Raw genomic sequence first — 57,671 nt, 5'->3', positions numbered from 1 at the left:
CTGATAGTCTAAGCGCCAGAATCCATGAAGCTGATATTGCGGCTGTTGCAGTAAAATCTCTCACGGAGGAAGGCCATCATAAACAAACATATGATTTAACTGGACCAGAAGCATTAAACCCGAGAAATATGCTTAAACAAATTTCAGAGGTGATTCAAAAACCTATTGAGCTGATTGAAATGACAGTAGATGAAGTGAAAACAGAATGGAAGAGCAAAGGATATGACGAGCAGTTTATTGATTATTTCATCATTGAAATGGGAAAAAACCCGCCTGAACAAGTGTATACAGTTTTGCCGACAGTTGAACGGGTTTTAGGAGAGCCTGCCAGAACATTTGCCCCATGGGTAGAGGAGAATAGGCATCACTTTGAGTAGTCATTATACGGGGGCGTTTGAGAACATTGCAGGGGAGAAAGGTATCTATATTAAATAAATGATAAACAAAGGGTGACGAATCATGAGTTATGTATATCTGATCATTGCGGTGTTAGGCGAACTTACAGGAACGTCTATGCTGAAAGCTTCAGAGAGTTTTACTAAGATTGGGCCTGTTATTGGGGTTTTTGTGAGTTTTTTTATATCCTTTTTCTGTATTTCACTAGCTCTAAAAACGATTCCATTAAATGCAGCTTATGCCATATGGGCTGGACTGGGGGCAGTGGGAACCACACTGATTTCCATTCTCGTCTGGAAAGAGAAAATTAATTTTGCAAGCGGCATAGGAATTCTCCTCATTGTTGTGGGAGTAGTCGTATTAAATGCTTTCGGGCCAGGACATGGTGAAGCAGTCAGTACAGGTAAGTAAGTGTTGTGGTGAGCAGCTGAGGAGCTGCTCTTTTTTTATAAGACTTTCTTGCAATCACTAGGTGCTCATTCATGGTGAGTATCTTCTTTTTGATGAATGAACAGTAGATTTTCTGCGCATAAATCCAATTTTTCCGGAAGTTTCGGTAAAAAACGAAACTTTTAGCACTTTTATTTTACTTTATAATGTAAGCGGTTTCTTATGTAGTATACTTATACTATTAGTACATCATTTGAGTGAAACACAGGAAGGATAGAAAAACAGATGAGATACATGAATACTAGACAAAAAGACATTTTGTATCTGTTGTTATCTGAACCTGATGACTATTTAGTCGTGCAAGATTTCGCCGACAGGGTAAAGTGTTCTGAAAAAACGATCAGGAATGATCTGAAAACGATCGAAGGTTATCTGCATGAACATTCTCCTGCTCAGCTCATTCGCAAACCAGGATTAGGTGTCTATTTAAATATAGAAGAACATGAAAGGGCCCGGTTAACTCAACAATTAGGTACTGAACATTTTGGCTCAAAGCACCAGTCCGATGAAGAAAGAATTCTGCAAATCGCTTATCAATTATTAATGAACCCAAAACATGTTTCAGCAAAAGAAATTGCCGCTCAGCATTTTTTGAATAAGTCTTCCATCAAAAGGGATTTACATGAAATTGAAGAGTGGCTGAAGCGATTTGATCTCAAATTGGTGTCAAAGCAGCGGCTCGGTTTAAAGATTGAAGGAAATGAAAGAAATAAAAGAAAAGCCTTAGCCAGAATCTCTGATTTGATTGATAACCCAGAGTTTACAAGTCAATTTATCAAAAGCAAGTTCTTAAGTCATGAAGTGAAATGTGTGTCGAATGAATTCGAAACATTGCAAAAGCACCATTCTATCTATTTCACAGATGAAACGTTCGAGAATCTATTATTGCATACATTGCTGATGATACGCCGGATCAAAATGAAGCAGCCCATCTCGATTTCGCCAACAGAAATGGCAGCAGTAGAAAAGAAGATAGAATATCAATGGGCAATTGCATGTTTAAAACGGCTGGAAGCGGTTTTTGCCATCCGCTTCCCTAGAGAAGAAGCCGTATATTTAACGCTGCATATACTCGGCGGAAAAGTTCGTTTTCGATCTCGGGGAGAAGAAAAAAAGGTTCTGGAAAATCCCTTGCTTCCCATGGTTGTGCGGCATTTAATCGGTCGTGTATCAGAGCTAAAAATGCTTGATTTTCATAGTGATCAGGATTTGATCAACGGATTGAACATCCATCTCAATACAGTGCTAAACCGGCTGAATTATGATCTTTCTGTATCAAATCCAATGCTAAATGACATAAAAAAAATGTACCCTTATCTGTTTCATATGATCATTGACGTTCTGGAAGACATCAATCAAACGTTTGCTCTTTCTATTCCTGAGGAAGAGGCCGCTTATCTGACATTGCATTTTCAAGCTGCGGTCGAACGTTTGCACCACAGCAGCGAGAAGCGTAAAAAGGCAATCATCGTCTGCCACATGGGCATTGGAATGTCACAATTGCTGCGAACAAAAATTGAACGGAAATTTCATCAAATCGCTGTAAAGGCCTGTATTGCAAAAGCTGATTTAGCAGATTACACAACAAAACATGGGGACATAGATCTTGTCATTTCCACGATAGCGCTGGAACATGTGCCGATTCCTCATATAGTTGTATCACCGCTGTTGGAGCCTTCTGATGAGAAGAAACTAAGTGCATTTATGGATCAGGTTGACGAATCGCGACGCCAAACACAAAAAACGTTTAAGATGCTGAACAATACGACTCCTTTCTTAGTTTTTTTGCAGCAAGAGTCAGTTCATCGCTATAAGCTGATTGAACAAATGGCAATGGTTTTATACGAGAAAGGCTATGTGGAAAAGGAGTATGCCATTCATGCTGTGATGAGAGAAAAAATGTCGGCGACAAACATTGGGGCTGGCATTGCAATTCCTCATGCAAACTCTAAATTTATTAAACAATCAGCCATTGCGATTGCCACATTAAAAGAGCCGCTTGATTGGGGGGCTGAAAAAGTGTCGCTCGTCTTTATGCTGGCTGTCAAACACGAGGATCAAAACATGACAAAGCAATTGTTCCATGAACTGTCATATCTGAGTGAGCAGCCGGCATTCATTCATAAGCTGAGGAAAGAAACAAATGTTATGAGATTTTTATCTTATTTGAATTATTAAAAGCGGGGCTTTGATGCCCTGCTTTTTTTGCATATGGATAAATGCTGGTTTTTCCGGAATTAACGGTAAAAAACAGCGCTTTTACAAGCATGATTTTGATATACAGTTGTTACAGGCCTTATGATTCATACTTTAAAGGAGGACTCGTATGAAACTGTTAGCGATTACATCATGTCCGAATGGAATTGCCCATACATATATGGCGGCTGAAAATCTGCAAAAAGCTGCCGACAGATTAGGCGTCCAAATGAAAGTCGAGACCCAAGGCGGAATCGGAGTGGAAAATGAGCTGACCGGAGAGGAGATTCGTGAAGCAGACGCGATCATTATCGCGGCAGACCGCTCGGTAAACAAAGACCGGTTTGCAGGAAAAAAACTGTTGTCTGTCGGGGTTCAGGATGGTATCCGCAAACCGGAAGAATTAATTCAAAAAGCACTTAGCGGCGATGTGCCGGTCTACCGTTCAGCTTCAAATTCGGAAGCCGGCAATCAACAGGAGAAAAAACAAAATCCGATTTATCGTCATTTAATGAACGGTGTTTCTTTTATGGTTCCATTTATCGTCGTCGGCGGGTTATTGATAGCGGTTGCATTGACGCTTGGAGGTGAGAAAACACCGAAAGGCTTAGTCATTCCGGATGAATCTTTTTGGAAAACGATTGAACAGATCGGAAGTGCCTCATTCTCATTCATGATCCCGATTTTGGCCGGATATATCGCGTACAGCATCGCTGATAAGCCCGGGCTTGTACCAGGAATGATCGGCGGATATATTGCAGCGACGGGAAGCTTTTACGGCAGTGCAAGCGGCGCCGGTTTTCTCGGCGGCATCATCGCCGGATTTTTGGCGGGGTATGCTGCCCTTTGGATCAAAAAATTAAAGGTTCCAAAAGCGATTCAGCCGATTATGCCGATTATTATTATTCCAGTGTTCGCTTCACTAATTGTAGGTTTGGCGTTTGTGTTTTTGATCGGTGCACCTGTAGCGCAAATTTTCGAATCTTTAACGGTATGGCTGGCGGGTATGAAAGGTTCGAGCTCCATCCTGCTGGCATTGATTTTAGGCGCAATGATTTCATTTGATATGGGAGGCCCCGTAAACAAGGTGGCATTCCTGTTTGGATCGGCCATGATCGGAGAAGGAAACTATGAAATTATGGGACCGATTGCCGTTGCCATTTGTATACCGCCTATCGGCCTTGGGATTGCAACGTTTTTTGGAAAAAGAAAATTTCAGGAGTCGGAAAGAGAAATGGGAAAAGCATCATTTACCATGGGTCTCTTCGGCATCACTGAAGGAGCCATTCCATTCGCGGCACAAGATCCGCTTCGCGTCATTCCGGGGATTATGGCAGGTTCTATGATTGGTTCTGTGATCGCTATGATCGGCAATGTCGGAGACAGAGTAGCGCACGGCGGGCCTATAGTGGCAGTACTAGGCGCCGTTGATCATGTATTGATGTTTTTTATTGCAGTGATTGCCGGATCTCTTACCACCGCTCTTTTAGTTAATGTACTAAAAAAAGATATTCCGGTTTCTTCACCCGCCGGGCTGAATGAAGCTGCAGCATCGAATGACGTTCCGCAACAGCACAATGAAGCGGAAAGCAGACAGATGGAGAAGGCGGATATTAACAAGCTGACAGACATTATGAGTATAGATCTTATTGAACCAACATTATCAGGCGAAACCAGAGATGACATTATTGATGAAATGATTCAAAAATTGTCCCGCACAGGTATGCTGCATTCAGAGAGCGGTTTTAAACAAGCGATCATGAATCGCGAACAAGAGGGGACAACGGCGATTGGAATGAATATCGCGATCCCGCACGGGAAGTCTGATGCCGTCAAGAAGCCGAGTGTAGTGTTTGGAATCAAACGATCAGGCATTGACTGGAACAGTCTTGATGGATCAGAAGCAAAGTTAATCTTTATGATCGCTGTACCGAAAGATAGCGGAGGGAACCAGCATCTGAAACTGCTGCAAATGCTATCTCGAAAACTGATGGATGACAGCTATAGGGAAAGGCTGCTCTCTGTCCAGACAAAAGACGAAGCATACAAACTCCTGGATGAAATCATATAAAGCGGGGGAATTTTTCATGATGACTGAACCGTTATTTTTCAAGCCTGTTTTCAAAGAAAAGATTTGGGGCGGCACCGCTTTGGCTGCTTTCGGCTATGACATCCCATCAGAACGAACGGCGGAATGCTGGGCTTTTGCAGCACATCAAAATGGACAAAGTATTGTTCAAAACGGGTTATACAAGGGGCTTACGCTCAGTGAATTATGGGATCATCATCGGCATTTATTCGGACATCTGAAGGGGGACCGCTTCCCTCTTCTCACGAAAATTTTGGATGCCAATCAAGACTTATCCGTTCAGGTGCATCCGAAAGATGAGTATGCAAAAACGCGTGAAAAAGGAGAGCTCGGAAAAACAGAATGCTGGTATATCATAGACTGCCAAGAAGATGCAGAAATCGTTTATGGCCACAACGCAAAAACAAAGGAAGAACTGATCTCGATGATAGAAGGTGGAAAATGGGACAAGCTCCTGCGCCGCGTAAAGGTAAAACCGGGGGATTTCTTCTATGTGCCAAGCGGCACCGTTCATGCGATTGGGACAGGCATTCTCATTTTAGAGACGCAGCAGAATTCCGATACAACCTACAGATTATATGATTATGGCAGGAAAGATACAGAAGGCAATTTGCGCGAGCTCCATTTGGAAAAGAGCATAGAAGTGATAGACGTACCATTTGCGCCAGAGCAGCAAACGGTTCAATATAAACAAACAGATGATTTGCACATAGCCGTATTGATTGAGTGCCCTTATTTTTCAGTGGAAAAGTGGGAGTTAACAGGATCGGCAAGTTTAAAACAGCAAAAATCATTCCTTCTTGTCAGCGTCCTCGAAGGAGAAGGCCGGATAATCTCCGGCGAGCGTACATATGACTTTAAAAAAGGAGATCATATGTTGCTGCCTTACGGGTTTGGGGAATTCAAACTCACAGGGGATTCGGAGTGTATCGTATCTCATCTGTAAAATAAAACTTTATACCAGTTTCATTTTTTAAGATTGATATAAAGAACGAACCAAAGTGATCTCATTTTGAGCTAATTGAATGTTTCAATATAAAAACATACCAGCTGGTATCTTTTTTCATATTCACTCACTATGGACACCAATTCGATAGCTTCTTTTATCTTATCTGCAATTGGGAGTATGATGTCAGCAGATTAACTGCAGACAACAATCACGTTGCTAAAGACAACCTATAAAAGCTGCTTCAATTTTATATGGATAAAAAGAGAAGAAAACGAAATGTGTTTCTGAATGATTTGTTTGTAAAAAACAAGTTATCCTATCATAAACGCAGTTTTTTTTATTTCGTGGGCAAAATCATCTTTGAGCTGTCACGTTCGCTATTTCAAATGTTTCTTTCCCAAAACTGAACATTTGATCTGACAAGTTTTATAGGTAAGAATGTAAAGGATGATCTACATGAAATATGATAAAGTATTTTTTGTGTGATAGTTGATGAAGGAATATTTTGATAAGAGGTGTATTTATGAAGTTGGATGAATTTGCGATTGGACAAGTATTTCATACAAAATCTTTTAGGGTAACAAAAGAAAATGTAATGAGGTTTGCGGAAGAATTTGACCCTCAATATATGCATGTAGACGAGGAAAAAGCGAATAAAGGCAGATTTAATGGAATCATCGCTTCTGGCATACAAACGTTAGCCATTTCTTTTAAGCTTTGGATTGAAGAGGGGTTCTATGGCGACGATATTATCGCTGGAACAGAGATGAATCATATTAAATTCATAAAACCCGTGTATCCAGACGATGAATTGCATTCAGTTGTTGAGGTGGTAGATAAGAAACCAAAGAAAAGTGGAACGGGAATACTTACTGTATTGATATTTACTTATAATCATAAAGAAGAAAAAGTATTCGAAGGTGAGTTATCAGTATTGATTAAGCAATAAATAATGTAATAGTAAAGGTTTTTGATCACCAATTGATCAAACGATGAGAGTATAATTAAGATATGCTTTTTTTGGACTTACAATGTTAAGAGCTCATCTTAGAAAAAAACATACCAAATACGATTGGTATGTTTTTTTATTCATTCATTCATGTCATGACATGAAGCAGGGTACCGACCGATACCGTACATCAAGACAGAAAAGGAAATTAGAACTTTTTCATCTCCTTTAACATCTTTATTTTGCTTCCTTTTATGTAGGTGAAACATACCCCGCTGACAGTCACCATTCCGCCTAGCAGTGAAATAAGTGAAGGCATTTCCCCTATCCACATCCAGGAAATCACCATCGTCAAAGCAGGTGTTACATAAAGTGAAATCGTTGCTTCAGAAGCACCGACGATTGAAGTTACATATGCAAGCGCAAAGTATGGGATGACCGTCGGGAATAAACCTAAGTAAACGATAGACAATGTGGAGTTCATTGAGGCGTTTAAAAACTCCCCACATAGGCCTGGAAGAAAAACAAGCATTGGTAAGGCTGCACCCCAAATCGTGAACGTTACAAATGGAATAAAACCATACTTTTTTATATAACGGGCTTGAAAAACAAAATAAATACTCTCTGCAAAAGCTGCCAGCAGAATGAACAGAATTCCTTTCATTGAAAGCGCATGGTCTCCTGTTCCTAATGAAATAAATGACACACCCAATAAACTAATGATAGAGCCAATCCATTTAGAAAAACCAAAATGTTCACCAAAAAACAGGCGAGACAACACCGCAGAAAAGATTGGTGCTGTGGTTACGAGTAAGCTTGCAATCCCGGCACTAACTGTTTTTTCACCCATATTAAGCAAAATGTGATAGAGTGCAAAACCTAAAAACCCTAATAATAAGATGACAGGGATATCTTTCATGTCAGGTAAGCGAATTTTAGTCAGCACAGCAAAAAGTAACAATGCCATAGATCCGATTAACAAACGAAATAAAGCAAGGTGTTCGGGTGTGTAATATTCCAGACCTACACGAATTCCCGGAAAAGCTGATGCCCACAAACCGATCATAAGACTGTAAGATATGATGAGTTGCACAGTTTTCTTTTTCATGATCTTCACTCCTTCTTTACAAAAACCAACCAGTTATTTAGTGTGTTTTATACTAATAGAGATTTGATAAAATGGCTTCAACCAGTTACACAATTTTTGACCCAACCACTTTAGTTGAAGGAGACTGCTTTTGATGAGCGTTACAGAAGAAAAAACGGTTAGAAAGCTTCCTAAGTACTTACAAATCATTGATTATATAAAAGAGAAAATAGGAAATGGAGAGTGGCCGATTGGAAGTAAGATTCCAAGCCAGCGAACGCTTGCAAAAGACTTTCATGTAAATCGAAGCACGGTTATCACAGCATTAGAGGAATTGATGGCAGATGGGTTGATTGAAGGCAGAATGGGCAAAGGGACAGTTGTCATCAACAATACTTGGACACTGTTGGCTAAGAATTCTGCACCCAATTGGGAGAAATATGTAACTTCGGGAATCCAGCAGCCAAGCCGAAGAATTGTTCAAGAGATCAATAAATCAGAATCAAATTCTGATCTTATACAGCTAAGCAAAGGAGAACTTTCAAATGAGATTTTTCCTTTGTCTGCTATGAAAGAGATTATGGGCAAGGTATCTCAAAACATAGAGGCGTTCGGATATGAGGAACCAAAAGGATACTTGCCTTTAAGAGAGGCATTGAGTGATTATTTAAAAACAATAGGGATTCAGGCTTCACCTTCATCCATTCTTATAGTTTCAGGAGCACTGCAAGCCTTACAGCTTATATCAATGGGACTTTTGCAAAGAGGTTCAACGGTTTTTCTTGATCAGCCATCTTATCTTTATTCATTACATGTATTTCAATCAGCCGGAATGAATCTGACCGGACTTCCTATCGATAAAGAGGGGCTTTTGCCAAACCATATTCATATGACAAAGGAGGAACGGGGAAGAGCCATATTATATACAAACCCTTGTTTTCAAAATCCGACTGGTATCTTAATGTCAGAAGAGCGGCGGAAAGAAATCCTTGCAGCAAGCGAAAAAACGCAGCTTCCCATTATTGAAGATGACATATATCGTGAGCTGTGGATAGATGACATTCCGCCATACCCTATTAAAACAATAGATAAAAACGGCCATGTGCTATATGTAGGAAGTTTATCGAAAACGCTAAGCCCGGGCTTAAGGATTGGATGGATAGTCGGGCCAGAGCCAGTGATTGAACGTTTATCTGACATTAAAATGCAGACAGATTACGGATCGAGTTCGTTGTCTCAAAGAGTAGCGGCGGAATGGTTTACATCTGGCCAATATCAGCGGCATTTAGAACGGGTGAGACATCAATTAAAGATAAGAAGGCAATTTGTTACGAGCGCTTTAGAAACCAATATGAAGAATGCAGCTGTTTGGACTATTCCTAAAGGGGGATTCTTTATCTGGTTAAAAATATTGCCCTCGATATCTATGAAATTACTTTATAAAAAAGCCTTAACAAAAGGGATTCTTCTCAATCTTGGCAGTATTTATGCACAGGAAAAAGGCAATTATATTCGCTTGTCATACGCTTATGCATCCCTTGAAGATCTCCAAAAGGGAATTTATGAATTAAGTTTGATCATTAAGGAACTGGCAAGTAAATAAAAATGCATTCAATGTTGATAGATAGGTTCTTAGAAATTATAAGATGAATATGTAGAGTGGTGGGTGTCTCCTCATCTTACTGGCTATTCTAAAAAGCTCAGAACTCGTTCATTTATTGTTTCAGACTGTTCCAATGATAAAACATGGCCCGCATTTTTGATGATTTCTGCTTCAATTCCAGGCACTAATAAAGATGCGCGCTGTAAGGCTGAATGCGGATCATAAATGACTTCATGTTCACCTAGTAATAATAGAATCGGGACTTTTACTGATTTTAATTCTTCGTCGGTGAAAACATACGGAAATCCGTCGGCTTTAGGGGTTTGCTGTCTTGCTCCATCCTGCCACATAACTCCTGCATGAAACTGCTTCACAAAAAGTGGATGTAACACATTGCGATCTATCATCATCCACTTTAAGAAACTCTCAACTCCATTTGGTTCTGTGAGACTAAGCGCATATTTATAAAAATCGTGATGAAATGGTAAAAATGTTTCCGCTGGGCTAAGAAGAGTTGCACTTTTTACTCTCTCTGGTGCACGTAAAATAAAATTCATAGTATGAAGTCCGCCAAGTGAGAGTCCGATCATGTGAGGCTTTTCGACCCCTAGATAATCAAACACATCAAGAAGCCAATCGGCGTAACCCGTTCTTGTACCACATAAATCTGCAGGAATACTTTTATTCTTATCACCTATGATATCGATTGCATAAGTTCGGTATTTGCTACTCCAATCCGCAATGTTGGGATACCACATCGTGGAGCTAAATAGTGCCCCGTGAAGCAATACGAGTGGCGGCGCATTCTCTGGTCCGCTTGCAATCACATGCGTTTGACCGAAACGAGTGGATACATAATATGCTTTGTAGGGAACTGGCCAAAGACCAAGGCTTTCATCATAAGTTTGAAAATAGTGAATGCCATTGTCACTTAATTGGGGAAAAATTGGTGAATGGTTTGACATGCAAATTTCCTCCCGTCCTTTTTAAAAGAATGTATTGTTACGTGCAGAAAAGTAAAGTAATTGATTATAACAGAGATATTTACAATATAATACAGTTTTCGTTTTGCATCAAATACTAAATGAAATTGGGGATAAATAATTTGATACAGAAGCCTAAGAATACATATAACAGAAATCAATCGTTTCCGAGAAAGTCGCAGTGCTTTAACAAACATGCAACAAATACCTTTAGAAACGTTAAGAACAAACCTTATCAGGCTGAAGTATCATACTGAATCATGGTGAGAGCTCTTTACAGAAGTGTCGTTAAAAGAGGGGAATTCTTTTACGGATAGAATAAAAGAGGGAAAGTGATAGGAGGGTACAGTTTGCAGGAGATAAAAAAAGAACAATATAGTAAAGTCAAAACATTGATACATCATAAAGAAACATGTTGCCCGACATTTGTTTATTCAATATTAGAACAAACAGTTCCGGGAGTTGTTTATGCAGATGATCAATCGTTTCTGATAGGAACCAGCTCAGGAATTTATTATGTTGCAGGGGATGAAAGGAATCAAAATGTTAATGAATTTATCGTTGAATTATACAAAAAGAGAACCAAATCCCAAAAAAGATTTACTCTGTTTTCTCCCAATCGCTCATGGGACAGCGTAATAAAAACTGTACTGCATGATGAGTTGAATCAAATGATGCGATATGCGTTTTTTCAACAAATTTCTGCCAAAAAGGCTTTTCAGCTTCCAAAGGGGGTTACATTAAAAAGAATAAATGAGGATATCATTTCAAGCAGCACTGAATTTCAAAAAGCTTATTATGAGGAATATTGGGGTTCAGTCTCGAATTTTTTAAAAAACGGATTTGGATTTGCTGTTTTGTATGACAATTATGTTGTCAGTGAGTGCACTTCTATATTTCTAGGTGGCGATCGTGCAGAAATGGATATCTATACTCACGAAGAATATAGAGGGATGGGGTTCGCTTATATTGCTGGGAGTAAGTTTATAAATGATTGTCTCGAAAACGGCGTCAGCCCTAGCTGGGATTGTGATGTCAGCAACAAATCATCTATTCATTTAGCAAAAAAACTAGGATTTAAGATATCAACCAAATACTCCATCTTTTTTAAAAAATCAGGTTAAAAAAGACCCTTCCAAGGAAGGGCCTTTTCTTGAGCACCAAGCTGACGGAGAATATCATGCTTATTCACATGAACTCTTTTCGCCATCATCCGGCACTAGTACATGAGATGACATGCCTTTTTCATGAATAAAGCCTTTTAATTCTTCTCTGGATAATGCCCAATGGTTGACAGTCTCCATATCAATGAAATCCCTTTATATAAAAGCTTTATCAAAAGGGATTCTTCTCAATCTCGGCAGTATCAATGCTCAGGAAAAAGGGAATTATGTTCGCTTATCATATGCTTATGCATCGTTTGAAGACTTCAAAAGGGGATTTATGAATTGGGTTTGATGATTAAAGAATTGGCAAGTAAGTAAGGTGAAAGAAAAAAAGTTGGAGCCGGGCTAAAAGATCACACACCAAACATATAGGTTCTTATGAAACAAGCGGTGATGGCACAACTATTAACATCTGCTTCAGTGGAAAATTCCATTATTTTTTAAAAACTGTTGACATTAGAACATCCATATTTTATTATTATCTCATATTCAAGATATTTTAATTCGAGATAAATAGCCATGACCAAGCGTAAACCTGCTTGTATATAGAATCTCAATCCTTCTAATGTGATTTTTTTAAAAATAATATCTCGAATTCGAGATAAAAGAGGAGTGGCGTAAATGGCTGAATTTTCACAGCTAGTCAAAGAAAGAAGATCTGCAAGCAACTTCCTATCAGATCATCCAATCACGAAAGAAGAACTTAATGAGATGTTTGAATGGGTTGCATTGGCTCCATCGGCTTTTAATTTACAGCATACAAAATATGTGACGGTTCTAGACCCGGATGTAAAAGAAAAGCTGAAACAGGCCGCAAACGGACAATATAAAGTGTTTAGCTCATCTGCGGTTCTTTTGGTATTAGGAGATAAGCAGGCATATCAGCAAGCGGCTGACATCTATGAAGGATTAAAGGTGTTGGGGGTGCTAAATAAGCAAGAGTATGACCACATGGTTCAAGACACCGTTTCATTTTATGAAAGCAAGGGAGAACAATTTAAGAGGGATGAGGCGATAAGGAATGCTTCACTTTCTGCGATGATGTTTATGCTGAGTGCTAAGGAAAAGGGCTGGGACACCTGCCCTATGATCGGCTTTGATGCTGAAGCCGTGAAACGGATTTTGAATATAGATGATCAATTTGAGGTTGTCATGATGATTACAATTGGGAAAGAAAAAATAGAGAGCAGAAGGCCGCGCGGTTACCGGAAACCTGTGAATGAGTTTGTTGAGTATATCTAAATGAACATGTGAAGGAGCGGGTAAAAATGGCTAAAAAAATGATGGGAATACATCATATTACAGCAATTGTCGGTCACCCTCAAGAAAACGCAGATTTTTACGCAGGAGTCCTGGGACTTCGATTGGTCAAACAAACTGTCAATTTTGATGATCCAGGTACGTATCATCTTTATTTTGGAAATGAAGGCGGGAAGCCGGGAACAATCATCACCTTCTTTCCGTGGGCAGGAGCCCGCCAAGGCATCATTGGGGACGGTCAAGTTGGCGTGACTTCTTATGTCGTGCCGAAGGGAGCTATGGCTTTTTGGGAAAAGAGACTTGAAAAGTTCAACGTTCCATACACCAAAATCGAGCGTTTTGGAGAACAATATGTAGAATTTGATGATCCGCACGGTCTACACTTAGAAATCGTGGAAAGAGAAGAAGGAGAAGCCAATACGTGGACGTTTGGAGATATAACACCTGATGTTGCCATTAAAGGCTTTGGCGGTGCAACCCTGTTATCAGCACAGCCTGATAAAACCGCTGAGCTATTAGAAAATATCATGGGACTGGAACAAGTCGGCAAGGAAGGAGACTTCGTTCGTTTTCGTTCTGCCGGTGATATCGGAAATGTGATTGACCTTAAATTAACGCCTATTGGCCGCGGACAAATGGGAGTCGGCACGGTGCATCACATCGCTTGGCGTGCTAGCGATGACGAAGATCAATTAGATTGGCAAAGATATATTGCTTCTCACGGATACGGTGTGACTCCTGTTCAGGATAGAAATTATTTTAATGCGGTTTACTTCAGAGAACATGGGGAAATCCTGTTTGAAATCGCAACTGATCCGCCGGGCTTTGCTCATGATGAATCACCAGAAACAATGGGTGGAAGGTTGATGCTGCCTGTGCAGTATGAACCGCATCGAACACAAATTGAACAAGGGCTGCTGCCGTTTGAAGTGAGAGAGTTAGACGGATTGTAATAACGCATGAAGAGAAATAAAGAGACATATATTCAACAGATGACCGCTGGAAGTTACTGGAGGTAAATAACAAGACGTGCTCCCTTTCAGCACATCATGTTACATCAAAAATAAGGAGAGATAAAAATGGAAGATGCAGGACTATTGCTTATTCGTATTATGATTGGTGTGGTGTTTCTGTTTTATGGATCACAAAAAGTATTCGGCTGGTTTGGCGGTTACGGGATTAAAGGAACCGGACAATGGTTCGAGTCAATTGGGGTTAAACCAGGTAACGTCGCGGCCGCTATATCAGGTCTTGGGGAATTAGTAAGCGGAATTTTATTTATTTTAGGTGTATTCCTCCCGCTTGGAGCTGCTATCATAACGATCATTATGTTAGGTGCTATCGTAAAAGTCCATGGAGCGAAAGGATTTGCGAATGGCGCCGGCGGTTTTGAATATAACGTGGTGCTGATTGCAGTCTCCATCGGGGTTGCACTCATCGGTTCAGGGGCTTACGCTTTGCATTTTTAATACGAAAGTATGTAAGAACAGTTACTGGCAAGCGGTAACTGTTCTTTTGTTTTGCCATTCTCATGCAAACTTGCAGGTACCCTGCAAAGCAAAAAAGCGGATATCATAAATATAAATGTGTATAGTGAATGATACGTATCGATGCTTGGTCATGAAAAACAGGCCAATTTGAAGGAGTAAATGGATGAAAGAGATGACAGAATTACATTCATTAGATGCTATAGAGCATTTTATTAAGCAGCATCAATTCAGTTTTATCTATATATCAAGACCCGGCTGTACAGTATGTCATGCTGTTCTGCCGCAGCTTAGAATATTATTGGATCAGTTTCCAAACATCACATTGGGGCATATCAATGCTGACGATGTAGAAGAGGTTGCCGGCAGATTTTCGGTCTTCACCGTCCCCGTTCTTCTTTTATTTATTGAGGGTACTGAATTTCTGAGAGAAGCGCGTTTCGTGCATTTTGAACAGCTGGAGCAGAAATTAAAAAGAGTTTATCAATTATATGAGGAATAAAATGTGCAGCTAAACGAACATGGCTTCAAGTCATGTTCGTTATGTTTTTATGAAGGAAGCAGATGGATATGAAATTCATTGACATAAAATCCAAATGCATGAAATAATACTCATAAGTAATGTTACTGAAAAATATCTTTTTGTGGAGGCTGATCCGATGTGAAAAGCAGAAAAGGACGTAAAGGGGAGGAGAGCCGGAAACGATTGCTCAAAGCTGCTGCACATGAATTTTCGATTCGGGGATTTCATGAAACGAAGGTAAGTGCCATTGTGAAAAGAGCTGGACTGACGCAGCCTTCCTTTTATCTGTACTTTCAAAGTAAAGAAGCCATCTTTGAGGAGTTAATCAACGATTTCCACTCTCGCTTAAGAAAGCTGACAGAATCACTTCTCTTGGAAACCGGATTACATGCGAACGATGTAACAAACGGAGTGCTCTCTGCTGTGGAAGCTGTTTTTCAGTTTCTGGCGGAGGACAAGGATTTAACAAGGATCGGTTTTTTTCTCAACCCAGAAGCGAAACAATTGAAACAAGATGTCGCGATGGTTTTGAAAGACAACTTAGAAGCAGAACAGCGCCTTGGCTATTTTCGTTCCGAATTGGAAATGGAAACCGTGGTGGAATGCTTGATCGGCATGATTGAACATTTGACCGATTCATATTTGTTAACCGGAATCAAAGATCCGGCAAGTCTCGCAGCGCAGGTTGTCAATCTCTTAATATACGGGATGCTTCCAAAAGGGAGTGACGCAAGATGATATCTATGATCATGAAAGTCGGTTTGGCAGCTTTTATGCTCGTGGGAGGCTTCATAAAGGTGTTCCGCGTGCCCTTTCAAGTGGAGCATTGGCGGCATTATCAATATCCGTTATGGTTTCTGACTGTTACTGGTATTCTTGAAATAGCGGGGGCATTTGCTATGACAGCGGGAATTTGGAATCGGTATGCAGCATTTGGGGCAGGCGTCCTGTTTGTCGTTCTCATGGCGGGAGCGGTTCATGCGCACATTGTTCGAGCGCGCCAATCAGTACTCATGACGATCCCTGCAATGATCTGTTTGATTGTTTCTATCATTATAATCATTTGGGAGTCCACGTAAGCTATTCACTTAACAAACCAATTTGCAGGAGACCTCCTTCTCTTATCGAATAATAGAAAATAGATCTTCATTTGTACGTTATTCGTCCGGCACCAGCTGGACTTTTTTCATAAAGGAGGAATACAGGATGGCGTTAACTTTGGAAGACATGACTGTGGAGGAGTTCGAAGCATTTCGAGGGATGTCCGTGCAAAATTATGCGAAACAAAACATACAATCGGGAACTTGGACGGAAAAAGAGGCGTTTGAGAAATCGGAACAGGCATATGAGAAAATGATTCCGAATGGACGAAACAGCAGCAATCATTTCTTTTGGAACATCACAAATGAAGAAGGGGAAAGGATGGGCTGGCTCTGGCTGTATGCTGATCCGCTTCATCCGCAAAAGGAAGCGTTTATCTATTCCTTTGGATTGTATGAAGCCTTTCGCGGTAAAGGGCTGGCTCAATTGGCGCTTCAAAGTCTGGATGAAAGAGCAAGAGAGCTTGGGGCGGAAAGACTTGCTCTCCATGTGTTTGCACATAACGAGACAGCCGTCTATCTTTATCAGAAGATGGGATATGCCATGACCAATATACGTATGCGGAAACAGCTGTGCTGATAATAGCTGCTTACTTAAGCGGTTTCCCAAACACAATATGCCAATGCAGATGTTTAGAGTCCTGGTAAGCTCCTAAGTTAGTGATCACACGGCATGCACCTTTTTCTTCCGTCACTATGGAAGCGACCTTTTGAATGACACCCATTCACATCATGGTCGTTCTCTTCCAGGGTGATCATGAGGAGATATGTTTCTTCGGGACAGCCACAATATGGACTGGATAAAAAGGGTTTGTATGATAGTAAGCCAATACGTTATCTGCCTCTAATACCTTATTTGCTTCGTTTTGCCGCTAAATACGTCATCACAGTAAAAGTCTTCAGTCATATGATCCATCCTCACTTTATTTCATTTTCTCTTCTGCTTTTCTTCATTACCTCTCTTCTATATATGAGAAGTTTCCATCTGAACGATCAGGGGCCGCACACCCTTGGTATTTTTTTGCCCCTGAACCCTTAGTCATTGCAGGCTTAATCGACGGCTAAAGGAGAGGTCTGCTTTACACACAGCAAAAAAAGATTGACCTCAAAAATGTAAGGGGTTACAATTGAAACCAGTTAGGAAAGACTTTCCCTATATTAAACGTATTTAGAAATATTTTTAGGGGTTATTTTTTATTCTATAATGATATTAAAGAGAAAGACTTTCCTTATTTTCGCAGAATGGGAGTGGTACTGATGGGGAATGTACAGGTTGGGCTATTAGGTGCGGGACGGATGGGAGCTTTTCACGGAGAAAGTATTGCGTTCCGTGTGAAAGGAGCAGATTTGTATGCGGTTGCAGATCCGGTTCCGGGGAATGCAGAAGCATTTGCAAAAAAGCTCGGCTCAAATATTAAAGCGTTTACGGATCCGTTAGACATGCTGGAGCATCCGGCTATTGATGCGGTCATCATTGCGTCGCCAGCAAGGACGCATGCCGCAAACATTATTGCAGCAGCAAAGAAGGGGAAAGCTGTATTTTGCGAGAAACCGATGGCTGTTACGCTGGAAGAAGCGGATGAGGTCATCAGAGCAGTAAATGAAGAATCTGTTCCGCTCCAGGTCGGTTTTAACAGACGTTTCGCTAAAGGCTTTCGCAGTGCATATGAAGAAATCCGTGCAGGAAAAATCGGCACACCACAGTTAATGCGTTCCATCACAAGAGATCCGGCACTCGGCGATCCGACTTCAATTCCTCAATGGACGATATTTTTAGAGACGCTGATTCATGATTTTGATACCTTACTCTTTCTCAATCCAAATGCAAAGCCAATTGAAGTCTATGCCGCGGCCGATGCTCTTGTCAGACCTGATTTTAAAGACAAAGGATTTTTGGATACTGCAGTTGTCACGATCAAATTTGATAACGGAGCGATTGCAACGGCGGAAGCGAATTTCCAAGCCGTTTATGGATATGATGTCCGCGGAGAAGTGTTCGGATCTGAAGGCATGCTGACCATCGGAGATATCCGCCATACAAACATGACAAGGTATAACAAAGACGGAGTCAGCTACAACACGATTCGCTACGATCAGGACTTATTATTTGATGCTTATGTTGATGAGTTACAATCATTTGTGGATGCCGTTCGAAATCATAAGCCAACCTTAGTTACAGGCGAAGATGCGCGTGCAGCACTTGCCATTGCCGCAGCTTGTATAGAATCTTGCAAAACGAAGCGGCCTGTTACACTAAAAAACGGAGTGCCGCAAACGGTTTGAGTTTTTGATAGAAGAAGCTCCTTTTTAAAAAGAAATTCTGGTAAGCATTCGTTTATACTAGAGAGGATCTATTTTATAAAGGTGGCCTTCTTATGAAAACAACCATTTATGATGTTGCTAAGGAAGCAAACGTTTCAATCTCTACGGTTTCAAAGGTTCTTAATAACACCGGCAATATAAGTGAAAAAACGAAAAATAGAATTTGGAAAGTGATTGAGGAGCTTCAATATCAGCCAAGTGTTGTGACTTCAGCGAGAAAAATGATGAAGACCATCGGACTGCTCATTCCTGACATCGCCAATCCGTTTATGGCCGAACTGGCCAGAGCCGTGGAGGACAGCGGCCGTAAAAAGGACTTCAGTGTCATCATATGCAGTACGGACAATAATTCGCTGAGAGAAGAAGAATATATCACCATGCTGAAGCAAAAGCATGTAGACGGCATTATTGTGGCGACGGGTCTCAAAAACAGTCAGGCGATACGCGAGCTAATTGAAAGCGACATGCCGGTTGTCATGCTGTCGAGAGATATACCGCATCTGCCTGTAGACAATGTAGTGGCGGATGATTTTAAAGGGGGATACGAGGCAGCTGTCCATTTAGCTCATTTAGGGCATACAAATATAGCTGTCATAGCAGAAAAGATTAACAATGCATCAATCAAAAATCGTGTCATCGGCCTTAAAGAAGGACTGCGGGTTTCAGGAATCCAAATCGATGAATCAGCTATTCTGGACTGTCCATATGACTTGTCAGCCAGTAAAGACATCAGTTTAAAGCTGCTTAATCAAAAACATAGGCCGACGGCTGTCTTTGTGACGACTGAGCTGCTTGCTTTAGGCGTTTTGCAGGCTGCAAGGCAGCTTCATATTTCTATTCCTTCATCCCTTTCTCTAATTGGGTTTGACAACAGCATCCTTGCAAAGATCAGTGATCCCCAATTGACGACTATCGCACAGCCGACTGAAGAAATGGGAGAAAAGGCAATTGAACTGCTGATGGACGGCATGGCCGATTCAAAACAAAAGAAAGTGATACAGCGCGTGATGCTGTCTCCTTCATTAATCGTGCGGGATTCAACGGCTTCACTGTTATGACCCTGTATTTTGGGGGATCTTTCTCTTAAACGAAGGGATCTCCCCTACTTAAACGTTAAATACAATCAGTCGGAGGTGTCTTGATGACATCCAAAAAGGCCTATATCAGTCTTATTTATTTTTTCGGGGCATTAGGAGGTTTGCTGTTCGGGTACGATACGGGTGTAATATCCGGCGCGCTGCTGTTTATTAGAGAAGACATGGAGCTGACTCCATTTTTAGAAGGATTGGTTGTCAGCGGAGTACTGATTGGCGCTTTAGCCGGGGCAGCCTTTTGCGGAAGATTTTCCGACCGCTATGGCAGGAAAAAAACAATCATCTGGCTAGGTGTGCTTTTTACAATTGGAGCCATTGGAACAGGCTTAGCTCATAATATCGGAATATTATTACTATTCAGAATAGAATTAGGTGTAGCAGTTGGAGGAGCTTCGGCAATTGTTCCTTTGTATCTGTCAGAAATGGCGCCTGCCGCGATCAGAGGCAGAATCGCTTCATTGAATACATTGATGAATTCTTTCGGAATTCTCATGGCGTATATTGTAAACTTTGTTTTTTCATCTTCGGGCAGGTGGGATCTGATGCTTCTATTAGCAGTGATTCCCTCCTTCATTCTCATGGCCGGCATGTTTTTTATGCCTGAAAGCCCGCGATGGGTGCTGCAGAAAAGAAGTGAGGATGAAGCACGCCATATTTTGCTTCTGACGAGAGATCCGAGAACAATCGATGCTGAGATCCGCAGTATGAAGGAGATTAAGACGAAGGAACGTGTTTCCATATCAACATTATTATCCCCGGCAATCAGGCCGATCTTATTCATAGGTATTGGGGTCGCCATCTTTCAGCAAGTAATAGGCACGAATACGATTATTTATTATACACCGACCATCTTAGAAAATGCGGGGTTCGGCGCTTCCAGTGCCATTGCAGGAACCATTGGCATCGGCATTATCAATGTCTTATTTACGATCATCGGCTTGCTGCTGATTGATATGATAGGGCGAAGAAAGCTCATGCTGATCGGCAATGTCGGAATGTCTTTGGCACTTGGTATTTTGGGCATCAGTACGCTGTTCTTTCATGCACCCGATTGGCTGCTGTTATCCTGCTTATGCTTGTTTATGGTAGCGTATTCAGCGAGCTGGGGAATGGTCGTTTGGGTTGTGCTGGCTGAAATTTTCCCGTTGCAGGTCAGGGGAACGGCGCTGGGAATTGCTAGTACCTGTCTGTGGCTGGCAAATATTGCAGTGTCGCTGTCCTTCCCGCTGCTTTTAGATCTGATAGGTACAGGTGCTTTATTTCTCCTGTACGGCGCCATTGGTGTACTTGCCTTTCTCTTTGTTTATCAATATGTGCCGGAGACAAAAGGCAAATCATTGGAACAGATTGAAGGAGAAATTATGTCAAAGAATACAGTTTCATCTTTCTAAAAGGGGGATTTCAATATGGGAAGAGAATATGGGTTATGCTTATGGACTTTCGGCAGCATTCCATTTGAACAAAAATGCCGGCTGGCTGCAGAAATCGGAGTAGATGGGGTTGAGGTCGAAGGGGATATTTCGCTGAATCCGAAAGACATTGCCGAAACATTGGCTGCTCATCAAGTAAAGGTTTTATCGGTAACGCCAAGGAATGTGGATATTTCAAGTGCGAATGAAGAAGTTCGTTCAAAGGCTGTGCAGTATTTCTTAGATTTACTGGATTGGGCTGTGGATTTAGGGGCTCCCCGTATCTGTCTTCACGGCGATGTCGGTAAAGTGAGAGGGAGCGGTGATGATGCGCGGGATTGGAGTTTATTGGTCGAAGGCGCTAAAAAAATCATGGCCAAAGCGAAGGAATTACAGATTCAGGTGGTATTTGAAGTACTGAACCGATACGAAAATCACCAAGTGGTCACTTGTGAAGAAGCTTTACAATTCATTCGCGATGTCAGCAGCCCCAATCTCGAAGTACTTCTCGATGCGTATCATATGAATATAGAAGAAGCTGATCCTGTAAAGGCCATTAAATTGGCAGGGCAGAAACTCGGAGTCTATCACGTGGCTGATTCAAATCGCCAGGCGATCGGAAACGGCCATGCGAATCTCAAAGAGCAAATCGAAACGCTTAATTTTATCGGTTATAAAGGCCCGATAATTATGGAGATGGTGGCGGCTGGACCAGATCCGTTTACTCCGATGAAAGGAAATGCCTATTTGGAAGTAGTGGCAGGGTATTATAAGTCATCATTAGAGACATTAAGGTCATGGGAAGGCTTGAAAATATAAAGAAAAAAGGACAACGGCTGTTGTCCTTTTTAATGCCGCTTGAACATTCCCGCTCAGTTTTTTTTATCTTGATGATCAAGCTCTTTCATCCGTTTCGTAAGCTCATTGAAAGCCTGATCAAGCTCCTTGTACCCTTTATCATTTGGCGTCATAAAACTGAGCTTTCCCAGCACTTCTTGTCTTTCTGTCTCAAGCTTTAAACGAAGCTCCTCCCGGTCGTTTCTTTCTGAAGGAACGTCATTCAATTGCTTTTCGATGCCATTGTTTGAAATAACGAGTTTGCTGTTCGTTGTTTTCTCGAGAAAATAACGGTCGTGCGATACCACAATCAGTGTGCCGCTGTATTGTGACAGTGTTTCTTCCAGCTGTTCGCGTGACGGCAGGTCGAGGTGATTGGTCGGTTCATCTAATATCAGCACGTCTTTTTCCTCTAAGATATAAGCCATCAGCTTGCACTTTACACGCTCGCCCATACTCATATGTTGAATTGGTTCTGTCCATTGAGAAGCGGTAAATCCCAATCGCGTCATGATATTCTGGACATTTCCTCTCGCCTCGAACGTGTCTTGATAAAATAACTCCTCCGGTGTTTGTTCTAAAGGCAAATCAAATACTTCCTGTGTTAAATAACCGATTTTTGCTGATGGTGATATCCACACCTTTCCCTCAGCCGTTTCCTGTCCAAGAATGACTTTCAATAAGGTTGTTTTTCCGCTGCCGTTCGGGCCTGTAATGGCAACCTTTTCTCCGTGCTGAATCGTAAAGCGGGCGTTTTGAAACAGTGTCTTTTCGCCAAATGACTTCGTCAGGTGTTGAACTTCCAAAAACCGTTTTCCTGTTTTATGAGTTGTATCAATTGAAAAACGAACAGTATATTCCGGATCGACAGGCTCAGCCTTTGTTTTTTCGAGTTCTTTTTCAAGCCGCTTTTGTTTCGATTTGATCTGGGCATCTGTGCGCTTTGCTTTTACACGATGGTATTCTTTAAACCCTTCCTTTTTCGTCGATTGTGCGTGAGCTTTTTTTGACCATGAAGTGAGTTCTGTCATTTGGGCTTCAATCCGTTCAATCATTTTCTGCTGTTTTTCATATTCGCGCTGCTGTGTCAGTCTTTTCTCTTTCCGGAACTTCATGTAACCAGAGTAGTTCCCTTTGTATTCAGTCAGCGTGTGGTCCTCGATTGACCATATTTTCGTGGCAGCTTCATCTAAGAAATACCGATCGTGCGAAACGAGAATGACAGTGCCGCTAACATTTTTCAGCTGCTGAATGAGAAATTGCAGGCTTATGTCATCAAGATGGTTTGTCGGTTCATCTAGCAGGAAAAGGTCTGCATCCTCTGATAGCCCTTTTGCCAGCCGTGCTTTCAGTTTTTCTCCGCCGCTTAACTGGCTGAAATCACGGGCTGGCACGTGCCATTTCTCCAGCAGTTTCACTTCGGCAGGTGTCTGATTCTCAAAGGAATACGATTCAGTCTCCTGTTCAACCAGCACCGTTTTTAAGCCGTGCTGCATCCATTGGATTTGTCCCTGTGACGGAATTAAGTCCTTGTTGATCAGGTGAAGCAGCGTCGATTTTCCAGCCCCGTTTTTGCCGATAATCCCAATGATATCGCCTTGCTGAACGCTGACATTTACGTTTTTAAAAACGGTAAGATCCTTCACTTCATAGCTGACGTTTATAAGTTTTAATTGTTCTTTCATCTATATCCCTCGCTTTAAGGGAGAACAAAAAAATCCTCCCAAATGTTTTGGAAGGATTAGCCGTGCCTTTGCCATGATTAAATAAGCTATTCTTCAGAAATAGCGTACGTATTTAGAAAATGGGCAGACTAATCCTATTTTTTATGATTTGAAATATGCGATTTCAAACGTTAAAAATAAGATTAGTTAATCATTGTCCACCCATCATCCCTTCTCAATTTATTACAAACAATATAGCATATTTTTTAATTCGAAAGCAAAGGGAAATTGGAATTCCTCTGGATATCCAATCAAAAAAGCTCCTGCTCTCATTTCTGAGGCAGGAGCTTAAAAGGGTTATTGCTGCTTTAATTTTCTTACTTTATAAATCACAATCAGCAAAATAAACCAAACCGGTGTAACAAATAAGGAAACCCGAGTATCCTGTGCTAATGCCAGTACAACAAGGACAAACGCCAGGAACGCCAAAATTAAGTAATTCGTAAATGGATAAAGCGGCAGCTTAAATTTGTTTGCTTTCGCCAATTCAGGTCTTGTTTTACGGTATTTCATATGGCAGATAACAGTAATTCCCCAAATATAGATAAAACATACGGTGGAAATACTTGTGATCAAGGTAAATACGCCTTCCGGCATGATGTAGTTCAATGTCACACCGATTAAAATCACGATAGCTGAAAAGAACAATGCATTTCTCGGTACCTTGCGCGGTGTCAGTTTTGCCATTGATTCCGGCGCATTCTTGTCTTTCGCCAGTGAATAGACCATGCGGCTTGTACTGAATACAGCGCTGTTGCAGGCTGAGGCAGCTGACGTTAATACAACAAAGTTGATAATGCTTGCCGCACCGACGATGCCGACTGCAACAAAGACCTGTACGAATGGGCTTTCGCTAGGATTGATGACATCCCATGGATAGATGCTCATAATCACAAGAAGCGCCCCAATATAGAAAAGCAGCACCCTTACAGGGATATTGTTGATCGCCTTAGGGATGACTTTTTCAGGGTTTTCTGTTTCACCCGCTGTAAGCCCGACGAGTTCAATGCCGACAAAGGCAAACACAACCATCTGGAACGAGAGGATAAATCCGTGTATTCCATTCGGGAACATGCCTCCGTGGTTCCAGAGATTTGAGAAACTGGAAACACCTGAACTTGTGGAAAAGCCTTTGAAAATCATAAAAAGACCGATCACAATCAGCGCCAAGATGGCAATGACTTTAATTAATGCAAACCAGAATTCCAATTCTCCAAACAGCTTGACGGTAGCCAGGTTCATAATCAGTAAAATAATAAGAGCGATTAAGCCCGGAACCCATTGCGGCACACCGGGAAGCCAATACTGTGTATATAGCCCGACCGCAGTTAAATCGGCCATTGCGATTGAAATCCAGCAGAACCAGTAGGTCCAGCCTGTGATAAATGCGGCCATATCGCCTAAATAATCCTGAACAAAATCAACAAAAGAGTGATAGTTCAGATTAGACAACAGCAGTTCTCCAAGCGATCTCATAATTAAAAAGCAAATGATCCCCGTGATCATGTAAGCAAATAAAATTGACGGTCCTGCAAAGTGTATCGATTTTCCCGAGCCGAGAAACAGGCCTGTCCCAATGGCTCCGCCGATCGCAATAAGCTGGATGTGCCTGTTTTTCAGGCCTCTCGACAGTTTCTGCTGATTTATATTAGGATCTTGCGTCATGTCGTCTGTCACTTTGTGTGTTCCTCCATTGAAAATTGTTTAAACATGTTTTTAGATACTATTATAACACTAAAATTTCTATCTTTTTTACTATACAGGAAATATGGAAGGAAATTTTAAGGTTTATCGATTCATCACAAGATACGAAAAAAGCGGCTCAATCGTGGGAGCCGCTTTTGTTTACGCCATTTTATGATTTTTTCATATACAGATAAAGCCCATAATCAGTCGGAGCAGATGCGTACCCTATCTGACGCAGCATCGCTGTTATGTTGCCGCGGTGATATGTCCCGTGATTTACAACATGCGGCACCAGTTCAGAAGCAGTCGTTTTCATGATTCCGCCGGCGGGATTTTCAATCTGAAGGGGTTTATGGATCTGTTCCTTTTGCTTGAAAAAAGCTGTATATCGCTCGGACAACTTTAGAAACAGGGCTTCCATTTCCGCTAGCTCCTTCGCCACTGTCTGGTCTTTAAGCTGTTCAGCTAATGCCAAAGCATGGTTCATGCTTTTTCCGGAAAACACTTCCACCCAGCCGAGATCAGAAAGATAAACATGGGACAATACATGGGATATTGACGGGAACACACTTTGGATCTCCTGACGATAAACCTCCTGTGGAAGCTCTTTTAATCGATTAAACATTTGCTGATGAGCCCATACGTTATATTCATACAATTGTAATGCTAGATCAGACATGTGAATTTTCCCCTTTCGCGTTTATCATTTCTATTGTATACGAACAAACATTCTTTAGGGAATTTTCTGTGAATAAAATGTATTGACAGAACATAGTTTAGAGGGATAAACTATGTAGCATCGATCGAAAGTTTAGGGGTGTAAACTAAAATGCAGGAGGAAAGACGTTGAATGAACAGAAGCTATGCCAAGCGATAAATCTTTTCGTAGAAGTTTTACTTGAAGGTACAGAGTTTGTACATCATGAAGTCGATCAGGATGTATTCAAACACATCTCCAGAGAACAGGCCGACCTGTTAAAAATTTTAAAAGTCAAGGGCCCATCTTCTCCCGGCAGCCTGGCCATGTATCAAAACGTGCATAAGAGCGCGATTTCTAACCGATTGAAGAAGCTGCTGGAAAAGGGATTGGTTGAGTGGGATGACTGTCCGGTAAAAAGTGATAAACGCACGAAACGAATCAAAATTTCAGAAAACGGTGAAAGCATTATCGAAGAATTGGATTCAGCTATCTTTAACGCGCTCAAAGAGCTGATGCACGATATAGATGAGGAGCACTTACAATCATTCATTGACATATTTACCATTCTAAAAAGCAAATTTAAAGGAGGGGATCTTCCGGAATGAAATCGATTGTCAAATTCAAATGGGCCATTGCGGCGGTTATCTTAGCGCTGACTGTTATATTGAATTTATTTTCTCCCAACTTAACGGAGCTGGCCAATCAAAAGGGGCAGGCACAGCTGCCGGCTGATTCCGTTTCAGAAAAAGCAAATGCTATTCTGAAAAAAGCCGGAGAAAACAATAATTCGATAAGCATTGTCTTTCCATTAGATCGTGCGCTAAATAAAGATACAGAGGGTCAGCTCCGCAGCATGATCGATAACATCAAAAAGATTGATGGTGTTGAAGAGGTAACATCTCCGCTGACAGGTGAAAAAGAAATCAAAGATCAATTGATTTCAAAGGATAAGAAAACCATTCTTATTCCCGTAACGATCACCGGATCTGATAAGAAAGCGGAAAATATTGCCGATGATATTTATCAAATCGTTCCCGATGATTTGACGGCATATATTACGGGAGCGTCTCTTATCAATCAGGATTTTGCGCACAGCTCAGAGGATGGGCTTAAGAAAACGGAAGTGATCACAGTCTGTTTGATTATCGGCTTGCTGCTGATCGTGTTCCGCTCTGTTGTGACGCCTTTTATCCCGATTGTGATTGTCGGTTTCTCGTATGTAATCAGTCAATCTATACTGGGCATTTTAGTTTATAATGTTGATTTTCCTATTTCGACATTTACCCAAACCTTTTTAGTTGCCATCCTGTTTGGGATTGGAACAGATTACTGTATTCTTCTTCTGACTCGTTTCCGTGAAGAACTGGCAAACGGGCATGACAAAAAAGAGGCAACCCTTATTGCTTACCGTACAGGCGGAAAAACATTGTTTATCAGCGGGTTTGCGGTATTGATCGGGTTTTCTGCCCTTGGTTTTGCGAAGTTCGCCATTTTCCAATCAGCTGTGGGAGTTGCTGTCGGGGTTGGCATTTTAATGATCATCCTCTTCACTCTGCTGCCTTTATTTATGGTGACGCTCGGTGAAAAGCTCTTCTGGCCGTCTAAGAAAGTGCTGTCGCACAATGACAATAAATTGTGGGCGTTTCTCGGCAGACATTCTGTTGCCCGTCCGTTTCTGTTTCTCGTTATAACAGTCATCATCACGCTTCCGTTCATTTTGACCTATGATGACCAGATTTCATTTGATTCAACGGCGGAAATCAGCAGCGATTACAAATCCATCAAAGGTCTTGAAGCCATTAAGGATGGGTTTGGTGAAGGAAAAGCATTTCCGGTGAATGTGGTGATAAAAGGAGACAAGGATCTCACTACCGCTGAGACGATCCCTTATCTCGGAAATATCAGCAAAGCCATTGAGAAAGTCGAACATGTTGATTCCGTCATGACCATTACCCAGCCGACGGGTGAAAAAATCAAAGATTTATATATTGATAAACAGCTAGGCTCTGTGTCAGACGGACTGGATAAGACAGTAAAGGGAATTGCTGATGTCCAAAGCGGGTTAACGGATATTGAAGATGGGCTGAATCAAATGTCCGGGCAAACCGGAACGGCCGCGAATGGCAGCTCCGGAGGCTCACTGTCAGATGCAGCTGACGGTTTGGGAAAAATCAATCAGCAGCTGCAGCTTGTCAGCAAACAGCTTTCTCAAACCGGCAATACCGCACAGGCGGTGCCGCAGCTCACAGCAATCAGCGGACAGCTTGGACAAATTCAAATTGGACTTGAGCAAGCAAACGAGCAGCTTTCAGGCCAGCAGAAACAGGCCGGAACGCTGACAGAAAGCCTGAATCAGCTTGCCGAAGGTGTGAAGAGTGCAAATAATGGACTGACAAAAATCACCGACGGGATTACGGCATCCAGTGATATGTTAGAGGACATGGGCAAAAGCTCAACCGTTCGGGATACGGGGATTTTTATTCCTGATCAAGTCATGAAAGATAAGGATTTTAAGAAATCAATTGATCGGTATTCCTTTGCAGACGGCAAGGGAGTGCAATTAAGCGTCGTCTTGGAGTCAAACCCGTATTCAGAACAAGCGATTACGACCATAAACCAGATTAAAAAAGCGGTAGCCGGCGAAGTCGGCGGCACGCCTCTGGAGGACACTCAAATTGTTTACGGCGGGGTAACGAGCGTCAATGCCGATTTAAAAGAGCTGTCTACAACGGATTTCTCCAGAACGATGGTCATCATGATTCTCGGGCTGTTTATCGTTTTGACAATCTTGTTCCGGTCAATGGTGATGCCGATTTATATGATCGCTTCACTGCTGCTTACGTATTACACTTCAATATCAATGACGGAATTGATTTTTGTGAATATCTTGGGCAATGATGGAATCAGCTGGGCGGTACCGTTCTTCAGTTTTGTCATATTGATCGCGTTAGGGGTAGATTACTCGATCTTCTTGCTTGACCGCTTTAAAGAAGAGGTTCAGCTTGGCATTCATCAAGGTGTCATCAGGTCAATGAGCAAAATGGGCTCTGTCATCATCACCGCGGCTATTATTTTGGCCGGTACATTCGCGGCGATGATGCCATCAGGCGTAAATACGCTGATGCAGGTGGCAAGTGTCGTCATTATCGGGCTGCTGCTGTACGGCCTTGTCATTCTTCCGCTCTTGATGCCGGCAATCATTGTGACATTTGGAGAAGGAAACTGGTGGCCGTTTGGCAGAAAGAAAAATAAAGAATAGAAAAAAAGAGTGGTGACAATTCATTTGTTCATCACTCTTTTTTGTAAATGTAAAAGGCACGTTTTTCACCTGTCAGCAAGCAATGGAGGAACAGGGGAGAATCATCAACTTTTCTACATCTGTTGTCGGTCAAATGTTTCCGACATACAGCATATGCGGGAACAAAAGGCGCTTGGGCAATTCACCCGTCAGCTCGCCAAAGAATTAGCCGTGAAACAAATCACCATTAATGCGGTACCGGAAGATATCGCAAATGTGATTGAATTTTTAACGAGCGAACAATCCAATGGATCACAGACCAAACGATCCGTGTGAATGGCGGATTTATTTAAAATGAAAAAGCTCCCAAGAGTCATTCTTGGGAGCTTTGTTTTATTTCCATTCTGCAATAGTATCAATCGGCAGACGGTAGGAAGCGTATCCTTCGTCCGCAGCTTTTCCGATGGAAAGAAGCATAACAGGCACATAACGCTCTTTGTCTAATCCGAAGGCTTCCGCGATGTTTTCTTTATCGTAGCCGCCGATCGGGTTTGTGTCATAGCCGTGCGCGCGTGCAGTCAGCATAAGCTGCATAGAAACAAGGCCGCCGTCAATCAGGATCGTTTCACGGTTCACCTGAGCCGGAAGCTTTTCAAAATGAGCAGTCAGGGCAGCGATTTGTCTGTCTTTGACCTCCTGCGGCATGTAACCGAGCTCCACGGCTTTTGAATAAATTTCTTCTAAGTAGTCTGCATTGTTCATGTCTGCAAAAACAGCGATGACGGCAGATGAAGTTGTGACCTGTGTTTGGTTAAAGCTTGCCAGCGGCGCGAGCTTCTCTTTTCCTTCCGGGCTGTCGATGACGAGAAAACGCCATGGCTGCGCGTTGACAGAGGATGGCGCAGTTGTAGCTTCCTCTAGGATTTCTGTCATCTCTTCTTTGCTGATTCTCACTGTCGGATCATAATTGCGAATGGAACGGCGTCCTTTCATAATGTCCATAAAATCGTTTGTTTTGATCATGTTGATACACTCCTTTTAAGCTTCGATATTATCTATGTTGTTTCGCATGCGCCCAAGCACATCAATAAGCAAGCTGCGCTCTTCAGCACTTACATTTGCGAGCATTTCCTTCATGAAACGCTCCTTTTCTTTCTTAGAAGACTCGATTCGTTTTCTTCCTTGATCTGTTAACCGCACAAGGGTAATCCGGTTGTCTTCGGGCTTGCGCCGTCTTGATACCATGCCTTTGGCTTCAAGCTGTTTTAGGTGTCTTGTGACGGCCGCGCTGTCGATATTGACTTTCTTTTGAAGGTCGCTTTGACTGATCTCATCCGCATGATAAAGCAATGTCAGCAATTCCAAACGAGATTGGCTGATGCCCGTGCATGCCTCGAACTTCACGCCAATCACTTTGTTCACGCCTTGCAGCTGATATAAAATCTCGGCTTCCTCAGAACAAAATGATGCCAAAACCCATCCCTTCTTTCTTGTCAAAAAAATAATTGATATATCAATAATTGATACGTCAATTAATATACAACGATTGATTTCAATTTGCAAGCCTTTTGCATATTTGAAAAACCTCCCAACATATAAATTGGGAGGTTTTTGTTATCCTTGCGGCTCAGGATAAAACATCAGCAGAAAAAAGCTGGCCGTTTTCTGTGATGAATTGATGTAGCTGTGCGGTGTGGATCCCGTAAACTGCATGGCGTCTCCTGGTACCAGCGAATGCTCCTGATCCTCCAGATTGACGGTTAACTCGCCTTCTTTGATTAAAATGTATTCTTCTCCTAAATGTGTTTTTGCTTCATGTATGCATCCCGGTTTCAGATCGACAACATAAATTTCAAACTTTGTTTCAGGGTTGTACGGAAAAAAGGGGTAAACAATGTAGTTTTCTTCATTATCTGTAACAGGTTCAATATCTTTAAGATTAATTTTTCTTACTTTCGGCTTGTCTTCTTTCAGAAAAACAGAAAAAGATACCTGCAGTCCATTTGCGATCTTCCAGAGAGTGGTGACAGTCGGGGTCGATTTTTCTTTCTCAATTTGTCCTAGCATCGCTTTGCTGACGCCCGTTAACTCAGAAACTTGATCAAGAGTCAGGTTTCTGCTTTTTCTGAGTTTGACAAGATTCTTTGCGATAATGGCTTGGATATCATCCATACATGTATCTCCTTACGTCATATTCGCTTTATTATAACATATTAAAATCAGCTATTACATACAGTTGTAAGCTATAACATATATGTGTATAATATGTTAGACGAGGAGGAGAAACAGAATGATATCAGAGAAGGAAATCACTCATGCCCCAACTTGCGAGCCATCGTTCTTACAAGGGTTTAAAGATTGTGTCCCGACGCTGATCGGCTACATCAGTATAGGTTTGGCTGCCGGAATCGTGGGAATTGCCTCGCATTTAAGCGTCCTTGAGATTACGCTGTTGTCAGGTTTGGTTTTTGCCGGCGGCTCCCAGTTCGTTATCTGTGCTTTGTTAGCAGCGAACAGTCCGATGTCCGCTATTATCCTGACAACGTTTATCGTAAATTTACGCAATTTTCTATTAAGTGCCGCGCTTGCTCCTCATTTTTCAAAGTATACGCTAGTGAAAAATGTGGGGATCGGCATGATGGTGACAGATGAGTCATTCGGTGTTGCTTCAAATAAGATTGTAAAAAAAGAACCAATTAGTGATCGATGGATGTTCGGATTAAATCTCACTGCATATGCGTGCTGGGTGCTCTCTTGTGTGGCAGGGGCAGTCTTTGGTAAATGGATTACCGATCCGGAAACGTTCGGACTCGATTTTGCGGTGACGGCTATGTTTTTAGCACTGCTGATTTTGCAGATGGAACATGTTGTGCCTGCAAAGATTAAACACTATGTATCTCTCATTATTTATATGGTGATTGCGATGATTGTTTTCTCTTTCTTAATGCCGTCACATCTCGCTGTGATTATTTCAACGATCATCGTAGCGACAATCGGGGTGGTGACAGATAAATGAGCGTAAATACATACATCCTGATGGTGATTATCGGCTGCGCGCTGGTCACAATGATTCCCCGCGTAATTCCATTTTTAGTTGTACGGAATATTTCCTTGCCGGAGCCTGTGCTGAAATGGCTCTCCTATGTGCCGGTTTGTATATTGACGGCACTTGTTGTGAAGGATTGCATGATTCAATCCAATGATTCTCTGAAATTGAATTGGCAGGCAGCAGTTGTATTGATTCCTACTCTATTGATTGCACTGAAAACAAAAAGTTTATCTATGACAGTTATCAGCGGTGTTGTTCTTATGGCTGGCTTGCGCTTATGGGTATAAAACAGCTGCTTACATCAAAACTCACGATATCAGGGGGAAGCAAACCCTGGTATTTTTTGTGTCTCTGATTCAATCTTTAAGCGGCTTTCACTGGCTGAAAGTTATGGTACAATATACAAATGTTTTACAGCTTCAATCAATTGTTGGAGTGACATCTGTTTCAGATAAATAATAGATTGAAGGGAAGGTTTTGATAGAATGCTGCAAAATCCAACTGGAAAAGAGCGTTTGGCATTGGCATTTCTGCTCGGCATGCTTGCTATATTGGGCCCGCTTAATATAGATATGTATTTGCCTAGTTTTCCTGACATTGCCGATGATTTATCGGCCAGTGCCTCGCTTGTACAGTTAAGTTTAACAGCCTGTCTGATCGGGCTTACCATCGGCCAGGTGATTGTCGGGCCGGTCAGTGATGTGCAGGGGAGACGGAAACCGCTATTAATCTGTATTTTCTTATTTGCGTTATCTTCTCTGTTCTGTGCGCTTTCACCAAACATTACAACACTAGTGGCAGCCCGTTTTTTACAGGGGATTACGGCCTCTGCAGGACTTGTACTGTCTCGGGCAATCGTGCGGGATGTGTTCACAGGGAGAGAGCTTTCTAAATTTTTCTCACTGTTAATGGTGATTACCGCAGTCGCACCAATGATTGCGCCAATGACAGGCGGTGCTCTTTTATTGCTGCCGTTTGCAACGTGGCATACGATTTTTCACTTTTTAACGATCATCGGATTTGTGCTTGTACTGGTTATTGCGCTGAGGCTAAAAGAAACATTGCCGCCAGAAAAGCGGATTCCAAGCTCAATTGGAACATCTGTCAGAACAATGGGGAGCCTGCTGAAGGATCGTTCTTTTATGGGCTACGCGTTAACTGTCGGATTTGTTCACGGGGGAAGCTTTGCTTATGTATCCGGTACGCCTTTTGTGTACCAGGATATTTACGGGGTGTCGCCGCAGGTATTTAGTATTTTATTCGGCATTAACGGCCTGGCGATTATTACGGGAAGCTTTATTATCGGGCGCTTTGGCGGAATCATTCATGAAAAAAGCCTGCTCCGCATGGCGGTCATTACAGCTATGATTGCGACTGCCGTGCTTTTAACGATGACGATGATTCACGGTCCTCTCGCTGCATTGGTCATCTCTATTTTTGTCTATATGATTACGATCGGCATGGTTCTGACGAGCACATTTACGCTGGCCATGGAAAAACAGGGGCACCGCGCCGGAAGTGCAAGTGCGCTGCTGGGAATGCTCCCGCTGCTCCTTGGCTCCATCGTTTCGCCGCTTGTGGGCATTGATGAGACGACAGCTGTTCCGATGGGAGCGATCATGTTTGTTACAGCAGTTATCGGTTCGCTCGCCTTTTTTAGATTAACTAAAGAGAGCGTGAAGCAGAATTAATCAAAAAAACCTGACGGCATGTCAGGTTTTTTTGATTTTATTAAAATAGCAAAAGCAGTCCGGCGATGGCCGGAGTCAAAAAGATTGCTGATTTCAAGACGGCCTTTGGCAAGAGATTGGTGAATTTCGCGCCAACATACGCACCGCACATGGTTCCGATCAAGACTTTGATCAGCAACACATAATCAACAAATCCTTCCGTGATATACCCTATACCTCCGCCTGCAGCAAGAGGGATAATGACAAGCATCGTTGTTCCGACAGAATGACGGATGGAAAGGTTCAGCATAATCATTAAACCGATCTGGATAAAAGGAGCAGAACCGATGCCGAATGTGCCGGAAAGTATGCCTGATACGATTCCTAAAATCACGGCTTTTGTGTACATTGAAACATTGCTTTGATTCCCTTGAGGCTTTTCTTTTAAAATAAATAATCTGATTAAAATGAGAATCGCTGATAAAAATAACATTCCTGCTGTCAAATAATGAAGCAAATCGGCGGGAATAAAAGATGTCAGCTTTGCCCCGAAAAATGACCCGACGGCAGCAAAGCATCCGACCGTTAAACCGATTTTTAATTGGATGTTGCCTTCCCGGTAATGGCTGTAGGCCCCTGATAAGCTGGTGAAAGCCATACCGGCGAGGGAAGTGCCTAAAGCTGTATGAATCGGAATATGGAAAACAAGAGTTAAAAGAGCAATAACAAAGCCGGCTCCCCCGGCACCAATAAAGCCTAAAATGATTCCGAGAAGAAACATAACAAGAATAATGAGCATACTTTTTCCTCCATTGTATTCTGAGCTGTAAATGTAATGAATCTGAGTGATTGTAGCTGAGGCGAAGTGTCCGGCAGCCGATGAGAGGATCATCTCACTGGTTTACAGTAGTCTGTCGACCGTCGTTTAGCAAAAATATCGTACCGCAAATTTTGGAATTTGACAAGGGAGTTTGTTGCTTCCCTTTATCATCTGTTATATGATTTTGATGAAGAACAGCCCCTGAATCTATTCAAAAGAGGTATTATTTATATGGATGATTTTAAATTAGACAAGCCGACTCCTTATTACCTGCAATTTTATTTCCAGCTGAAAAAAATGATTTTTAACGGGACATTTAAGCCGGGGGAACGGATCAATGAAACACAGCTGGCTAAAAGTTTCGGTGTCAGCCGCTCTCCGATACGGGAAGCTATGCGGCTGCTTGAGAAAGACGGCTTGTTAAGAGCAGATGACCGGAATGGATTTTCAATCGCTTCTTTAACGGCTAAAGATGTAGATGAAATTTATAAAATCAGAATTCCTCTCGAGCTGCTTGCTGTCGAATTGGTCATAGACGAAGCGAATGACGAAGAGCTTCAAACGCTTGAAAAACAGCTTGAAGAAACAGAAAACGCTATTCGTAACGGAGCGGAAGAAACTGAAATGATCAGCTTAAACCAAAAGTTTCACCAGCTGCTTGTCGATTTTAGCCATAACAGACATTTAAAAAACTTGCTTGAGCATGTAAACGATCTGATTCACTTTTGCAGAATCCTTAATTATAAAGGGGACAACCGCCCTGAAACGATCCTGCGTGAACACCGCAGCATATTTGAAGAAGTAAAAAAGAGAAACAAAGAAGCAGCCAAAGAATATATGATGGCTCATTTCAATCATGATTCAGAACATTTGAAGCGTGTGCTTGAAGAAGGAAAAGAAAATTAAATGACATGTACAGATACCGAGGATGAGTCCTTGGTATTTTTTATTGCTATCATTACTTTAATAAATTGAAAATCATATATAAGGAAGCCCATTAATAAGATTCTATGATGATTGACTAACGAATAATGGGGGTTAGACATGTTTATCCATATCGTCCGGCCGGGTGATTCTTTGTTTTCCATAGGCAGAAGATACGGTGCTTCTGTTGATCAAATACGTGGTGTGAATGGCTTAGAAGAAACGAATATCGTGCCGGGGCAGGCTCTGCTCATCCCTCTTTATGTATATACAGTACAGCCGGGAGACACGCTCGGAGCTATTGCAGCAAAAGCGTTTGTTCCGACAGAACGGCTAAGAGCCGCAAATCCCGCTATAAATCCAAATGCCTTGCAAGCAGGAATGAGACTGACGATTCCTAATATCTCAAACTATATTGCGGGAACGTTAAGCTTTTACGTGCTCCGCAATCCGGATCTAGATCGCGATTTAATCAATGATTACGCCCCGTATTCGTCTTCGATTTCCATTTTCGAATACCATATTGCGCCTAATGGCGACATTGCAAACCAATTGAATGACGCAGCCGCTATTGAAACCACATGGAGAAGACGGGTGACGCCGCTTGCAACAATAACAAATCTAACCTCAGCAGGCTTCAGCACGGAACTCGTACACCAAGTGTTAAACAATCCAACTGCGAGAACCAATCTGGTTAACAATATTTATAACTTGGTATCCACAAGGGGATATGGCGGCGTGATGATCGATTTTGAAAAAGTGAGCGCCGCAGATCGGGATCTGTTCACAGGATTTTTGCGTCAGCTCAGAGATCGTCTGCAGCCGGGTGGCTATGTGCTAACCATAGCTGTTCCGGCAAAAACAAGTGATGATATTCCGTGGCTGAGGGGCTATGATTACGGAGGGATTGGAGCGGTCGTCAATTATATGTTTATCATGGCGTATGACTGGCATCATGCGGGAAGCGAGCCGGGGCCTGTTGCGCCGATTACTGAAATAAGAAGAACAATTGAATTTGCGATTGCCCAGGTGCCGCGGAGAAAAATCATCATCGGTGTCCCGCTCTACGGCTACAATTGGATCATCCCTTATCAGCCGGGAACAGTGGCTTCAGCTATTTCAAATCAAAAATCAATTGAAACAGCGATGAGGTACCAAGCACCCATTCAATATTCAAACGAATATCAATCGCCATTTTTTCGCTACAGAGATGATCAGGGACGGACGCATGAGGTATGGTTTGAAGATGTCAGGAGCATGAGCCAAAAGATGCTGATCGTCCGCGAATATGGATTACAAGCAATAGGCGCCTGGCAGTTAACACTCGGATTCACACCAGCTCCGTGGCTTCTGCGGAAATTTTTTACGATCAGAAAGGTTTAAGGGCACCGGGCACGGTGTCTTTTTAGTGATGTTTTAAGCGGCTGCTGAATGCTTTTACCGTCTCAGCCTTCCTTGCGTTGTTACTTCCATCGGGCATTATCTCTAAGCTGCTTTGTTAAAATCAGATGATAATCGTTCACGGTGTTGAAATATAAGAAGCAGATAAATGCCATTCTCACACAAAGGAGGACATAGGCGTATTTTTTGACTGCGGTGCCTCGAGCAGCCCTGAGTTCCCGACATATTGTCATTTCACTGGCTGGCAGCGCTGGCGATATCCTTTATCGTAACGGATTGATAGCCGTAAAATCGCATCAGCCTAAAGCGGCAGAATAATTCGATCATTTGTCACTTGCATGGCGTCAGTCTCCCCCATTATGATCGATAGTGAGAACTATCATCAGTCTAATCAGGCACAAATTGCATATCATCTTATGAACGCTTACGGAATATGAGTGAGAGGAAGTTGTCAGAATGAAAAAAGTATTGATCCTGAATTTCCCAGCTGAAGGCCATGTAAATCCTACATTAGGCATTACGAAAGCCTTTGCCGATCGAGGATATGATGTCCACTATATATCCACTGAAAAATATAAAGAAAGATTAGAAGCGGTGGGAGCGACTGTCCACCTTCATCAGGATTTGCTGAGAACAACACCTATTCATGTCGCTTCGCCAAATGGCATTCTTGATTTCTTGAAAATACATATCAAAACCTCACTGGACATTTTACATGTCGTAAAAGAGTTGTCAAAAAGCATTCAGTTTGACTTTGTTTATTATGATAAATTCGGTGCGGGAGAGCTGGTCAGAGATTATCTCAACATCCCGGGCATCTCTTCATCTGCTTCCTTCTTATTCGATGAAGAGCATTTAAAGGTATTGCCTCTGCATCCGGATTCAGAAGTGCCTTTACAATTGGATAAAGAGTGTGAAGATCTATTATTAGAGATGAAACAAAATTATGGTGTATCACCTGAAAATATGGTTCAATTCATGAATAATAAAGGTGAATTAAATGTAGTGTACACAAGCCGATATTTTCAGCCGGAAAGCCATCGTTTCGGCAATGAATTTCTGTTTATCGGTCCAAGCTTTCCAAAGAGAGCGGAAAAAACTGATTTCCCAATTGAGAAATTGAAAGATGAGAAAGTCATCTATATTTCAATGGGGACTGTATTAGACGAAACTGAAGAGTTTTTCAACTTATGTATAGATGCTTTTTCTGATGTCGAGGGCAAGGTCGTGATAGCTGCGGGAGAAAAAGCTGACTTGACAAAATTAAAGCAAGCGCCGGAAAACTTTATCATAGCTTCATATGTGCCTCAATTGGAAGTGCTGGAACAATCAGATGTTTTCATCACTCATGGGGGAATGAACAGTGTAAATGAAGGCATTCACTTTAACGTTCCTTTAGTTGTAATGCCGCACGATAAGGACCAGCCAATGGTGGCCCAGCGGCTGACTGAATTACAAGCCGGTTATACAGTATCTAAAGACCATGTAACCGCGCAGTCTTTAAAACATGCAGTGGAAGAAGTGTTGAAAAACGACCGGTATAAGGAAGGGATTCAAAAAATCAATCAAAGCTTTCAGGATTGCATGAATATGGAAGAGGTAATGGAGCGGATTGATCAATTTATAGATCAGAGAAAATAAACAGCAAAAAATACATTCGGATGATATAAGAAAAAAGAGTGAGATGAAAATGGTCTCACTCTTTTTTACTGATAGGGTCTTACAGGCATTGTGACAATAACCGGATTCATTTTGCGGGATCCGAGATTTTAGCAAAAGGATTATAAATTTGTATGGGCTCATTTTCTGGGAACGGCAGGGCAGCAGGAGGAATACTTTCGCATTCATTCACACTCAAAATCATTTTTCATATTATGAATAAGTGTATGGAAAATTATGTATCGAAAGGATGTGGATATAAATTATTTCTCGAAAGCCGTCACATAGGTGCCCTTACTGTGGATCTAACTCTTCAAGCCCCAGTTGTAGAGTAGGCCCTAAAAAAAATCCTGAGCCTAAACATTCATGTATGTGCTGCTGCTGCGTAAGGGGAGTAAGAGGGCCGCAGGGACCACGCGGATTACGCGGTATTCCAGGCAGTATTGGAGCCACAGGACCACAAGGACCACAAGGACCACCAGGACCACCGGGGCTGCCAGGGCTGCCCGGAGCAACAGGGGCCACAGGACCACCAGGACTGGCCGGGGCTACGGGAGCCACAGGACCACCAGGGCCGGCCGGAGCAACAGGAGTCACGGGAGCAACAGGAGACGCCGGACCAGCCGGAGCCACCGGAGCGACGGGAGCAACAGGAGACGCCGGACCAGCCGGAGCAACGGGAGCAACAGGGGACACCGGACCAGCCGGAGCCACCGGAGCGACGGGAGCAACAGGGGACGCCGGACCAGCCGGAGCGACGGGAGCCACCGGAGCTACCGGGGATGCCGGACCAGCCGGAGCGACGGGAGCCACCGGAGCTACCGGGGATGCCGGACCAGCCGGAGCGACGGGAGCTACAGGGGACGCCGGACCAGCCGGAGCAACGGGAGCCACGGGAGCTACAGGAGACGCCGGACCAGCTGGAGCCACCGGAGCCACGGGAGCCACAGGAGCCACAGGAGCCACGGGAGCTACAGGGGACGTCGGACCAGCCGGAGCAACCGGAGCGACGGGAGCCACAGGAGCCACAGGAGCAACCGGGGACGCCGGAGCCACCGGAGCGACGGGAGCGACGGGAGCGACGGGAGCCACAGGAGACGCCGGACCAGCCGGAGCGACGGGAGCCACAGGAGCAACCGGGGACGCCGGAGCCACAGGAGCCACGGGAGCAACCGGGGCCACCGGAGCCACAGGAGACGCCGGACCAGCCGGAGCAACGGGAGCAACAGGGGACACCGGAGCCACAGGAGACGCCGGACCAGCCGGAGCCACAGGAGCCACGGGAGCCACAGGAACAGGAGCAGCTGGGTTATCCGAATACGGGTATATTTATAACTTAAGCGCTCAAACGGTAGCTATAGAGGCTGATGTCATTTTTGATTCAACAGGGATAACCACCCCTGGAATTACACATGCCCCCGGAACTTCTCAAATTGCAATTACCACTCCGGGAGACTATGAGGTCACTTTTTCTGTTTCGGGAGTAGAGCCTAACCAATTCACACTATTTTTAAATGGTGCGCCGATTACGAATACAGTCTACGGTTCAGGTGCAGGTACTCAGCAAAACAACGGTCAGGCTATTATAGCCATAGCAGCCGGCGATGTTCTAACTCTTCGAAATCATACGTCCGCTGCCGCAGTGACTCTCCAGACTTTGGCAGGAGGCACACAACCTAACGTAAACGCTTCAATTGTAATTAAAAAATTAGATTAACAATTAGCACTGTGTCATGAACAAACAAAAAGTACTCTATTGATCTTACTAGTACTTATATTTCAGCAGTGCTTTTTTTGACCTATTTATGTGATCATACAAACGCTCCAAGTTCTTTTTATCTCAGATATTTATTTTGTATGGGATAACTGGGATAGGATGTGTAAAACAAAAAAACGATATCGAACAAATGAGCAGACATCCTTTTCTTTTAATCGGTTAAACGATTCTTCGGAGGGTTTACAGCATCTAGAGAATTAACGAAGAAACAATTACAAACAGTCGTTATTTAATGGGGCATACTATGAAGAATATGAAGATTCGGGGCAGCTAAAGGTTTTGGTTATGCCATCACCAAGATAGGATCGTGATGTTAACCATTTAGCATCGATAAAGCCAGCTCAAAAGTTAGGGTTTGATGAACAGGTGAAGTATTCTATCTACGCAAAAAATAAGATCATATCAAATTGGCATACAAGGTGACTGTTTAACTTCTCCGATATACAAAAACCTTCCGTGTTGGAAGGCAATTATTAAAATGCAATTTTGATCTTTTGAGAATCACTGATCTTCTTATGGTTTTGGTCAAAAACGTCACTTGTTGTGATTTCAATCCATTTGATCTCTTTTTTCTTCTTCTCAGCTGATGGTTCATCATGAGCATGTCCGCTTGCTGCGTTTACAATAAAGCCGAGATTGCCGGATTTTTCGGCGCCGCCTTCTAATTCACCATTCAACTCTTCGAGGTACATATCTTTATTCCAATCAAAGGTTTCACCTGTATTTGTTTTCATCAATGCAATCGGGGCAAAATTCACTTTCTCGGAAGAAGTGTTTTTGATATCAACGAAAACTTTAACGAAATCAAACTCTTCATCGTGTGTTAATACATGAAAATAATCAATCATGCTGTAATCCGGACGTAAGTGGATCAGCTTCATTTCTTTTACCGTTAACTCTACGTTTCCAATCTTATAAGTTTGATTGACTTGTTTGATATCTTTTAAGACAGCTTCTCCTTTGTCATCAGAAAACGTTTGATTTACCTTCAGCAATGACCGGTCATCTGTTACCTGTGCATTAGGCTGATACTCATCTATACTGTCCTTTTGAGATGAAGTGCTTTGCGGTGTGGCTTTTGCTGTTTGCTCTCCGGCTGTATTTTGTTTTTCAGAATCGGCGTTTGATGAACAGCCCGCAAGCATGACGATAAAAAATAAAATCGATAGAATCTTTTTCATCATGAGTCCTCCATTAAGAAAAGAGCCCGTTCCTTATACAAGCAACGGGACACCTTGTATTCTCTTACTTATCTTTAATCTTAATGTTATATTGTAAAGCGTCGAAAACATTTTTGGCGATTTCAGTATTATCGATTTGGCCGGAAAACTTCTCACTGGACGGTCCGTACGCATAGACAGGAACATCCTCGCCGGTATGTCCGCCTGTTGTCCATCCTGTGTGGGAGCGTTTATTGAAAATCTCCTCAATCGCATTATCGATATCAAGGACTTCCTTCGATTTTGCCGCTTTTTCAACAGATTGAATTTCAGATGCAGTTAAAGCTAATTTCTTTTGATCAATATACGTTTTTAATGTTTTTTCAACATCTGCGCCGCCGGCAATTTTTTCTGCCATAAAGTCAGGTGTGCGTTTTGCGGCTTTAATGGGCTCACTGAACCAGTTGTAAATGCCGTCCGCACCGATGGAGTACCCGCCGGTTGAGTGGTCAGCCGTTGCGACAACCAATGTATGCTTGTCTTTTTTAGCGAAATCGATCGCTGCCTTGTAGGCTTGTTCAAAGTCTTCCATCTCACTCATGGAGCCGACAATATCATTGTCATGCCCCGCCCAGTCAATCTGGCTTCCTTCAACCATGAGAAAGAAACCGTCTTTGTCCTTGCTTAATTTTTTGAGAGCTGTGTTTGTCATGTCTTTTAATGAAGGAATATCCTTCGTGCGGTCGATCTTTTTAGGCAGGCCGCCGTCAGCGAATAGGCCGAGAACTTGGCTGTCCTTGTTTTTCAGCATGTCCTTGCGGTTATCCACATAGCTGTATCCCGCTTTTTTGAATTCCTTTACCAAATTACGGTCCTTGCGGTCAAAATTGCTTTTTCCACCGCCTAGAAGGACATCGATTTTGTGCTTGCCGTTCACCATTTCATCAAAATAGTCGTCTGCAATAGAATTCATGTTTTTCCGGCTGTGATCATGTGAGCCGAAAGAAGCCGGAGTGGCGTGAGTAATCTCTGAAGTGGCGACAAGGCCGGTCGATTTTCCTTTTTCTTTTGCCGCTTCAAGAACTGTTTTGACCTCTGAACCGTCATTATCCACTGCAATTGCATTATTATATGTTTTAACCCCAGCTGACATAGCCGTTGCGGCAGAAGCAGAATCCGTTACATTTTGTTCAGGATCTTCAGGGTAAGTAGTCTGCTGGCCGACAAGGTATTGGTCAAAAGCTGTAGGCTCAACAACCTTTGTCTTTTTATTATCCTTTAAGTAACGATGAGCGGACGTATAAGACACACCCATCCCATCACCGATCAGGACGATGACATTCTTAATTTCGTTTTGATTCCCCTTTTTCTTTTCCTGGGCGCTGGCTTCAGGCACGCTGCCGCTGACTAGGCTGCTGAACGCAATAGATGATAACACCGCAATAGGCAGCAGCTTCTTCGGGAATTTTTTCAACTGAATAACCTCCTAAAAATATGATCCTCAATGACAAACCCATTATATTTTTAAAGTGTTAAGCTAGTATTAATCGATTTTAAAGATTGAATTTACAAGATTACAAGGAAATGAAAAGGCAGTGCCGAAAGTAAATATGATGTGCAAATCTGACCGGCTAGTGATTATGTATGTGACTAGAAGATGTCAATCAATCCCTTGATATAGAACTCAAAAAGAAATCGAGTTTGCTAGAGGTAATATTTCTTACTGAGGGGATATTAAAGGAAAACATGTGACCGGCAATGCACCCGAAGAAGAGAATAGATGTTGAGGTGACAGTATGGAAATAAACGATGTGCTATACGGCAGGCATCAAATAGACGGAGTACTGGAAGAACTCATAAAAAGCTCACCCGTGCAAAGATTAAAAGGGGTTTATCAAGGCGGCGCCAGCTTTTTAGTCAATCCAAAGTGGAATGTGACCCGGTATGAGCACTCCATTGGCGTTATGCTTCTAATCAAAAGGCTGGGGGGAACCATAGAAGAGCAGATCGCGGGTCTTCTCCACGATGTGTCGCACACAGCATTTTCTCATGTAATCGATTTTGTATTTGAAAATGAAGCGGAAGATTATCATGAAAACATTTTTCAACAAGTCATTGACCAGTCCGAGATCCCTGGAATTCTAAAAAAACACGGTTATGATGCCGGCGATCTTTTATTAAATGATACAAGATGGACACTGCTCGAACAGCCCGCACCGGAGCTGTGTGCTGATCGCATAGACTACACGCTGCGTGACATGTATCAATATGGACAGATCACGCTCCGCGAAGCAGAAATCTTTTTAGATCGCCTCATTGTGAGAAACGGAAGGGTGTTTCCAGATAGTATCGGAACAGCCGAATGGTTCGTGCGAGTGTATTACAAGGAAGTAATCGATTTCTTTATGCACCCAGTGAATGTATATGGATATGAATACTTAACGCGAACGCTGAAGGCTGCGCTGCAGCACAATGTCATCGCTGCCGAAGATTTGCTGAAAACAGACCAAGTGGTGTTAGACATCCTGCATTCATCAGAAAATGAAGAAGTACGGAGACTGCTTGAAAAAATACATCCTCACATACAAGTAAAAGAGGATGACATTCATTACGATTTTCATCGAAAAAAGAAAATGCGTCTCATCGACCCTTCTGTTTTCCATCATAATGAATGGATCACATCCTCATCAGTATCTCAAAACATCAGAAAAATGGGAGAGACCGCTTATCAGAAAGCAAAAAAAGGCGTGTATGTCAAAGTAATCGAAAACTAACCGAAGCCGCGCAACCGCGGCTTTTATCCACCGCGTTTTATTCTGCGGATCACGGGGAATAGGACAAACAGCAGCATATTTTATGAGAATATCAGCGCATTTACATACCATCCGGGGGTATAGTATTCTTGAAAAGATCATGTTTGACAGGCAGATGTGAAGGCCATTCTGTTTCCGCGGATTACATTCACACCAAAAAATGAAGCAAAGGAGAATGAACATGAAGATTTCGAAAAAGGCACTTGGAATTTTATTGATGTCACTTATTTTTGTTTTATCAGCATGCGGCAATAACGATAGCAAAAAAGAAAGCACTCATGAAAGTCATTCGGACTCCGGCTCACACGAAGAAATGGATCATTCCGGATCTGCTGAAGTTCCAGAGGGATTAACGGAATCGAAACATCCTAAATATAAGATAGGCAGCCAGGTCATCATCAATGCTTCTCATATGAAAGGTATGAAGGGCGCCGAAGCAACAGTTACAGGCGCATACGATACTACGGCATATGTTGTTTCTTATACACCGACAACCGGAGGACAGCGAGTTGATCATCACAAATGGGTGATCCAAGAAGAGATAAAAGATGCAGGAGATAAACCCCTCTACCCCGGAGATCAGGCGATCTTAGAGGCCTCTCACATGAAAGGCATGAAGGGAGCAACTGCTGAAATCGACTCTGCAGAAAAAACAACGGTATACATGGTGGACTATACATCGAAAACAAGCGGAGAAAAAGTGAAAAACCACAAATGGGTCACCGAAGATGAGCTTTCAGCTAAATAATAAAAAATCCTCCTTTTACAAGGAGGATTTTTTTGCTGTCTGAACAGGTCTTGTTAAAGAAATTAGAGCAAACAGGACAGCGATGATCACAATCGACCCGCCGCACCATGCTGTTGACACCACAGTACCCGTCTGATCCAAAACAACACCGCCAATGGCTGAGCCAAGGGCAATTCCGACTTGGAGGGCCGACGTGTTAAAGCTTTGCTGAATGTCAGACGAATCAGGTGCAATTTCAATTAAATAGCTTTGCTGAGCCGGGGCGAGGCTCCAGCTCAGAAGACCCCAAATCACCATAACAGGCAAAAAGAAAATCATAGACGATGTAGACAGCGGCAGTAAGAACATAATGATGGCAAAGGAACCGGTCACCAGCAAAATGCTCTTAAAGGAACCAAGCCGGTCAGATAGCGCTCCTCCGAAAGGACCTCCGCATACAGCAGATATCCCGAAAAGGAAATAACAAATGCTGACCCAGAAAGAGCTCAGGTGAAGAGTCTCTTCTAAAAACGGCGCAAAGTAAGCGTAAAGCGTGTAATGGCCAGCTAATGTAAACATCGTGACGAGGTGTGAACTCGCGATTTTCAGATTACCGACTGTCTTGAGTTGTTCCCGGAAAGGAATCATTTTCTCCGCTGGTATTCTTTCAAAGAAGATTGAAATAATCAGCATGGAGATCAGCGCCAACAGGCCGATGCCAAGGAACAAAATGCGCCATCCGAAGGAATCGCTGATCAATATGCCAAGCGGCACACCTAATGCGATGGCAGAACTGAATCCCATAAAAATGATGCCGATTGCGCGGGCTCTGTATTCAGGCGCCACAATTTTCGGCGCAATTGTCAAGGAAAGCACAACAATCAGCCCTGTACTCATCGCAGCCAATACCCTTGACACCATCAGTGTTGCAAAATTAGGGCTGAAGTAGGCCACAAGATTGCTAAGGAAGAAAACAAATAAGGCAATTAAATATAAACGCTTCCGCTCAATCTTCGCAGTCAAGGCCAAAAGCAGCGGCCCTGACACCGCATATCCCAGTGCAAATACACTGATCAGCTGCCCGGCTGAGACAATAGAAATGTCTAAATCATTTGCGATTTGAGGAAGAATTCCTCCCACAATTAACTCAACCAATCCGACTGCAATCGTAGAAGCTGCAAGCAGAAAAACTTTAAAATTCATAACAAACTCCTTCACTTTAATTTTTTTACAAATAAAAAAATCCTGATTACAAAAAAAGTGATACACAATTTTTGTAATCAGGATTTTACGGTTCCTGGTAGACACCCTCAATCCATATTATTGAGGTTATACAAGTAAAAATAGCTATTTAATTGATTTAGTTTCCGAGGATGAGTTTAACATATTGTGAGCGAATCTTCCATAGAAAATTTTGATAAATAGTTGAACTGAAAAAATATGAGTATATTTATTTTTACAAAAGTATAGACAATTAAAATTAAATGACTATAATAAATTTTGTAAGCGTTTTAAATAAAAGAGGGGGGTCATCCATTGAAGAAAATTTTACTGGCGTGCAGTTCGGGAATGTCCACCAGTTTGTTGGTGACAAAAATGAAAGAATACGCGCAATCCATCGGAGAGGAAGCGGAGATCTGGGCAGTCGGCCAGGATAAAGCGAAAGAAGATATGCAAAAGGCAGATGCGGTTTTAATCGGCCCGCAAATGAGCTTTCTGAAAAGCGAACTGCAAAAAGAAGCCGACCAATACAACATTCGGGTTGAGGTCATTGACATGATGGCTTACGGAATGGCTGATGGCAAAAAAGCTTATGAACAGGCTTTGTCATTAATGGGGCAACAATGATGGAGCAGATAAAAATCACCGATTTAACAGACGAACAAATCAGCTTTCAGCTTATTCTCCACAGCGGCAATGCCCGCAGCTGCATCATTCAATCACTGCGTGCCTACAAGGAAGGAAACAGGGGGGAGGCAGATGCCCTTATTGCCCAGGCTGAGGATGCTCTATCTGCAGCCCATGACATTCACTTTCAAATGATACAGAAAGAATCAAGCGGCGAGGCAGCCAATTTCTCATTGCTGCTTATGCACGCGGAAGATCATCTGATGTCAACATTGACCATGAAAGAATTGGTAAAAGAGCTGCTTGGCATCTTTAAAACAAAGAATATATAAAAATCGGGGTGGATAGGGTGTTCGAGAAAATCAGCCAATTCCTTGTTCCAATTGCAGGGAGGTTAAATAATAACCGTTATTTGCAGGTGTTGCGCGATGCGTTTATGCTGGCCTTCCCGCTTACGATATTCGGGTCCATTTTTGTGGTGTTAACGAACCTGCCGTTTTTAAATAAAATCATGAATGCTTCAATGCTCACATCGTTTCAGTCCAATTTTGGCATTGCGTCTACGGCGACCATGGGGATTATGTCTGTCTTCGTCGTGTTTGGTATAGGCTATTATCTCTCAAAAAGCTATCAGGTTGAAGCTGTGTTTGGCGGTGCGATCGCTTTGGTTTCCTTTTTGCTGCTGACGCCTTTTATCGTTCAGCCGGAAACAGGAGATGCCATAACCGGAGTCATTCCGGTAGACCGCCTCGGTGCCAAAGGAATGTTTCTGGGTATGATCACGGCATTTCTTTCTGGTGAAATCTACAGAAGAATCGTTCAAAAAAATCTGACGATCAAAATGCCTGCCGGGGTTCCGCCAGCTGTAGCAAAATCATTTGCCGCACTTATTCCGGCTTTTATCACACTGACTGTGTTTTTGCTGATTAACGTTCTGGTCACCCAGCTTTTCAAAACCAACATGCATGATGTCATTTATCATGCGATTCAGGCTCCGCTTGTCGGACTTGGAAGCGGTATCATTCCGACGCTGATTGCTGTATTTTTCATTCAAATTCTATGGTTTTTCGGATTGCATGGGCAAATCATTATCAACTCTGTGATGGACCCGATTTGGAATACACTTCAGGTGGAAAACCTGGCAGCCTACACAGCGGGGAAAGAAGTGCCGCACATCATCTCAAAACCGTTTATGGAGATTTATACAGTGGGGATGGGCGGAACCGGGATGACGCTGGCGATTGTATTTACGATTCTCATATTCATGAAAAGCAGGCAGATGAAGCAAGTATCAAAACTCGGCCTTGCTCCAGGGATTTTTAACGTAAACGAACCGATTATCTTCGGACTGCCGATTGTGATGAATCCAATCATTATCGTGCCTTGGGTGCTGGCACCGATGGTTGTTACGCTCGTCACCTATCTGGCCATGTCAGCAGGGCTCGTTCCGCCGCCGACCGGTGTGACGGTGCCGTGGACGGTTCCATTATTCATTAATGGCATTATGGCGACGAACTCAATCATGGGTGGCGTCATGCAGCTTGTTAATCTATTAATTGTCTTCGTGATATGGTTTCCGTTCCTAAAAGCAATGGATAAATTAAATCTCGCAAAAGAAAAGGAACAGGCTGTTCAGGAAACAGCAAAGCAAAATGATAACAGCATCAAAATGTGACAGAAGGAGAGAGAGAACTTGACTCAAACAGAACAGTATCGTTTTCCAAAAGATTTTTGGTGGGGATCATCCGCTTCAGCGACACAAACGGAGGGTGCCTCCGATCGAGACGGAAAAGGGAAGAATATTTGGGATTACTGGTTTGAAAAAGAGCCTCATCGCTTTTTTGATCATGTAGGGCCTGCATCCACATCGCAATTTTACGATAACTATAAAGAGGATATCAGGCTGATGAAGGAGCTTGGCCACAACTCGTTCCGTATGTCGATTTCATGGTCACGTTTAATACCGGGCGGAACAGGCGAGATCAACCCTAAAGCAGCGGACTTTTATAACAGCGTCATTGATGAGTTCATAGCTAATGGAATTGAACCCTTTGTCAATTTGTTTCATTTCGATATGCCGATGGAACTTCAAAACATCGGCGGCTGGGCAAACAGAGAAACGGTGGATGCTTATGAAAACTATGCGGGAACGTGCTTTCGTTTGTTTGGCGATCGCGTGAAAAAATGGTTCACGCATAACGAGCCGATCGTACCGGTAGAAGGCGGATATTTATATGATTTTCATTATCCGAACAAGGTAGATTTTAAAGAAGCCGTTCAAGTCGGGTTTCACACCATGTTATCGAGCGCCCGGGCCATTCGGACTTACAGAGAGATGAAGCAGGATGGAAAAATCGGCATCATCTTAAATTTAACCCCATCCTATCCGAGAAGCAGCCACCCGGCGGATGTAAAAGCGGGTGAAATAGCAGATGCGTTCTTTAACCGATCTTTTTTAGACCCTTCTGTAAAAGGCGAGTTTCCAAAAGAACTCATAGACATTTTAAAAACTGAAGGCTTTATGCCTGAATATGAGAAAGAGGATCTTGAGATCATTAAACAGCATACGGTTGACTTATTAGGTGTGAATTATTATCAGCCGAGACGTGTAAAAGCCAAAGAGCACCTGCCAAATCCGGATGCGCCGTTTTTGCCTGACAGGTATTTCGATCCTTACGTCATGCCGGGCCGCAAAATGAATCCCCACCGAGGCTGGGAGATTTACGAAAAAGGCGTTTATGATATCCTGATCAATTTAAAAGAAAATTACGGGAATATCGAGTGCTTTATTTCTGAAAACGGCATGGGGGTTGAAGGGGAAGAGCGTTTCAGAGACGAGCAGGGTATGATTCAAGATGACTATCGAATTGAATTTATCAAAGAGCACTTAAAATGGATTCACCGCGCTATACAGGAAGGTTCAAACGTAAAAGGCTATCACTTATGGACGTTTATGGACAATTGGTCATGGACAAACGCTTATAAAAACCGATACGGATTTGTTTCAGTCAATCTGAAGAAAGACGGAGAAAGAACCGTCAAAAAGAGCGGAAAATGGTTCAAAAAGCTTGCTGAGAAAAATGTTTTTTAGGTTGCTATAGCTAAAAGGTCTTCCGGCGGTCAAAATTTCTAACAGAAACAACAAATAGCCATAACGTTGATGAAACAGGGAAAAGAACTTATGATATCCGTAAAGAAGTTTATTCGATATCAAAATTTTTACTTTTACAGCTGCCGGAGGATACCAATGAATAAATACGAAATCATTGCAAATGAAATGAGAAAACGAATCAAAAATAATGTATATCCCATCGATCAGCCGATTCCCGATGAAGTATCTCTTGCAAAAGAGTTCAATTCAAGCCGCATGACGATGAAAAGAGCTCTAGATAATTTAGTTGCTGAAGGACTGTTATTCAGAAAACGCGGTCACGGAACCTTTATCATCCAATCTGCGATACAGGATGAACATGTCCATGTCGTCAGCAATGAAATCCGCGGACTGACCAATTTGTTAAAAGACAAAAAAATCAAAAGCAAGGTCATTCAGTTCGAGGTGCAATTTCCCACTGAGGAAGTGGCTGCCCATTTATCAATTGATCAGAAAACGCCGGTTTATTATGTTGTACGGCTGCGGATTGTGGAAGGCGAGCCATATGTATTGGAAAAAACATATATGCCGACACACTTAATACCCGGCATTAATGATGAGGTGCTGCACCACTCTATTTATGAACACATTACAAACGGGCTTCAGCTAAAGATTGCCGGAACGCACCGGAAAATCAGAGCCTGTAAATCTGATGAGATGGATCAGCAGCATCTGGGCTGCAAACAGGATGATCCCATTCTTGAAGTTGAGCACGTGGGCTTTTTAGATATCGGTATTCCATTTGAATATTCCTTTTCACGTCATCGGCATGACAAATTTGTCGTCACTTCGGTAAATGTAAGGCGCTGATCGCGGAGATAACAAGGAGGCCATCTGCATGCTTGGCGGTATTGAAGCAGGCGGCACAAAATTTGTATGTGCCGTCGGAACAGAAGATGGAACGATCATTGACAGAATAGAGATACCAACAGCGATGCCGGATGAAATGATAGAGAAAGTCATTCAATATTTTCGCCAATTCTCGCTACAGGCAATCGGCATCGGCTCCTTTGGTCCCGTTGATACAGATGTAAACAGTAAAACATATGGAACCATTACTGCCACGCCTAAACCAGGCTGGCGGCACTATCCATTCTTGAAAACAATAAAAGAAGAAATGAATATTCCTGTCGGATTCAGTACGGATGTAAACGCTGCGGCGCTCGGTGAATCTCTTTTCGGCGCAGCTAAAGACTTCGACAGCTGCTTATATATCACGGTCGGCACTGGCATTGGTGCAGGCGCGATTATAGAAGGGCGGCTTCTGCAAGGATTATCACATCCTGAAATGGGCCATATCTATATTCGCCGCCATCCGGATGACACGTATCAAGGAAAGTGCCCTTATCATAAGGATTGCTTCGAAGGTCTGGCTTCCGGTCCTGCTATAGAGTCACGATGGGGAAAAAAGGCCGCAGATTTATCACATGTTAATGAGGTCTGGGAACTTGAAGGATATTACATTGCGCAGGCGCTGGCACAATATATCCTCATCCTGGCACCAAAAAAAATTATTCTTGGCGGCGGCGTCATGAATCAGAGTCAGCTGCTCCCTTATATATATCAATATGTACCTAAAATAATGAACAGCTACTTTAATTTTTCTGAATTATCAGAAAGTATAAATGAGTATATTGTAGCTCCCCATTTAGGCAGAAATGCCGGAATCATCGGAACGTTTGTTTTAGCCGATCAGGCATTAAAAGCAGAAGAAGCATCCGGGGAGGTTCCATCATGAAGCATCCTTTATTTTTAGAGCCGATTTTTAAAGAAAGGATATGGGGCGGCACAGCGCTTCGTGATAGATTCGGCTACAGCATCCCTTCAGAAAAAACTGGTGAATGCTGGGCTGTCTCGGCCCATGCCAATGGATCATCGACTGTTCAAAATGGCCGGTTGGCAGGAAAAACCCTAGATCAAGTGTGGAAAGAATGCCCGGAGTTTTTCGGCTTTCCTCAAAGAAGCGTGTTTCCATTACTGGTGAAAGTACTTGATGCCAACATGGACCTTTCTGTACAAGTGCATCCTGGTGATCATTATGCCATGGTGCACGAAAACGGAGACCTCGGAAAAACAGAGTGCTGGTATATTATTGATTGCAAAGAAGGGGCAGAACTGATTTTGGGACATCACGCAAGCACGAAGGAAGAATTCAAACAGCTTATAGAAAGCGGTGACTGGAACGGACTGCTTAGGCGCATCAACATAAAGCCAGGAGATTTCTTTTATGTTCCAAGCGGCACGCTGCATGCATTGTGTGAGGGCACCCTCGTCCTTGAAATTCAGCAAAATTCTGATACCACATATCGAGTATACGATTATGATCGCTGTAATGACCATGGCCAAAAAAGGGATCTCCATATAGAAAAAGCTATGGAAGTCGTAAACATACCGCATGCGGATTCTGAACCAATACCGGCGGTGAAAGAAATGAAGGATGCCGTGATTACGTCTTATGTTCAGTCAGATTATTTCTCAGTTTACAAATGGAATGTCAGCGGCAAGCCGGTTTTTCCTACTCCTCAAACCTATTTGCTATGCAGTGTTGTCGAAGGCTCAGGGATTATAGAAAACAACGGTGTGCAGTATGAATGCAAGAAAGGCTCACACTTTATTTTGCCTGCCCATTTTGGCGAGTTTTCAATAGAAGGAACTTGCGAGCTGATCATATCTCATCCTTAATAAGAACGGAGGAATTTCTGTGTTAAAGAAACCTATCATCTGTTTGTTCATCTTATTTTTATTTGCGCCTGCCGTTTTGGCTGAGCCGATCCGAGCACATACTGTGTCACCTGTTAATCCTAAAGCACAGCAGACAACAAAAGATCTGATGAATTGGCTCGTCCACCTGCCGAATCGTTCTGAAAACAGAGTGCTTTCCGGTGCGTTTGGCGGTTACAGTCATGACACATTCTCCATGGCCGAAGCAGAAAGAATCCGAAGCTCAGCCGGACAATCACCTGCCATTTACGGCTGTGATTACGCGAGGGGATGGCTTGAAACCTCAAACATTGAAGATTCTATAGACGTAAGCTGCAACAGTGATTTAATTTCGTATTGGAAAAGCGGAGGGATTCCGCAGATCAGTCTGCATCTAGCGAATCCTGCTTATCAGTCAGGACATTTTAAAACACCGATTACCAACGAACAGTATAAAAAACTGTTAGACTCTTCTACAACAGAGGGGAAGCGGCTGAATGCCATGCTCAGCAAAATTGCTGACGGACTTCAAGAGCTGGAAAACCAAGGCGTACCCGTTCTGTTCAGGCCGCTGCATGAGATGAACGGCGAGTGGTTTTGGTGGGGCCTTACGTCATATAATCAAAAGGATGATGAAAGAATCTACTTATATAAACAGCTCTACATCAAAATCTATCATTATATGACTGACGAAAAAGGATTGGATCATTTATTGTGGGTTTACTCTCCCGACGCTAATCGAGATTTTAAAACAGATTTTTACCCTGGAGCTTCATACGTAGATATAGTTGGGTTAGATGCATACTTTCAAGATCCATATTCGATAAGCGGATACGACCAGCTGACAGCACTTAATAAACCATTTGCCTTCACAGAAGTTGGTCCGCAAACAGCAAACGGCAGCTTTGATTACAGCCTGTTTATGAGTGCGATAAAACAAAAATACCCTAAAACCACTTATTTTCTGGCCTGGAATGATGAATGGAGCCCGGCTGTGAACAGAGGCGCTTCTGCTCTCTACAATGATAGCTGGACATTAAATAAGGGAGAAGTATGGAACGGTGATACGCTAACACCTATAGTTGAATAAAAAACGTTTTACATTAATAAAAGGTTCTCAAGGATATCCTTGAGAACCTTTTGATCATCAGGCGTTCATATCCCCTAAGCCGGGACTATGTTCATTCGGCATTTCCGGAAGAAACGGAACAGGAAATCCAGCCGGAGGTTCAGTTACTTGCAGCTCGCCGCCATTTCTGCTTGGAGATTTTCCTTGAAAGATCTCTGCAATTCTTGTTTCATCTAATCTGAAGTTAAACTGTACATTATGGTAGCCTAATTCAACATACTTTCTGCACTCTGGATATTTATTAATGTCGTAATTCGGTACTGGAAAAAGCTTAGCCCAGTCAACGCCCAAAGTCTCAAGCGCTTTAGCGAAAGCATTTTGATGAGCATTGTCACGAACAATAAGAAAAGCGAGTGTTTCCCGGAACGTCTGATTAGAGCTCATTTCATAGATTCTTGTTTTTTGGAGAACACCAGTAGACTCAAGCAACAAGTTATCCAACAGGTCAGTGATTAAGTTTCCGTGATTATACACCCACGACGCGTTCCAAGGATTGCCGCCCGCATCAACAGGGAGTGAACTCTGTGCGCCAATAATGTAATGATGAGGGTTAGCATGTTTAACTGCTTCATCAAGGGGGGCGTGATCTATACCCTGGCTGCCGACTCCAGCACCGCCTGATTCATCCAACAAAGCATTGATTGTATTTTGCACAAGCTCTACATGGGCAATTTCTTCTAAGAAGATGCCGCGCAGCAAATCACGATATTGTTTCTGCTTTCCTCTGAAATTGGAGCTTTGAAAGAAATATTGCATCATTGTACGCATTTCTCCGTAATGTCCGCCTAATATTTCCTGCAGTACTTTAGCTGCGGCCGGATCTGGCTTATCGGGTTTAATGATATTGATTAGTTCTTCTTTGTAGTAAAACATAACACGCCTCTTTTCTTATTTATTTTGTTTTTTATATCATCTGTACAATCAGATAAACTATACGGACTAACCAACAGCTGAAAAGAAAATGAGAAAAATGAAACAAAAACATAGAAAAGTGTTGACCGATAAAAAAACACATGGTATATTATTAAACGTCGCTGATGAACAGCACAGAACAAAATGAAAAACAAAAAAGTTTTTCGAAGGTGTTTACAAACACTTCAGAATGTGTATAATAGATAAAGTCGAATCAAAAAGATTTGAAAAAACATTCGAAAAAACATCTTGACTTTAACATCAATTAATAGTATGATAGTTAAGTCGCTCGATAAGCGCCCGTAGCTCAATTGGATAGAGCGTTTGACTACGGATCAAAAGGTTAGGGGTTCGACTCCTCTCGGGCGCGCCAATATAATATACATGCGGGTGTAGTTTAGTGGTAAAACCTCAGCCTTCCAAGCTGATGTCGTGAGTTCGATTCTCATCACCCGCTCCATTATTTCTTGAATGATCTTTGAAAACTAAACAAGACAAAACGTACCTGTTAATTCAAGTTTTATTATAAATCGCACAGCGATGTGCGTAGTCAGTCAAACTGAGGTCTGCACGATGCAGATCACGCAGATGTTGCCACAGGATGTGGTGAACTTAATCTGCGATCCATTTATCGGAGAGTTTGATCCTGGCTCAGGACGAACGCTGGCGGCGTGCCTAATACATGCAAGTCGAGCGGACAGATGGGAGCTTGCTCCCTGATGTTAGCGGCGGACGGGTGAGTAACACGTGGGTAACCTGCCTGTAAGACTGGGATAACTCCGGGAAACCGGGGCTAATACCGGATGCTTGTTTGAACCGCATGGTTCAAACATAAAAGGTGGCTTCGGCTACCACTTACAGATGGACCCGCGGCGCATTAGCTAGTTGGTGAGGTAACGGCTCACCAAGGCAACGATGCGTAGCCGACCTGAGAGGGTGATCGGCCACACTGGGACTGAGACACGGCCCAGACTCCTACGGGAGGCAGCAGTAGGGAATCTTCCGCAATGGACGAAAGTCTGACGGAGCAACGCCGCGTGAGTGATGAAGGTTTTCGGATCGTAAAGCTCTGTTGTTAGGGAAGAACAAGTACCGTTCGAATAGGGCGGTACCTTGACGGTACCTAACCAGAAAGCCACGGCTAACTACGTGCCAGCAGCCGCGGTAATACGTAGGTGGCAAGCGTTGTCCGGAATTATTGGGCGTAAAGGGCTCGCAGGCGGTTCCTTAAGTCTGATGTGAAAGCCCCCGGCTCAACCGGGGAGGGTCATTGGAAACTGGGGAACTTGAGTGCAGAAGAGGAGAGTGGAATTCCACGTGTAGCGGTGAAATGCGTAGAGATGTGGAGGAACACCAGTGGCGAAGGCGACTCTCTGGTCTGTAACTGACGCTGAGGAGCGAAAGCGTGGGGAGCGAACAGGATTAGATACCCTGGTAGTCCACGCCGTAAACGATGAGTGCTAAGTGTTAGGGGGTTTCCGCCCCTTAGTGCTGCAGCTAACGCATTAAGCACTCCGCCTGGGGAGTACGGTCGCAAGACTGAAACTCAAAGGAATTGACGGGGGCCCGCACAAGCGGTGGAGCATGTGGTTTAATTCGAAGCAACGCGAAGAACCTTACCAGGTCTTGACATCCTCTGACAATCCTAGAGATAGGACGTCCCCTTCGGGGGCAGAGTGACAGGTGGTGCATGGTTGTCGTCAGCTCGTGTCGTGAGATGTTGGGTTAAGTCCCGCAACGAGCGCAACCCTTGATCTTAGTTGCCAGCATTCAGTTGGGCACTCTAAGGTGACTGCCGGTGACAAACCGGAGGAAGGTGGGGATGACGTCAAATCATCATGCCCCTTATGACCTGGGCTACACACGTGCTACAATGGACAGAACAAAGGGCAGCGAAACCGCGAGGTTAAGCCAATCCCACAAATCTGTTCTCAGTTCGGATCGCAGTCTGCAACTCGACTGCGTGAAGCTGGAATCGCTAGTAATCGCGGATCAGCATGCCGCGGTGAATACGTTCCCGGGCCTTGTACACACCGCCCGTCACACCACGAGAGTTTGTAACACCCGAAGTCGGTGAGGTAACCTTTATGGAGCCAGCCGCCGAAGGTGGGACAGATGATTGGGGTGAAGTCGTAACAAGGTAGCCGTATCGGAAGGTGCGGCTGGATCACCTCCTTTCTAAGGATATTTACGGAATATAAGACCTTGGGTCTTATAAACAGAACGTTCCCTGTCTTGTTTAGTTTTGAAGGATCATTCCTTCGAAACGTGTTCTTTGAAAACTAGATAACAGTAGACATCACATTCAATTAGTAACACAAGATATCACATAGTGATTCTTTTTAACGGTTAAGTTAGAAAGGGCGCACGGTGGATGCCTTGGCACTAGGAGCCGATGAAGGACGGGACGAACACCGATATGCTTCGGGGAGCTGTAAGCAAGCTTTGATCCGGAGATTTCCGAATGGGGAAACCCACCACTCGTAATGGAGTGGTATCCATATCTGAATTCATAGGATATGAGAAGGCAGACCCGGGGAACTGAAACATCTAAGTACCCGGAGGAAGAGAAAGCAAATGCGATTCCCTGAGTAGCGGCGAGCGAAACGGGATTAGCCCAAACCAAGAGGCTTGCCTCTTGGGGTTGTAGGACACTCTATACGGAGTTACAAAGGAACGAGGT

50 protein-coding genes, 2 tRNA genes, 2 rRNA genes, 5 pseudogenes and 1 riboswitch (2 of these 60 only partly in view) are annotated in these 57,671 nt (G+C 42.9%); of the genes and pseudogenes, 44 read left to right on the top strand and 15 right to left on the bottom strand.

The window, feature by feature from the left end:
* The 6 genes from DIC78_RS07165 to DIC78_RS07140 all read left to right on the top strand — a co-directional run.
* A protein-coding gene (locus DIC78_RS07165) for an SDR family oxidoreductase (RefSeq protein WP_127695897.1) crosses the window boundary here: on the top strand, nt 1-377 show its 3' portion. The gene continues 448 nt to the left of window position 1, outside the view; 377 of the gene's 825 nt are visible here — the last part of the coding sequence; the start codon falls outside the window, past its left edge; its stop codon occupies nt 375-377.
* An 82-nt stretch (nt 378-459) separates the two neighbouring features.
* Nucleotides 460-807: a DMT family transporter gene (locus DIC78_RS07160; protein WP_106020902.1), complete on the top strand. Its 348-nt coding sequence runs from the start codon at nt 460-462 to the stop codon at nt 805-807.
* A 264-nt stretch (nt 808-1,071) separates the two neighbouring features.
* Nucleotides 1,072-3,024, top strand: a complete 1,953-nt coding sequence (manR, locus tag DIC78_RS07155) for a mannose transport/utilization transcriptional regulator ManR (RefSeq protein ID WP_127695895.1) — start codon at nt 1,072-1,074, stop codon at nt 3,022-3,024.
* A 148-nt stretch (nt 3,025-3,172) separates the two neighbouring features.
* Nucleotides 3,173-5,113: a PTS fructose transporter subunit IIABC gene (locus DIC78_RS07150; RefSeq protein WP_127695893.1), complete on the top strand. Its 1,941-nt coding sequence runs from the start codon at nt 3,173-3,175 to the stop codon at nt 5,111-5,113.
* Between the two features lie 16 nt (nt 5,114-5,129).
* Nucleotides 5,130-6,077, top strand: coding sequence for a mannose-6-phosphate isomerase, class I (gene manA / locus DIC78_RS07145; protein WP_106020896.1), 948 nt, complete (start codon nt 5,130-5,132; stop codon nt 6,075-6,077).
* Nucleotides 6,078-6,603: 526 nt separating this feature from the next.
* Nucleotides 6,604-7,029 carry a MaoC family dehydratase gene (locus DIC78_RS07140; protein WP_044161648.1) on the top strand — a complete coding sequence of 142 codons (426 nt, stop codon included), beginning with the start codon at nt 6,604-6,606 and terminating at the stop codon, nt 7,027-7,029.
* A gap of 208 nt (nt 7,030-7,237) precedes the next feature.
* Here DIC78_RS07140 and DIC78_RS07135 read toward each other — a convergent pair whose 3' ends face one another.
* On the bottom strand, nt 7,238-8,137 hold the full coding sequence (locus DIC78_RS07135) for a DMT family transporter (protein ID WP_127695891.1): 900 nt from the start codon (nt 8,135-8,137) through the stop codon (nt 7,238-7,240).
* A gap of 133 nt (nt 8,138-8,270) precedes the next feature.
* Here DIC78_RS07135 and pdxR point away from each other — a divergent pair, with 133 nt between their 5' ends.
* A complete protein-coding gene (gene pdxR, locus DIC78_RS07130; protein WP_127695889.1) occupies nt 8,271-9,719 on the top strand; it encodes a MocR-like pyridoxine biosynthesis transcription factor PdxR in 1,449 nt (482 codons plus the stop codon).
* A gap of 83 nt (nt 9,720-9,802) precedes the next feature.
* On the opposite strand, the gene DIC78_RS07125 is transcribed toward pdxR, so the two are convergent.
* Nucleotides 9,803-10,684: a carboxylesterase gene (locus DIC78_RS07125; protein ID WP_106020890.1), complete on the bottom strand. Its 882-nt coding sequence runs from the start codon at nt 10,682-10,684 to the stop codon at nt 9,803-9,805.
* A gap of 368 nt (nt 10,685-11,052) precedes the next feature.
* Here DIC78_RS07125 and DIC78_RS07120 point away from each other — a divergent pair, with 368 nt between their 5' ends.
* On the top strand, nt 11,053-11,826 hold the full coding sequence (locus tag DIC78_RS07120) for a GNAT family N-acetyltransferase (protein ID WP_127695887.1): 774 nt from the start codon (nt 11,053-11,055) through the stop codon (nt 11,824-11,826).
* Between the two features lie 60 nt (nt 11,827-11,886).
* Here DIC78_RS07120 and DIC78_RS07115 read toward each other — a convergent pair.
* Nucleotides 11,887-12,006: pseudogene (locus tag DIC78_RS07115) on the bottom strand (MBL fold metallo-hydrolase); the annotation flags it as partial.
* On the opposite strand from DIC78_RS07115, the pseudogene DIC78_RS07110 reads away from it, so the two are divergent.
* The 8 genes and pseudogenes from DIC78_RS07110 to DIC78_RS07075 form a co-directional block, all read left to right on the top strand.
* Nucleotides 12,002-12,186 (top strand): annotated as a pseudogene (locus DIC78_RS07110) (PLP-dependent aminotransferase family protein); the annotation flags it as partial. The pseudogenes DIC78_RS07115 and DIC78_RS07110 sit on opposite strands and share 5 nt — an antisense overlap.
* A gap of 303 nt (nt 12,187-12,489) precedes the next feature.
* Nucleotides 12,490-13,110 carry a nitroreductase family protein gene (locus DIC78_RS07105; protein ID WP_106020886.1) on the top strand — a complete coding sequence of 207 codons (621 nt, stop codon included), beginning with the start codon at nt 12,490-12,492 and terminating at the stop codon, nt 13,108-13,110.
* A gap of 26 nt (nt 13,111-13,136) precedes the next feature.
* On the top strand, nt 13,137-14,081 hold the full coding sequence (locus DIC78_RS07100) for a ring-cleaving dioxygenase (RefSeq protein WP_106020884.1): 945 nt from the start codon (nt 13,137-13,139) through the stop codon (nt 14,079-14,081).
* Between the two features lie 126 nt (nt 14,082-14,207).
* Nucleotides 14,208-14,597, top strand: a complete 390-nt coding sequence (locus tag DIC78_RS07095) for a DoxX family protein (RefSeq protein ID WP_106020882.1) — start codon at nt 14,208-14,210, stop codon at nt 14,595-14,597.
* A 184-nt stretch (nt 14,598-14,781) separates the two neighbouring features.
* Entirely contained in the window at nt 14,782-15,117 is a 336-nt protein-coding gene (locus tag DIC78_RS07090) for a thioredoxin family protein (protein WP_106020880.1), read from the top strand.
* Between the two features lie 159 nt (nt 15,118-15,276).
* Nucleotides 15,277-15,876, top strand: a complete 600-nt coding sequence (locus DIC78_RS07085; RefSeq protein WP_106020879.1) for a TetR/AcrR family transcriptional regulator — start codon at nt 15,277-15,279, stop codon at nt 15,874-15,876.
* On the top strand, nt 15,873-16,217 hold the full coding sequence (locus DIC78_RS07080) for a DoxX family protein (RefSeq protein ID WP_127695885.1): 345 nt from the start codon (nt 15,873-15,875) through the stop codon (nt 16,215-16,217). The genes DIC78_RS07085 and DIC78_RS07080 overlap by 4 nt, the downstream gene beginning before the upstream one ends.
* A gap of 127 nt (nt 16,218-16,344) precedes the next feature.
* Nucleotides 16,345-16,818, top strand: a complete 474-nt coding sequence (locus DIC78_RS07075; RefSeq protein ID WP_101864964.1) for a GNAT family N-acetyltransferase — start codon at nt 16,345-16,347, stop codon at nt 16,816-16,818.
* Nucleotides 16,819-16,828: 10 nt separating this feature from the next.
* Here the strand turns inward: DIC78_RS07075 and DIC78_RS22145 are convergent.
* Nucleotides 16,829-17,145: pseudogene (locus DIC78_RS22145) on the bottom strand (HIT domain-containing protein).
* Between the two features lie 350 nt (nt 17,146-17,495).
* Here DIC78_RS22145 and DIC78_RS07065 point away from each other — a divergent pair.
* The 4 genes from DIC78_RS07065 to DIC78_RS07050 all read left to right on the top strand — a co-directional run bounded on the left by DIC78_RS07065 (nt 17,496) and on the right by DIC78_RS07050 (nt 21,882).
* Complete coding sequence (locus tag DIC78_RS07065; RefSeq protein ID WP_106020875.1) at nt 17,496-18,521, top strand: Gfo/Idh/MocA family oxidoreductase; 1,026 nt, start codon at nt 17,496-17,498, stop codon at nt 18,519-18,521.
* A 92-nt stretch (nt 18,522-18,613) separates the two neighbouring features.
* Nucleotides 18,614-19,618: a LacI family DNA-binding transcriptional regulator gene (locus DIC78_RS07060; protein WP_127695883.1), complete on the top strand. Its 1,005-nt coding sequence runs from the start codon at nt 18,614-18,616 to the stop codon at nt 19,616-19,618.
* Between the two features lie 83 nt (nt 19,619-19,701).
* Nucleotides 19,702-21,045 carry a sugar porter family MFS transporter gene (locus tag DIC78_RS07055; RefSeq protein WP_106020872.1) on the top strand — a complete coding sequence of 448 codons (1,344 nt, stop codon included), beginning with the start codon at nt 19,702-19,704 and terminating at the stop codon, nt 21,043-21,045.
* A gap of 15 nt (nt 21,046-21,060) precedes the next feature.
* Nucleotides 21,061-21,882 (top strand): sugar phosphate isomerase/epimerase family protein, encoded by an 822-nt coding sequence (locus DIC78_RS07050; RefSeq protein ID WP_106020870.1) that lies wholly within the window; start codon nt 21,061-21,063, stop codon nt 21,880-21,882.
* A 53-nt stretch (nt 21,883-21,935) separates the two neighbouring features.
* On the opposite strand, the gene abc-f is transcribed toward DIC78_RS07050, so the two are convergent.
* The 3 genes from abc-f to DIC78_RS07035 all read right to left on the bottom strand — a co-directional run bounded on the left by abc-f (nt 21,936) and on the right by DIC78_RS07035 (nt 25,989).
* Entirely contained in the window at nt 21,936-23,585 is a 1,650-nt protein-coding gene (gene abc-f / locus DIC78_RS07045) for a ribosomal protection-like ABC-F family protein (RefSeq protein WP_127695881.1), read from the bottom strand.
* Nucleotides 23,586-23,921: 336 nt separating this feature from the next.
* Nucleotides 23,922-25,301 carry an amino acid permease gene (locus DIC78_RS07040; RefSeq protein WP_127695879.1) on the bottom strand — a complete coding sequence of 460 codons (1,380 nt, stop codon included), beginning with the start codon at nt 25,299-25,301 and terminating at the stop codon, nt 23,922-23,924.
* Nucleotides 25,302-25,479: 178 nt separating this feature from the next.
* On the bottom strand, nt 25,480-25,989 hold the full coding sequence (locus DIC78_RS07035) for a DinB family protein (protein ID WP_105955105.1): 510 nt from the start codon (nt 25,987-25,989) through the stop codon (nt 25,480-25,482).
* Between the two features lie 167 nt (nt 25,990-26,156).
* Here DIC78_RS07035 and DIC78_RS07030 point away from each other — a divergent pair, with 167 nt between their 5' ends.
* The 3 genes and pseudogenes from DIC78_RS07030 to DIC78_RS07020 all read left to right on the top strand — a co-directional run.
* Complete coding sequence (locus DIC78_RS07030) at nt 26,157-26,615, top strand: MarR family transcriptional regulator (protein ID WP_024120373.1); 459 nt, start codon at nt 26,157-26,159, stop codon at nt 26,613-26,615.
* The gene (locus DIC78_RS07025; RefSeq protein ID WP_106020863.1) at nt 26,612-29,269 is read left to right on the top strand and encodes an MMPL family transporter; all 2,658 of its coding nucleotides are present in this window, start codon (nt 26,612-26,614) and stop codon (nt 29,267-29,269) included. The genes DIC78_RS07030 and DIC78_RS07025 overlap by 4 nt, the downstream gene beginning before the upstream one ends.
* Before the next feature lie 37 nt (nt 29,270-29,306).
* Nucleotides 29,307-29,601 (top strand): annotated as a pseudogene (locus tag DIC78_RS07020) (SDR family oxidoreductase); the annotation flags it as partial.
* Nucleotides 29,602-29,641: 40 nt separating this feature from the next.
* Here DIC78_RS07020 and DIC78_RS07015 read toward each other — a convergent pair.
* From DIC78_RS07015 to DIC78_RS07005, 3 genes and pseudogenes are all read right to left on the bottom strand, one after another.
* A complete protein-coding gene (locus DIC78_RS07015; protein ID WP_106020861.1) occupies nt 29,642-30,271 on the bottom strand; it encodes a nitroreductase family protein in 630 nt (209 codons plus the stop codon).
* A gap of 15 nt (nt 30,272-30,286) precedes the next feature.
* Nucleotides 30,287-30,780 (bottom strand): annotated as a pseudogene (locus DIC78_RS07010) (MarR family transcriptional regulator).
* Nucleotides 30,781-30,862: 82 nt separating this feature from the next.
* On the bottom strand, nt 30,863-31,420 hold the full coding sequence (locus tag DIC78_RS07005) for a helix-turn-helix domain-containing protein (RefSeq protein ID WP_127695877.1): 558 nt from the start codon (nt 31,418-31,420) through the stop codon (nt 30,863-30,865).
* A 118-nt stretch (nt 31,421-31,538) separates the two neighbouring features.
* Here DIC78_RS07005 and DIC78_RS07000 point away from each other — a divergent pair, with 118 nt between their 5' ends.
* The 3 genes from DIC78_RS07000 to DIC78_RS06985 all read left to right on the top strand — a co-directional run bounded on the left by DIC78_RS07000 (nt 31,539) and on the right by DIC78_RS06985 (nt 33,988).
* Nucleotides 31,539-32,264: an AzlC family ABC transporter permease gene (locus tag DIC78_RS07000; RefSeq protein ID WP_127695875.1), complete on the top strand. Its 726-nt coding sequence runs from the start codon at nt 31,539-31,541 to the stop codon at nt 32,262-32,264.
* Complete coding sequence (locus DIC78_RS06995) at nt 32,261-32,584, top strand: AzlD domain-containing protein (RefSeq protein ID WP_024120379.1); 324 nt, start codon at nt 32,261-32,263, stop codon at nt 32,582-32,584. Before DIC78_RS07000 ends, DIC78_RS06995 begins: the two co-directional genes overlap by 4 nt.
* A gap of 198 nt (nt 32,585-32,782) precedes the next feature.
* Entirely contained in the window at nt 32,783-33,988 is a 1,206-nt protein-coding gene (locus DIC78_RS06985; RefSeq protein WP_106020857.1) for a Bcr/CflA family efflux MFS transporter, read from the top strand.
* Nucleotides 33,989-34,028: 40 nt separating this feature from the next.
* Here the strand turns inward: DIC78_RS06985 and DIC78_RS06980 are convergent, their stop codons facing one another.
* Nucleotides 34,029-34,766: a sulfite exporter TauE/SafE family protein gene (locus DIC78_RS06980; RefSeq protein WP_127695871.1), complete on the bottom strand. Its 738-nt coding sequence runs from the start codon at nt 34,764-34,766 to the stop codon at nt 34,029-34,031.
* Between the two features lie 252 nt (nt 34,767-35,018).
* On the opposite strand from DIC78_RS06980, the gene DIC78_RS06975 reads away from it, so the two are divergent.
* The 4 genes from DIC78_RS06975 to DIC78_RS06960 all read left to right on the top strand — a co-directional run bounded on the left by DIC78_RS06975 (nt 35,019) and on the right by DIC78_RS06960 (nt 40,488).
* Nucleotides 35,019-35,693, top strand: coding sequence for a GntR family transcriptional regulator (locus DIC78_RS06975; protein WP_024120383.1), 675 nt, complete (start codon nt 35,019-35,021; stop codon nt 35,691-35,693).
* 138 nt (nt 35,694-35,831) lie between these two features.
* Nucleotides 35,832-37,094, top strand: a complete 1,263-nt coding sequence (locus DIC78_RS06970; protein WP_106020853.1) for a glycoside hydrolase family 18 protein — start codon at nt 35,832-35,834, stop codon at nt 37,092-37,094.
* A 474-nt stretch (nt 37,095-37,568) separates the two neighbouring features.
* Complete coding sequence (locus DIC78_RS06965) at nt 37,569-38,753, top strand: macrolide family glycosyltransferase (protein ID WP_106022341.1); 1,185 nt, start codon at nt 37,569-37,571, stop codon at nt 38,751-38,753.
* A gap of 388 nt (nt 38,754-39,141) precedes the next feature.
* Nucleotides 39,142-40,488: a BclA C-terminal domain-containing protein gene (locus DIC78_RS06960; RefSeq protein ID WP_127695869.1), complete on the top strand. Its 1,347-nt coding sequence runs from the start codon at nt 39,142-39,144 to the stop codon at nt 40,486-40,488.
* Between the two features lie 533 nt (nt 40,489-41,021).
* Here DIC78_RS06960 and DIC78_RS06955 read toward each other — a convergent pair.
* Together DIC78_RS06955 and phoB are read right to left on the bottom strand one after the other, a co-directional pair.
* On the bottom strand, nt 41,022-41,729 hold the full coding sequence (locus tag DIC78_RS06955) for a membrane lipoprotein lipid attachment site-containing protein (RefSeq protein ID WP_127695867.1): 708 nt from the start codon (nt 41,727-41,729) through the stop codon (nt 41,022-41,024).
* A 64-nt stretch (nt 41,730-41,793) separates the two neighbouring features.
* Nucleotides 41,794-43,182, bottom strand: coding sequence for an alkaline phosphatase family protein (phoB, locus tag DIC78_RS06950; RefSeq protein ID WP_127695865.1), 1,389 nt, complete (start codon nt 43,180-43,182; stop codon nt 41,794-41,796).
* Between the two features lie 322 nt (nt 43,183-43,504).
* On the opposite strand from phoB, the gene DIC78_RS06945 reads away from it, so the two are divergent.
* A complete protein-coding gene (locus DIC78_RS06945) occupies nt 43,505-44,482 on the top strand; it encodes an HD domain-containing protein (RefSeq protein WP_127695863.1) in 978 nt (325 codons plus the stop codon).
* A 220-nt stretch (nt 44,483-44,702) separates the two neighbouring features.
* The gene (locus DIC78_RS06940; RefSeq protein ID WP_127695861.1) at nt 44,703-45,269 is read left to right on the top strand and encodes a YdhK family protein; all 567 of its coding nucleotides are present in this window, start codon (nt 44,703-44,705) and stop codon (nt 45,267-45,269) included.
* A 15-nt stretch (nt 45,270-45,284) separates the two neighbouring features.
* Here DIC78_RS06940 and pbuE read toward each other — a convergent pair whose 3' ends face one another.
* Nucleotides 45,285-46,451 carry a purine transporter PbuE gene (gene pbuE, locus DIC78_RS06935; RefSeq protein WP_106020843.1) on the bottom strand — a complete coding sequence of 389 codons (1,167 nt, stop codon included), beginning with the start codon at nt 46,449-46,451 and terminating at the stop codon, nt 45,285-45,287.
* A 54-nt stretch (nt 46,452-46,505) separates the two neighbouring features.
* Nucleotides 46,506-46,605: riboswitch (purine riboswitch) on the bottom strand.
* Nucleotides 46,606-46,784: 179 nt separating this feature from the next.
* Between pbuE and DIC78_RS06930 the strand changes: the two genes are divergently transcribed.
* The 8 genes from DIC78_RS06930 (at nt 46,785) to DIC78_RS06895 (ending at nt 54,037) form a co-directional block, all read left to right on the top strand.
* A complete protein-coding gene (locus DIC78_RS06930) occupies nt 46,785-47,096 on the top strand; it encodes a PTS sugar transporter subunit IIB (RefSeq protein ID WP_024120394.1) in 312 nt (103 codons plus the stop codon).
* Nucleotides 47,096-47,428 (top strand): PTS sugar transporter subunit IIA, encoded by a 333-nt coding sequence (locus DIC78_RS06925; protein WP_024120395.1) that lies wholly within the window; start codon nt 47,096-47,098, stop codon nt 47,426-47,428. Before DIC78_RS06930 ends, DIC78_RS06925 begins: the two co-directional genes overlap by 1 nt.
* Before the next feature lie 17 nt (nt 47,429-47,445).
* On the top strand, nt 47,446-48,771 hold the full coding sequence (gene celB, locus DIC78_RS06920; protein WP_106020841.1) for a PTS cellobiose transporter subunit IIC: 1,326 nt from the start codon (nt 47,446-47,448) through the stop codon (nt 48,769-48,771).
* An 18-nt stretch (nt 48,772-48,789) separates the two neighbouring features.
* The gene (locus DIC78_RS06915; protein ID WP_106020839.1) at nt 48,790-50,187 is read left to right on the top strand and encodes a glycoside hydrolase family 1 protein; all 1,398 of its coding nucleotides are present in this window, start codon (nt 48,790-48,792) and stop codon (nt 50,185-50,187) included.
* Nucleotides 50,188-50,343: 156 nt separating this feature from the next.
* The gene (gene gmuR, locus DIC78_RS06910) at nt 50,344-51,057 is read left to right on the top strand and encodes a transcriptional regulator GmuR (protein ID WP_127695859.1); all 714 of its coding nucleotides are present in this window, start codon (nt 50,344-50,346) and stop codon (nt 51,055-51,057) included.
* 28 nt (nt 51,058-51,085) lie between these two features.
* Nucleotides 51,086-51,985 carry an ROK family protein gene (locus DIC78_RS06905; RefSeq protein ID WP_127695857.1) on the top strand — a complete coding sequence of 300 codons (900 nt, stop codon included), beginning with the start codon at nt 51,086-51,088 and terminating at the stop codon, nt 51,983-51,985.
* Nucleotides 51,982-52,929 (top strand): mannose-6-phosphate isomerase, class I, encoded by a 948-nt coding sequence (gene manA / locus DIC78_RS06900; RefSeq protein WP_127695855.1) that lies wholly within the window; start codon nt 51,982-51,984, stop codon nt 52,927-52,929. Before DIC78_RS06905 ends, manA (DIC78_RS06900) begins: the two co-directional genes overlap by 4 nt.
* Nucleotides 52,930-52,948: 19 nt before the next feature.
* Nucleotides 52,949-54,037, top strand: coding sequence for a mannan endo-1,4-beta-mannosidase (locus tag DIC78_RS06895; RefSeq protein ID WP_127695853.1), 1,089 nt, complete (start codon nt 52,949-52,951; stop codon nt 54,035-54,037).
* Between the two features lie 57 nt (nt 54,038-54,094).
* Here DIC78_RS06895 and DIC78_RS06890 read toward each other — a convergent pair whose 3' ends face one another.
* Nucleotides 54,095-54,949: a manganese catalase family protein gene (locus DIC78_RS06890; protein ID WP_127695851.1), complete on the bottom strand. Its 855-nt coding sequence runs from the start codon at nt 54,947-54,949 to the stop codon at nt 54,095-54,097.
* A 335-nt stretch (nt 54,950-55,284) separates the two neighbouring features.
* On the opposite strand from DIC78_RS06890, the gene DIC78_RS06885 reads away from it, so the two are divergent.
* From DIC78_RS06885 to DIC78_RS06870, 4 genes are all read left to right on the top strand, one after another.
* Nucleotides 55,285-55,361 (top strand) — tRNA-Arg (locus DIC78_RS06885).
* A gap of 13 nt (nt 55,362-55,374) precedes the next feature.
* Nucleotides 55,375-55,448: transfer RNA gene (locus tag DIC78_RS06880), tRNA-Gly, on the top strand.
* Between the two features lie 168 nt (nt 55,449-55,616).
* Nucleotides 55,617-57,166 (top strand): 16S ribosomal RNA (locus DIC78_RS06875).
* 169 nt (nt 57,167-57,335) lie between these two features.
* Nucleotides 57,336-57,671: ribosomal RNA gene (locus DIC78_RS06870) — 23S ribosomal RNA — on the top strand; it runs 2,592 nt beyond the window's last position.
* The 16S and 23S rRNA genes sit together here with 2 tRNA genes alongside, the layout of an rRNA operon.

This window comes from Bacillus halotolerans (genome assembly GCF_004006435.1).
In the GTDB taxonomy this organism is placed as follows: domain Bacteria; phylum Bacillota; class Bacilli; order Bacillales; family Bacillaceae; genus Bacillus; species Bacillus halotolerans.
Note: the sequence above shows the minus strand (reverse complement) of the source record. Positions and strands in the feature narration are given on the sequence as shown.

Bases quoted from the DNA above. Each gene is read 5' to 3' on its own strand.
- DIC78_RS07160 (WP_106020902.1), top strand. From the start codon at position 460: ATGAGTTATGTATATCTGATCATTGCGGTGTTAGGCGAACTTACAGGA.
- manR (WP_127695895.1), top strand. From the start codon at position 1,072: ATGAGATACATGAATACTAGACAAAAAGACATTTTGTATCTGTTGTTA.
- DIC78_RS07150 (WP_127695893.1), top strand. From the start codon at position 3,173: ATGAAACTGTTAGCGATTACATCATGTCCGAATGGAATTGCCCATACA.
- manA (WP_106020896.1), top strand. From the start codon at position 5,130: ATGATGACTGAACCGTTATTTTTCAAGCCTGTTTTCAAAGAAAAGATT.
- DIC78_RS07140 (WP_044161648.1), top strand. From the start codon at position 6,604: ATGAAGTTGGATGAATTTGCGATTGGACAAGTATTTCATACAAAATCT.
- DIC78_RS07135 (WP_127695891.1), bottom strand. From the start codon at position 8,137: ATGAAAAAGAAAACTGTGCAACTCATCATATCTTACAGTCTTATGATC.
- pdxR (WP_127695889.1), top strand. From the start codon at position 8,271: ATGAGCGTTACAGAAGAAAAAACGGTTAGAAAGCTTCCTAAGTACTTA.
- DIC78_RS07125 (WP_106020890.1), bottom strand. From the start codon at position 10,684: ATGTCAAACCATTCACCAATTTTTCCCCAATTAAGTGACAATGGCATT.
- DIC78_RS07105 (WP_106020886.1), top strand. From the start codon at position 12,490: ATGGCTGAATTTTCACAGCTAGTCAAAGAAAGAAGATCTGCAAGCAAC.
- DIC78_RS07100 (WP_106020884.1), top strand. From the start codon at position 13,137: ATGGCTAAAAAAATGATGGGAATACATCATATTACAGCAATTGTCGGT.
- DIC78_RS07095 (WP_106020882.1), top strand. From the start codon at position 14,208: ATGGAAGATGCAGGACTATTGCTTATTCGTATTATGATTGGTGTGGTG.
- DIC78_RS07090 (WP_106020880.1), top strand. From the start codon at position 14,782: ATGAAAGAGATGACAGAATTACATTCATTAGATGCTATAGAGCATTTT.
- DIC78_RS07080 (WP_127695885.1), top strand. From the start codon at position 15,873: ATGATATCTATGATCATGAAAGTCGGTTTGGCAGCTTTTATGCTCGTG.
- DIC78_RS07075 (WP_101864964.1), top strand. From the start codon at position 16,345: ATGGCGTTAACTTTGGAAGACATGACTGTGGAGGAGTTCGAAGCATTT.
- DIC78_RS07065 (WP_106020875.1), top strand. From the start codon at position 17,496: ATGGGGAATGTACAGGTTGGGCTATTAGGTGCGGGACGGATGGGAGCT.
- DIC78_RS07060 (WP_127695883.1), top strand. From the start codon at position 18,614: ATGAAAACAACCATTTATGATGTTGCTAAGGAAGCAAACGTTTCAATC.
- DIC78_RS07055 (WP_106020872.1), top strand. From the start codon at position 19,702: ATGACATCCAAAAAGGCCTATATCAGTCTTATTTATTTTTTCGGGGCA.
- DIC78_RS07050 (WP_106020870.1), top strand. From the start codon at position 21,061: ATGGGAAGAGAATATGGGTTATGCTTATGGACTTTCGGCAGCATTCCA.
- abc-f (WP_127695881.1), bottom strand. From the start codon at position 23,585: ATGAAAGAACAATTAAAACTTATAAACGTCAGCTATGAAGTGAAGGAT.
- DIC78_RS07035 (WP_105955105.1), bottom strand. From the start codon at position 25,989: ATGTCTGATCTAGCATTACAATTGTATGAATATAACGTATGGGCTCAT.
- DIC78_RS07025 (WP_106020863.1), top strand. From the start codon at position 26,612: ATGAAATCGATTGTCAAATTCAAATGGGCCATTGCGGCGGTTATCTTA.
- DIC78_RS07015 (WP_106020861.1), bottom strand. From the start codon at position 30,271: ATGATCAAAACAAACGATTTTATGGACATTATGAAAGGACGCCGTTCC.
- DIC78_RS07005 (WP_127695877.1), bottom strand. From the start codon at position 31,420: ATGGATGATATCCAAGCCATTATCGCAAAGAATCTTGTCAAACTCAGA.
- DIC78_RS07000 (WP_127695875.1), top strand. From the start codon at position 31,539: ATGATATCAGAGAAGGAAATCACTCATGCCCCAACTTGCGAGCCATCG.
- DIC78_RS06995 (WP_024120379.1), top strand. From the start codon at position 32,261: ATGAGCGTAAATACATACATCCTGATGGTGATTATCGGCTGCGCGCTG.
- DIC78_RS06985 (WP_106020857.1), top strand. From the start codon at position 32,783: ATGCTGCAAAATCCAACTGGAAAAGAGCGTTTGGCATTGGCATTTCTG.
- DIC78_RS06980 (WP_127695871.1), bottom strand. From the start codon at position 34,766: ATGCTCATTATTCTTGTTATGTTTCTTCTCGGAATCATTTTAGGCTTT.
- DIC78_RS06975 (WP_024120383.1), top strand. From the start codon at position 35,019: ATGGATGATTTTAAATTAGACAAGCCGACTCCTTATTACCTGCAATTT.
- DIC78_RS06970 (WP_106020853.1), top strand. From the start codon at position 35,832: ATGTTTATCCATATCGTCCGGCCGGGTGATTCTTTGTTTTCCATAGGC.
- DIC78_RS06965 (WP_106022341.1), top strand. From the start codon at position 37,569: ATGAAAAAAGTATTGATCCTGAATTTCCCAGCTGAAGGCCATGTAAAT.
- DIC78_RS06960 (WP_127695869.1), top strand. From the start codon at position 39,142: ATGTGCTGCTGCTGCGTAAGGGGAGTAAGAGGGCCGCAGGGACCACGC.
- DIC78_RS06955 (WP_127695867.1), bottom strand. From the start codon at position 41,729: ATGAAAAAGATTCTATCGATTTTATTTTTTATCGTCATGCTTGCGGGC.
- DIC78_RS06945 (WP_127695863.1), top strand. From the start codon at position 43,505: ATGGAAATAAACGATGTGCTATACGGCAGGCATCAAATAGACGGAGTA.
- DIC78_RS06940 (WP_127695861.1), top strand. From the start codon at position 44,703: ATGAAGATTTCGAAAAAGGCACTTGGAATTTTATTGATGTCACTTATT.
- pbuE (WP_106020843.1), bottom strand. From the start codon at position 46,451: ATGAATTTTAAAGTTTTTCTGCTTGCAGCTTCTACGATTGCAGTCGGA.
- DIC78_RS06925 (WP_024120395.1), top strand. From the start codon at position 47,096: ATGGAGCAGATAAAAATCACCGATTTAACAGACGAACAAATCAGCTTT.
- gmuR (WP_127695859.1), top strand. From the start codon at position 50,344: ATGAATAAATACGAAATCATTGCAAATGAAATGAGAAAACGAATCAAA.
- DIC78_RS06905 (WP_127695857.1), top strand. From the start codon at position 51,086: ATGCTTGGCGGTATTGAAGCAGGCGGCACAAAATTTGTATGTGCCGTC.
- manA (WP_127695855.1), top strand. From the start codon at position 51,982: ATGAAGCATCCTTTATTTTTAGAGCCGATTTTTAAAGAAAGGATATGG.
- DIC78_RS06890 (WP_127695851.1), bottom strand. From the start codon at position 54,949: ATGTTTTACTACAAAGAAGAACTAATCAATATCATTAAACCCGATAAG.